A 56542-nucleotide genomic window follows, 5' to 3' on the forward strand; every position below is an offset into this window, starting at 1 on the left:
GTTGACGTTTTTATTGATTTTGTTCAGTTTTCAATGTTCAATTTTCGGCAATGCCGTTTCAATAATGTAACACGACATTAACCAGTTGTCAAAAATATTTTTCCGCTCTCTTGCGGACAAGAAGTAATATAACATGATTGTTTAATATAGCGCAAGTGTTTTTTGAAAAACTTTTAATACATTACTTTAATACAGCTGCTTCTTTTTATTACTTTTATAAATCTACATAGAAATAAAAACGATACATTTTAGAAATTATAAAGCTATCTAATTCAATACATGCTGCTTTTACTGTGTTGTTAATCAATTCTCGAACCTTTCCGGCTGAATAAGAGTTATTGTACATATAGTTACGTTCAGGGAACAAAGATAAAGATCGATGTGACCTCCATGAAAAACTCCGGAAAAGGTTTCATTGGCGAAAGTAAAGAAAACTAAATTGACGTAAGCTTTCACAAAATCTGCGGAAGGATACGGCACACCAATTATTCACAAAAGAAATTGAAGTTCAAAAAACCTCCTTCCGATTTAACGGAAAAGAGGTTTTATCTAGCTTTTATACTCTGGTATGACATTGATTGAACATGCATACAGATTGCCAATACAGTAAAGAATCCAAATATGGCTATTTAGCCGTTTTTCCTTTATGGAGCATAGCGGGATCGAACCGCTGACCTCTTGCATGCCATGCAAGCGCTCTCCCAGCTGAGCTAATGCCCCGTTGATGTCTAGATTATATTATAACGTTATTCTTGCAATTCGCAACTCTTTTTTAAAAGAAACTCCAGGGATTATTCCCCGTGGAGTCTCTTTTCAAGTTCTATTTTCTTTTCTTCAAAGCCTGGCTTTCCAAGGAGAGCAAACATATTTACTTTATACGCTTCTACACCTGGCTGGTCGAATGGATTTACACCAAGAAGGTACCCACTGATCGCGCACGCTTTTTCAAAGAAGTATACCAAGTACCCAAATGTGTAAGCATCCATCGCCGGGATAGATACCGTCAAGTTTGGTACACCGCCATCCGTGTGAGCAAGCAGCGTTCCTTCAAATGCTTTATTGTTAACGAAATCAACTGTTTGTCCAGCTAGGTAATTTAGCCCATCAAGGTCGTTATCTGCTTCCTCAACGTTTAATGATTTAAGTGGGTTTTCGACGCGGATTACGGTTTCAAATAAATCTCTGCGGCCTTCCTGCACGTATTGACCAAGTGAATGTAAGTCTGTTGAGAAGTTTGCAGAAGAAGGGAAAATTCCTTTGCCGTCTTTTCCTTCACTTTCACCAAATAGCTGTTTCCACCACTCAGAGAAATATTGAAGGCCTGGTTCATAGTTAATGAGCATTTCAATTGTTTTTCCTTTGTTATACAAAGCATTGCGAACAGCCGCATATTGATATGCCTGATTTTCCTCAAGTTCTGATGAACTGTATGCTTCGCGAGCATCGCGCGCGCCCTGCATCATCGCATCGATGTCTGCTCCAGCCACGGCAATCGGAAGTAAACCAACCGCTGTTAAAACGGAATAACGACCGCCGACATCATCCGGAATAACAAATGTTTCGTATCCCTCTTCATTCGCAACTGTTTTTAAAGCACCTCTTGCTTTATCTGTCGTTGCATAAATGCGGCTTTTTGCTTCATCTTTTCCATATTGCTTTTCAAGAAGGCCGCGGAACAAGCGGAATGCAAGAGCTGGTTCCGTTGTTGTTCCTGATTTTGAGATGACATTTATGGACCAATTTTTCCCCTCAAGCACTTCAATCAAATCGCTCATGTATGTAGAGCTGATATTGTTCCCAGCGAAAAACACTTGTGGTCCATTGCGCTTTTCAGAAGATAAGACATTATAAAAGCTATGGTTCAGCATGTCGATCGCAGCGCGTGCGCCAAGATATGATCCACCGATCCCAATGACGATTAGAATATCAGAATCGTTACGTATTTTTTCCGCTGCTTTTTTGATTCGGGCAAATTCTTCTTTGTCATAATCTTCAGGGAGGTCAATCCATCCGAGGTAATCGTTTCCCTGACCTGTTTTTTCATGAAGGGAATGGTGCGCCACTTTTACGGCATCACGCAAATACTCAATTTCGTGTTCGCCGAAAAACGAAAGAGCATTTGAATAATTAAATTGAATATGCGTCATCCTCAAAAAACCTCCGTCTATCTGTATTTTTCCACTTTACTGTATATGACTGAACTCGGTTTCGCAAGGAAAAACAATAGAAAAAGCCGGGCTTATTTTCGCCCGGTTATAGTGAAGCTCGCAAAATCGCTGTTACATCTTCGCGGTCCAACTTTGTAAAGTTCCCAAATGGACCGTTAAACAATGTTTTACCTGCCATTTCATCAATGCGGCTATCGTCAATATCATAATCCGCAAGACGGGAAGGTGCTTCAATGGATGTCCAGAAATGACGAAGAGCTTCAATCCCTTCAAGACCTGCTTCTTTATCCGTCTTCCCTCCCGGATCAATATCAAATACACGCACAGCCAGCTTTTTAAAACGCTCTGGCTTTACATCGATGTTGTATTTCATCCAATTCGGGAATAAAATCGCTAAACCTCCACCATGTGGTATATCGTAAACAGCTGAAACGGCGTGTTCAATATTATGCGTTGCCCAATCACCGCGATAGCCCATTTGAAGCATTCCGTTTAAAGCAATCGTGCCGGCAAACATCACTGTTTCCCTCAATTTATCATTTTGCAGATCATTCATTAATTTCGGAGCGGTTTCGACAACTGTTTTCAAAGTCCCCTCAATCATCCGATCCTGCACATCCGTTTGTTCAGAATTATGAAAATACTGCTCAAGCATGTGCGTCATCATGTCTACAATGCCATATGTCGTCTGATCACGGGGTACCGTCGTGGTCCAGTACGGATCACAAATCGAAAATTTCGGGAAAACATAGGGACTTCCCCATCCCAGCTTTTCATTTGTATCCCAGTTTGTAATAACGGAACCAGAATTCATTTCGGATCCTGTTGCAGCCAGAGTTAAAATCGTTCCAAGAGGAAGCCCATTTTTTACAGGCTCTTTTTTCGTGATAAAATCCCAAGGATCGCCCTCATACTTTGCTGCTGCTGCAACGGCTTTTGCACAGTCAATAACGCTGCCGCCTCCCACTGCAAGGATAAAGCTAACTTGATTTTCACGGCATAATTGAGCTCCACGCTTTACTGTTGTCAGACGTGGATTCGGTTCAACTCCAGCTAGTTCCGTTATATTAAATCCATCAAGCTGTTTTAATACTAAGTCGTACAAACCGCTTTTTTTAATGCTGCCGCCCCCATAAACAAGCAAGACGTTTTCACCGTATGGAGCGATGTTGTCTCTTAATTGATTTACTGTATCTTTGCCAAAAATCCATTTAACCGGATTCCAGTATACAAATTCATTCATTGTCTTCTTCACTCCTTTTCAGTTTCATTATGCGAAACAGTCCGTGTATTTATCAACTAATTACTCTTGAAGCACATAAAAAAAACCGGCTAAAAAACAGCCGGTTTATACCCATCCTCTAAATTTTGAAGCTTCCGCAGCACGGCGAACACCGACCATGTAGGCGGCAAGACGCATATTGACACCGCGTGTCTGTGATACTTCATAAATGTTATTAAATGCTTTAATTAAATTTTCATGAAGCTTTTCATTCACTTCTTCTTCCGTCCAATAATATCCTTGATTATTTTGCACCCATTCGAAATAAGAAACGGTTACGCCGCCGGCGCTAGCCAGTACATCCGGCACGAGCAAAATACCTCGCTCCGTTAAAATTTTCGTTGCTTCAAGCGTCGTTGGTCCGTTTGCTGCTTCTACCACGATTGATGCTTGAATGTTTCGGGCATTTTCTTCTGTAATTTGGTTGGAAATTGCTGCCGGCACTAATATGTCGCAGTCAATTTCAAGAAGCTGCTGGTTCGTAATTGTATTGTCAAACAACGTTGTAATCGTACCAAAGCTGTCACGGCGATCGAGCAAATAATCAATATCAAGACCATCCGGATCATGGAGACCGCCGTATGCATCAGAAATGCCGACTACTTTCGCACCAGCATCATGCATAAATTTAGCCAAGTAGCTGCCGGCGTTCCCAAACCCCTGTACAACAACACGGGCGCCTTTTATGTCAATCCCCCGCTTCTGTGCAGCTTCATGAATACAAATTGTTACACCTTGTGCAGTCGCTTTTTCACGGCCGTGAGAACCTCCAAGTGCAATTGGCTTGCCGGTAATAAAGCCCGGCGAGTCAAACTCACGGATCCTGCTGTATTCATCCATCATCCAGGCCATAATCTGTGAATTCGTGTAGACATCCGGGGCAGGAATATCTTTTGTAGGGCCAACAATTTGGCTGATGGCGCGGACATATCCGCGGCTGATATTTTCAATTTCCCGCATGGACAACTGGCGAGGATCACAAACGACGCCGCCTTTACCGCCTCCATATGGCAAATCAACGATACCAGCTTTTAATGTCATCCACATAGATAACGCTTTCACTTCTTCTTCATTCACTTCAGGATGGAAACGGACGCCGCCTTTTGTGGGACCTGGTGCATCGTTATGCTGTGCACGGTATCCCGTGAAAATTTTGACTGATCCGTCATCCATTTTGACGGGAATACGCACTGTTAACATGCGGAGCGGTTCTTTTAACAGCTCGTACATCTCTTCTGTGTATCCGAGTTTAGTAAGTGCTTCTTTAATGACGTTCTGGGTCGATGTGAATAAGTTTAAATTTTCCGCCATTTACATTCCCCTCTTTTATCATCATTTTTTCGCCAAGTAATCATTTCTTACTATTGCTTCCATTGTATGCTTACGAACGACCCGTCCGCAAGACATATAGCCTATATTCAGCCTTTTTTCCGCTCTTCCTTGACCGATTGCTCAATCCATTCCTGCAATTTGTCTTTCAATGGATGAAAACCGTCTCCATCGTCATCAATTTGTATGCCTCTGCGCTGATGACGGCCGCCTTCTTCTGTCGCCCGGATGGACAAGCTAATTTTACTTTCATCTTCATTGACCGAAAGCACTTTTACCGTTACGTCTTCACCGACTGTTAAATAATCATTAATGTCCCGCACAAAGCCGTGCGTGATTTCTGATATATGAACAAGCCCCTGACGGCCGTGATCAAGTGCAATAAAAGCGCCGTACGGCTGGATGCCGGTGATTTTCCCGGTGACAATCTGCCCCGGTTCAAATTTTTGTCCCATCAAATCTCTCCAGTTTTTTGTTGTTTTCTGTTTTATGCGTCGCGATATTATACCATACTTTCAAATGACTTGAAATTAATCACTGGTTTTTCTAACTAAAAGAGTCAAGTAAAATATTCAAGACAGATTAAAAATTAAAAGGAACAGATTGATATCAGCCTTTGCTAATTTCAAATTCAGATGGAAATACATAAGGTTAGTAATATAAAAAACAATACTTTCTATTCAATAGACATTTTTGAAAAAAATAAGGGAAGAGCATTTTTGCTCTTCCCTTATTAATTCATTTGTCTTTTGTCAATAAACTGTCCAATACGTTTGATCGCTTCCTGCAATTGTGCCATGGATGATGCGTAAGAGCAGCGTATGTAGCCTTCGCCCCCTTTACCAAAAACTGAACCCGGCACTACTGCTACTTTTTCTTCAAGAAGGAGTTGTTCTGCAAATTGTTCAGAAGTTAGACCTGTTGACTGAATGGATGGGAATACGTAAAATGCTCCGCCCGGCAAATGGCAGTCAAGTCCAAGTTCATTAAACGATTGAACGATATAATTTCGGCGCCGGCGATAGTCTTTCTTCATGCTTTCCACATCTGTCATGCCGTTTTGTAATGCTTCAATTGCTCCATACTGTGCCGGTGTTGACGCACACATCATTGCGTATTGATGAATTTTCAGCATCGCACTGGAGATTTTAACGGGTGCACATGTAAAACCAAGACGCCAGCCAGTCATGGCAAATCCTTTAGAAAATCCATTAATTAAAATCGTTCGTTCACGCATTCCCTCTAGTGATGCAATCGATGTATGATCCTGATCGTATGCCAGCTCCGCATAAATTTCATCAGCTATGACAAGCAAATCGTGTTTTTTCACAATATCTGCAATGAGCTGCAGGTCCTCTTTATTAAGCTGCGTACCGGTCGGATTGTTCGGATAACAGAGAAGGAGCGCTTTCGTTTTGGACGTAATGGCTGCTTCAAACTGTTCAGGCTGCAATTTAAAGCCCGTTTCACCTGTAGTCCCGATCGTCACCGCTTTTCCGCCAGCGAGCTCAACAAGTGGAGCGTAGGAAACAAAACACGGTTCTACTACAATAATTTCATCACCCGGATCCGTTATCGCACGCATCGCAATATCAATTGCCTGGCTTGCACCTACTGTAACTATAATTTCATTCTGAGGCGAATAACGAACTCTAAAACGACTCTCCATATAATGGGCTATTTCCCTGCGAAGTTCGATTAAGCCGGCATTCGCTGTATAGGATGTAAACCCTCGCTCCAATGAAGAAATAGCTGCTTCACGGACTGACCAAGTGGTGACAAAATCCGGTTCACCCACGCCAAGGGAGACTACCCCTTCCATCGTTGCCGCTAAATCAAAAAATTTCCGGATGCCCGATGGACGCATATTTTCTACCGATTTTGCGATATAGCTCTTTGTTACTGTCATCACGGTGACACCACGATTCTATTATCTTGTTGTTTCGACGTGTAAATCATGCCATCGTGCTTATATTTTTTTAATTGAAAATGAGTTGTTGTAGACACAACCGAATCCAGTGTGGATAGTTTTTCTGATACAAAGCGGGCTATTTCATTCATCGATTTCCCTTCGACGGTAACTGACAAATCATATACACCCGACATTAAATAAACAGAGCTGACTTCCTTAAAGCGGTAAATCCTTTCTGCAACTTCGTCAAAGCCGACGCCGCGCTTCGGTGTGACCTTCACATCGATCATCGCTGTCACCCCTGTAAAATTGTCCATTTTTGCCCAATCAACGAGTGTGGCATAGTGAACAATGACTTTTTCTTCTTCTAGACGGCGAATCGTATCCGCTACTTCCGTTACCGCAAGACCAGTCATTTTAGCGATATCTGCCGCTTCAAAACGTGCGTCTTTCTGCAGAATTTCAAGGATTTCCACTTCTTTTTCATTCAGCTTCATGATGATTGATCCTCCTCAGTAATGTAAAAAACTACATAATTCATTATAACAAAATCAATACTTGTTTGTTCATTTCACTAAAAATAACTCATATTTTTGTGAAATTTCACAAAGAGCAAGAGGAGTTGTTTTTTATTGTCATTAGTTGTTCAGCAAGTTTAGTTGGATTTCCGCCAGACATTGGCATGTCAAATGAGTGTTCATAAATAGACCGAATAGCAGCCGCCAGTTTGTTTATTTCGTCGATACTATGAACCGCATAGATCGAGTCCGCAATTTCTGTATCGTAAAAACCTTCTCCGGCGTTATATGGATCAAAGCCATTCAATACGTCCGCAAGCGCAAGATTTAATTGTGCAGTTTCATTCATTTGTATCACCTTTCATTTTGTTTTAACATGATAATAACTAATTGTCAGGGAGAGTGGATTTGATGTCAAGATTTGATGAAGTCGTTGAACGGCGCGGAACGAACGCTGTGAAATGGGATGGTCTGAAAACAGTATTTGGAAAAGAAGATGTGCTGCCAATGTGGGTGGCGGATATGGACTTTAAAGCGCCAGAACCCGTTATTGAAGCGGTGAAAAAAGAAGCGGCTCACGGGGTTTACGGCTACACTCTCGTGCCTGACTCTACTCGTGAAGCAATCGTCGACTGGATGAACGTGCGACATGAGTGGGTAATAAAAAAAGAATGGCTGCTGTTTAATCATGGCGTTGTGCCGTCAATTGGTGCAGCCATTGAAGCTCTGACAGAATCGGGAGATGCTGTCATTGTCCAGCCGCCGGTTTACAATCCGTTTTTTGATATGGTCGAGAAAAATGAACGGAGGCTAGTCCATAGTGAGCTGATTCTAAAAAATAATCGTTATGAAATGGACTATGAAGACATCGAATCAAAAATTGTTTCGGAAAACGCGAAATTGTTTTTATTCTGCTCGCCTCACAACCCCGGGGGCCGTGTGTGGTCAGAAAAAGAATTAAAAAAACTGGCGGCTATTTGTGAAAAGCATGGAGTAACCATTATATCGGATGAAATACATAGCGATTTGACACGGGGACCACATAAGCATATTCCTTTGGGTTCATTTTCTGAAAAAGTGGTAACACTTATTGCCCCGTCTAAAACATTCAATCTAGCCGGTTTACAGGCTTCAGCCTTAATCGTTTCAGATAAACAACTACGAACGAAAATGCAGAAAGTGTTTGCCCGTCAAGGTGCGTTTACATTAAATCAGATGGGTATTGCTGCAATGGAGGCAGCGTACCGTCACGGGCATGAGTGGCTTGATGAAGTGATTGAATACATTCAAGGAAATGCACAACTGGTGAAAGAGTACATAGAAGAGAAAATTCCTGAACTTGTCGTCATGGTACCAGAAGGAAGCTATCTCGTATGGATCGATTGCCGACAACTAGGACTTTCAGATAAAGAGCTGCTTGCATTATTTTTAGATGAAGGGAGCATTGCACTCGGCAACGGTGCAAAATATGGTCCCGGTGGTGAAGGATTCATGCGATTAAATGTCGCCTGCCCGCGTTCGCTCGTCGAGGATGGTCTCAGTCGAATGAAAAAAGCAGTGGATTCACTAACTATAAAATGATAAAAAAAATACCCCGCCGGCTTGTGGCAGGGTTTTTTATTGTTTCACGGGCAGCTGGATGTGGAAAGTCGTACCCTGTCCAACAACACTTTCAACCGTGATATTTCCTCCATGCTCATTTATCGTTGTAAACACTTGTGTCAATCCTAGTCCGGTGCCGTCACTTTTACTGGAAAAGAACGGTGTACCCAGCATTTTTAATTTATCTTTCGGTACACCAACTCCAGTATCACTTACTTTTATATGTATCCAGCCATCTTTATGGTAATGCAGGATTGTGATTTTCCCTTTCTCTTCAATTGCTTCCAAGGCATTTTTAATGAGGTTAAAAAAGGCTTTTAAGAATAAATTTTTCTTCCCAAATATGGTGATCTCTGAATCTCGTAAATCCAATTCCACCTCTACGTTATATAGCCTTTCTTGAAATAGAAGCATTAACGAAGACAGCTCTTTACAAAAATTAATAGAAACAACTTTTTCTTCCTGTAAATCAGGTTTCGAAACTTGCAATAAATTTTTTAACGTATCAAGCGCCTTCTCTAACTCAGCATCCATTACATCTAAATATGGGTGCGTATAAGATTCCTTCAATAATCGCAAAAATCCCTTCACTGATGTAAGCGGATTCTTTATTTCGTGTGCTATTCCGGCAGCAATTTGACCGATGGATGCTAATTTCTCCTGATGGTTTAAAAGCTTTTCTGTATCCTTACGCACTGTAACATCACGAAAAACCGTTTGAATGGCTTTCTTATCACCAAATATGACCGGATGACAGTATAGTTCCACTTCGACCTTTGTCCCATCAAACTTCGTAATAGTTTCCTCAATGACGTCTAACGGTTCCGTTCCCGCCATTGCTTGTCGATTTCTTTCCATAATGATCGGCTTATCCTCTTCTTGAAACACATCAAGTACACATGTACCAACGATTTCTTCCTTTAACCCTTTAAAAAAACGGGTTCCAGATTGATTTATGTATAATATTTTATAATTTCTATGGATGACAATTGGGTCAACAGAATATTCAATAATCTGCCGGTACATGTTTTCGTTTTCAAATACGGTTTGGTCGACGGTATCAGCAAGTATTTCTTCCATATTTTTCACCTCCTTTTAAAAAATTTTATATGATATGAAATAAATTCTCAAGACTCTAGGTAAAGAGAAATGTATAAAAAAGCCTGTTCTTCATTTGAAGAACAGGCTTTCATTAGACACCTTTTTTATTTCCCCATACAAATGTGTGGAGCTGGGGAAGAACACGCACCCGTTTGAAATCAGAATCCGGCATGACTAAATTAATCAGCCACTCATACCGGCTGGCCAAATAGACTAATAGTTTTGCGTGATCTTTCTCATCGAGTCTATCATTGCCTGTCTGAATGAAAAACGGCACCTCCGGGAACAGTTGATGAATGTGCTTTGCATAAGCAAGATCTTGTTCGTTAAACACCACGACTTTTAAACTGACATTCTGACCCGCAGTTCCTTCAAGTATTTCATGCAATTTATCTATATCGGTCTCCATTCCAGAGCTTGGCGGCTTCGGTGAAAGAGTTAGTTCACTAATATCCCGGAACCACGGCTGGAAGCGGGAACCCTGTGTTTCAAGAGCAGTGCTGATCCCTTTCTCTTTAAAAAGATCAATTAATCCGCCTAACTGAGGCAAGAGGGCAGGATTACCGCCGGAAATCGTCACATGGTCGAACGTCTCCCCCCCAACGGACAACAACTCCTCGTATATCTCTTCCGGTGTCATTTTGCGAATATCGTCTTTCGCACTCCCATCCCATGTGAAGGCTGAATCACACCAAGAACAGCGGTAATCGCAGCCAGCCGTGCGGACGAACATCGTTTTACGGCCAATGACCGCCCCTTCTCCCTGAACGGTCGGACCAAAAATTTCAAGTACTGGGATCATAAGAAATCACCTTTTTTGGGCCGGTACACAACATAGCTTGTCGGTGTTTCACGCAAGTATACTTGAAGGCATTTCGGCTTATTTGGTGTATCATCAAGTTCTTTTTGAACCACTTCCCAAATGATCCTCGCTACGACTTCTGTTGTCGGAAACCGCTCTGAAGTGTCTTCTGAAAAAAGGGCATCATTATTTAAAATGGTATGGTCAAAGCGGTTGTGGATTAAAGACTTAATAAGTTGAAAGTTCACAAGAAAGCCCGAATCGTTTAATTCATCACCAGCAACTGTGATGTTTGCAAAATACGTATGCCCGTGCAAATTGCGGCACGCGCCCGCTTCATCATGCGGTACGTAATGGGCCGCAGCAAATTGAAAATCTTTATTTAACTCGTAGCGAAAATCGTGCGCCGGCGCCGGATATATTTGTTGCATCATTGCACGTCTCCCCTTTTATCTTCCTTATATTGATCGAGTCCGTTCTGACGAAGCTTACATGCCGGACATTCTCCACATCCCGATCCTTTAATACCGTTATAACATGTCAATGTATTTTCACGAACGTAATCAAATGCCCCTAAATCGTCCGCAAGCGCCCACGTTTGTTTTTTATCGAGCCACATTAGGGGGGTATGAATGACAAAATCGAAATCCATTGACAAATTAAGTGTCACATTGAGCGATTTCACAAAAGAATCCCGGCAGTCCGGATACCCGCTGAAATCTGTTTCACAGACGCCTGTTACGATATGACGCGCATCGTATTGTTTACCTAGAATTGCCGCAAACGATAAAAACAGCAGATTGCGCCCTTCAACAAATGTAGTTGGCGGCTGTCCATCCCTTTCTTTAATGAGGATCTCGTCACGTGTCAACGCACTTGGCGCCAGCTGGTTTAACAATCCCATATCGAGAATATGATGCGGGATATTGAAATCAGCCGCAATTTTTTTCGCCACATCTATTTCTGCATCGTGCCGCTGTCCGTAGTTAAACGTCACCGCGATCACATCTTTAAATGTTTGTTTTGCCCAGAATAAGCATGTTGTGCTATCCTGGCCGCCGCTGAATACAACAACGGCTTTTTCGTTTTTTATCATCTCTTTTTTCCTTCTTTCTATTCGAAAGAAAAGGTGCGCGAAGACAACAGAAAAAAACCGCCACTCGCCGGTTTTTTCCTTAGTTTTTTATAGAGGGAGTTCGCGAACCTCTCCCGCGCGCAGCGGAATGTCTTCTTTCATTTATAGTTTAGTTTGTTCGTTTGCCTTGCGGATCTGTTCTTCAAGGAGTTTCGTTTTTTGCTCCTCTTTTTTCGATATCCGCTTAAACAGTAAAAAGACAGCAACTGCCATTAAAACAAAAAACGCCATGGAAAACGCAGCCGGAATATATTCCGTTTTATCTTCCGGGAAATATAAAAAGTTACCGAAACCGAGTATAAAGTTCGTCAGCACATACATGCCTCCTTCTATATTACTCGTTTATTATAGCAGTAGACGATTATAAATCAAATAACGTGTTTGTGACATTTCCATTAAATGAAGAAAATTGATACAATGAATTTTTAAGGAGGAGATAAGATGAAAATTGGAGATAGTGTAACAGCTCATTATAAATCTGGTAAATATACAGGCACCATTACCGGGCAGCGCCCCGGCAGTTATACAGTGAAAGTATCCTCTGTTCTGCGTCATCCAGCTCAAGGCGACCTTCATAACCCGAATGAAGTGGATGTCCCATTTTTCCATGAAAGGAAAGCACTTGCCCACTACGAACAAGCAAATATCCCAGAATCGGCTGTTCATCCTTTCGATGGTGAAGCAACGGATTACAACGATTCGCTTATAGCAGCCGTTGCAAAGCTTGAAAACCGGTTAAAAGCAAAAAATGATGAATTCTCTGAACGCAGCCTGAAGGCGCTTAACGCGGTAAAAAAAGAGTATTCCCTCATGTATAAAATATCATTTGAATAGCCTTTTTTTGTGAATAACAGCCCTTTATTTCCATCTTTTTTTCCTTTATGATAATACATATGAAACTTTAAACCTCGAAAAGGCGGTTAGTGAATGAGAACGGTTTTTGGGTACATGCTCATAATTTTGCTAATTCCAGTATCCGTACTGACGTTTTATTACGCCAATGCAGAAGCGGGAAAAGTGCAAAATTTTGATGATTACGTTGAACAGCGAGTTATTATTAAGGAAATTGATTTGCCACAGGCAAGCAGGGTAAAAGATGCAAACGGCGACACATATCTTGAGCTTCATCAACCAAATCGGGTTGTCGTCGAAGGGGAAAAGGTACCTGCCTTTTTAAAGGAAGTTTTTTTGCAATCCGAGGATAAACATTTTTATGAGCATGCCGGCATTGATGCGGCTGCCGTTATGCGGGCACTTTTAGTCAATGCCCAGTCCGACGAAATTGAACAAGGTGCGAGTACGATCACCCAGCAGGTTGCGAGGAATGTATACTTAACGCAAGACAGGACACTTGCGCGAAAAATTTCCGAAGTACTTTATTCGTATCAGCTTGAGAAAAAACTTGAAAAAGAAGAAATTTTAAATTTGTATTTAAATGTTATTTATTTCAATCACAATGTGTACGGTGTTGAATCAGCTGCACAATATTACTTCCAAAAGCCTGTGGACAAGCTGTCTAAAGCACAGATGGCTTTTATTGCTGCGATTCCAAATAACCCGTCTCTCTACGATCCGGAAAAGCGCTTTGACAATACAAAAAAGCGCCAGGAACGATTGATCGATATTATGGTTCGGGAGGAATTAATTACAGCCGACGAAGCAGAGCAGATAAAGAATGAAAAGATCATTTTGAACACACGCGATCGGATTGATAAATATCCTGATTATTCTACGTATGTGATGGACGAATTTAAAGATTTAATTGCTGAATCAGAAGGTTTTGACCAGCAGCTTATTAATGCGGAAGGTGACGCACGTATTCAAATTCAAGAAAAATTGAATGCGCGTGTCTCAGCAATCCTCACATCCGGTGTCATTATCCATACCGCTCTTGATCCTGTTATACAGCAAAAAGCAGTGAACGCTGTTAATAACGTGCTAGCCGGATCTTCTGTACAAGGATCCGCTGCTGTTGTCGGCAATCAGTCACATGATATTGTCGCTTTATCAGGCGGGAAAGATTTTGATAAAACCCAATTCAACCGTGCTTTCCAAGGCTACCGCCAGCCAGGTTCCACCATTAAGCCTCTATTAGACTATGCTCCTTACATGGAGACTTTCGGTGCCGGTGTGAATGATCTAGTGTCTGCTGGTGCTTATTGCACTCGTTCATACTGTCCGAAAAACTACTCAAAAACAGAGTATGGAATGGTGACACTAAAAGAAGCGCTGGCGAAATCACATAATACTGCAGCCATTCGTCTGTATATGAAGACAGGGATTGAGAAGTCATTTTCATACCTGGATAAATTCGAATTTGACCGCATCAATGAAGATGATCGATTTCCAGCAGCGTCGCTTGGCGGGATTGATGGCTTTACGACACTCGAAATGGCCGGTGCCTACAGTTCATTCGTGGACGGCACTTTTACAAAACCACATGCTATTAAACGGGTGACAGATCTTCAAGGGAATACGCTTTATGAATGGAAAGAGGAACCGGTCCGAATTTGGTCGAGTGCGACAACGTATAAAATGCGTGATATGCTTACAAACGTTGTGAAAAATGGCACAGGTAAAAAAGCAAATTTTGCAGCACCGTATATCGGGGGTAAAACAGGTACAACGAACAATGTACGGGATTTATGGTTTGTCGGACTTACAGAAGGCTATACGGCAGCTGTGTGGACCGGAAAAGACAAATATGAAAACGAATATCAAGGTATTCGCTACATGGAAAGCTACGCGCCTCATCAGCTGATTTGGCGGCGAATTATGCAATAACATATTCACTCCGCATTCGGTATGCGGGGTGTTTTGTTTTTTTAATCAAAAATTCTCATAGAAAAGAACCGGAGCCTAAAAACCCCGGTTCTTTTTCATCTTTTTTATGCATTTGTTTTTTCATCGTCGTAAATCGGCACCCAGCCTTCTTTTGTAACAAAAATGCGAACAGCCACTACTTTTCGGTCTTCCATTAATGTGAAGTAATGACGTGTGTTAACCGGTACAGAGATCAAGTCACCCGGCTCTAGCTCAACATTAAAGAATTGGCCGTCTTTCGCTTGAATAGCAAAGATACCGTGTCCGCTCACGATAAAGCGAACTTCATCATCAGTGTGGATATGGATTTTTTGAAAATTCGTTAACAGCTCATCCAGATTGGGCGTGCTGTCAGATAATGAAATCACATCATGAGCCTGATAGCCGCGTCGCTCTGAAATATCTTTAATTTCTGCTGAAAATACATCAAGAACCTGCTGCTTCTCATCATCTGTCAGTGAGTAATTTTCACGTAAATTTTCTGGAAGATTCGTAATATCCCAATTCTCATAAATCACTTCCTGACTTGTTAAAAATGCATCAATTGCATTTTTATCTGTAATGCGTTCGCCTGTTTCTTGAAATTGAATAACAGCCATTTTTTATCTTCCTTTCAACATGAGTAATTTTATATGCCATGAAAATAAAAATTCATATGCTTCTAAAAATTTCTTGGCTTCAAATGCATCTCGTCCCCAAACCGTTATACCGTGATTGCGAATTAAAACTGCACCGGCATCAGCGGACACATACTTTCCAAACTCCGCTGCAAGCTGGGGAATGTTCGCATAATTTGGGATAATCGGTACAGTTACAGATGCGTTTTCTTCCCAGATACCAAACGCTTTAATAATTTCCTGTCCAGTAAATGTTACTTCTCCTTCTTCCCCGTAAAGTTCGCTTATTACGTTATTATCTACTGTATGGACATGCAGGCTGCAGCCGGCATTCGTTTTACCATATACCTCTACATGAAGAAGTGTTTCAGCTGAAGGCTTTCCGGCAAATCCATCAATTGCTGAACCTCTCGCATCTACAAGTAAAAAGTCTTCTGCCGTTTCTTTCCGCTTATCCTTCCCACTGGCTGTCACTAGAAACGACTCATCATCTACTTTAATTGACAAATTCCCGCTCGTTCCAGGGAACCAGTCACGCAATGCAAGCTCCCGCTTTACATCCGCCAAATCGTTCCATTTTAATTGCAATGTATTCATCCAATAACCTCTTTCACATGGTCAATAACGTCATAAAATGTGGCAAATGGCTTGTGGTGTAAACCAAGTGAACGGCATTTTTCCAGCAATAGATCACGTGCTACAACAAAGTCTGCCAGTTTAGCAGCTTCAAGATCCGTAATGGAGTCACCGATAACAATAATGTCTTTTCCTTTTGCAATTTCCCTCACAATGGATGGCTTGCAGCATCCGCATTCATTCGAACAGTGCTCATCGCATAAATGAGGCCAGTCAATCTGAATATAGTCACCAGAAAAGTCAGACATATTGCAGTATACTTGATCGTCCGGTACTAAACCTTTTAATAGCGGTCTTACAAAAAAGTCAATCCCACCGCTGACGATGTATAGTGGAATACCTGCATCTTTTGCATACGCGACAAATTCCGTAAAGCCTTCACGTATTTTCGCATCATTCAAAATAAATTCGGTTATCTCTTCTTTTTGAGAGGTGGAAAGCAAGGAAAACATTTTGCCGACGCCTTCTTTAATCGATATGCGCTGAGAAAGGACTCCATCTTTCAATTCCTCCCAGCCGTCCGGCGCAAACTGTTTCATTATCGCGATAATATTATCATTTTTCGTAACTGTACCGTCAAAATCACAAATCAATACCGGGTTTTTCATCATTTTCCTGTTCCCCACATTTCGAGTGCGACTCGCAAGTCCTCATGCTGTTTGGCTGCTTCTTCAAGCGTTCGTCCCGTTATAACAGCGTCAATTGCCTGACGGAATGCCCGTCCCCCTCCAGCTGCGCCGTTCGGATGACCATGAACACCGCCGCCGGCATTAATGATTGAATCGATCCCAAAATCCTCATATAGGACAGGCACAAGGCCAGGATGAATGCCGGCAGACGGGACAGGAAATGTTGGCTTATACATATTTTCTTCAAGTGCCATTTCAGCTGTTTTCAAAGCTGCATTCCGCTCAAGGGCAACGGAACCATACGGCGATGGAAACAATGTAAAATCGGCACCTGCCATACGGACAAGCTTCCCTAGCATAAGTTCCGTTGAAAATCCATGGTGCGGAGCGGAAGTAAATGCTCCTGAGACGGCAGGATGCGCCATAATTGGCACCGGAATGTCGCGGTCTTCTGTAAGTTCTTGCAGCACATCAAGTCCATAAGCAAAAACATTAAATAAGTACGCTGTAGCCCCGAGCTCTATTCCGCGGCGTGCTTTTTCTTTCAACTCACTGGTCCGTCCGGTCAAGTTCACTGCATACAAAGCTTTTTTTCCACTTTCAGCAATTACCTGCTGACCAAGTTTTAAACGCTCTTCAAACGGTGTTAATCGATTTTCAAACAAAATCTCATCGTCTTTTACAATATCGATGCCGCCTTCGAGCTGTGCTCTCAACTGCTTTTCTAAATAGGACAAATCACGGCCAATAACACCTTTAAAAATGCTCATGAGAAGCGGACGTCCATATGCACCTGTTAGTTCACGTATGCCTTTTACCCCGAATCTTGGACCGGGAAACCGCTTCGCTAAATCGTTTGAAAAATCAAGATTCATTAAGCGAATGACACCATCCAGTGACAATTTACCAAAGACAGTAACTAAAATGGCCGGCAAATCTGCACTAAAGTTTGAAGAAGGATAGGCGATTGTAACATCAGCTTCCCGTCCTTCCGCCGTCTCACGACCGGTTTCTTGAATGGCAACCACCCTGCCTTTATGTTTCCGAAGCTGCTCTTGCTCAAGATGAGGCAAATCAGTCCACGACCCGATTGTGAGTCCGAGTGCAATTCCCTCCGCTTTCTTTTCAAAGTTGCCGTTCCGGTCAAAAAGCCGGTATTTTGCAATCACTTCACTCATGATTCGTTCTCCATTCTAAATACCCACTAGTTTAGTGGGATTATGTCACTTTTTTATGTTTTTGTCAATGAACAGGCCAAGTCTTCCAATCCGCTCAACGGCTTCCACCAGTCGATGCTCATCGGTTAACAAACCAACGCGTACGTACCCTTCACCATATGTGCCAAAACCGATTCCTGGCGCCGCCACCACATGTGCTTTCTCCAAAAGCATATCGGAAAATTCAACGGATGTGTATGGCGCTGGTACTGGAAGCCAGGCAAAAAAAGAACCAGCCGGTGCGGTCACATTCCATCCGATTTTCTTGCATGCGTCAATAAATACATTCCGCCGGCGTTCATACATCGCAGACAACTCCTGCACACAATCTTGCGGGCCTGTTAAAGCAACAGCGGCTGCTTGTTGTACCGCACTAAACAGGCTCACATACAGATGATCCTGCAGCAAATTAATCGCAGAAATAACACTTTTGTTCCCCGCAACAAATCCGACACGCCATCCGGCCATATTGTATGTTTTGGATAATGTGTAAACTTCAACACCTATCTCTTTTGCACCTTCCGCTTGTAAAAAGCTAGGCGGCTTATGTCCATCAAAACCGACACCGCCATATGCAAAATCGTGAACGATACAAATGTTGTGTTTTTTCGCAAGTTCAACTGTTTGTTCAAAAAATGCGCTGTTCGCCTGCGCTCCCGTTGGGTTATTCGGGTAGTTTAAGAGCATTAATTTTGCCCGATCGAGCCGTTCTTTTTCAATGGCATCATAATCAGGCAGGAAGTGATTTTCTACGGTAAGCGGCATATAGTCCATCAGCGCCCCCGCCATCGCGGCACCCGACCAGTAATCCGGATAGCCTGGGTCTGGGACCAACATGTAGTCACCAGCGTCCATTAAACACATTGGGAGTTCAACCAGCCCTGCTTTACCGCCAAAAAGAATGGCGATTTCCGTTTCCGGGTCCAGATCTACATCGTATTCACGCTTGTAAAACTGTGCCGCTGCCTCTTTTAAAAACAGCTGTCCCTGAAACGGCGGGTAACGATGAAAAGCTGGCTGGTCCGCTGCTTCTTTTAATGAATCCACGATATGTTGGGGTGTCGGCTGATCTGGATTACCCTGCCCAAGATTGATCACATCGTGTCCAGCATTTATATACTGTGCCGCTTTTTTAGTCAAAGCAGCAAAAAACTGCTTTGGCAATGTATTTAATAAGGTTGATTGATTGAAATAAATCATTTATGCACCTACTTAAAATTTTCTTGCATTTTCAGACATAAATATATATTGTATTAGTCAAATTGTAAATATATTCGGAGGGATGACCATGTCTTCATATGAATCTTTAACGACTGAATCAGCTGTTTCCCTTGTAAAAAAGCTTGGCTTATTCGCTCAATCGGAATCACTTTCCTGCCAGGAGATTGGTGACGGAAACTTAAACTACGTGTTTCATATAATAGGTAAAGAAAAAAGTGTCATTGTGAAACAGGCACTTCCATATGCCAAAGTCGTTGGCGAAAGCTGGCCGCTTACATTGGAACGGGCTGATATCGAAAACCGTGCACTCCGTCTTCAAGGGAAATATGCACCTGACTATACTCCTAAAGTCTACTATTCAGATAAGGATTTAGCAATTACGATTATGGAAGACTTATCTCATTTAGAAATTGCCCGTACAGGGTTGATTAACGGCGAGGATTATCCCTTGATCGCTGAGCATACCGGGGAATTTATCGCTCGGACACTCTACTCGACATCTGATTTTGCTATGGGGCCTCAGGAAAAGAAAAAATTGCAAAATACATTCTGCAATCCGGAACTATGCGATATTACGGAAGGGCTGGTGTTCACAGATCCTTTTTTTGACGCTGATACGAATGATTTTGAAGAAGGCTTGCGCTCAGATGTAGAAAAAATATGGCAGGATACAGCGTTAAAGCTTCATGCAGCACAGTTAAAGCGGTTATTCTTAACGTCAGGTGATGCACTTTTGCACGGCGATCTCCATACGGGCAGTATTTTTGCAAGTGCAAGAGAAACGAAAGTAATTGATCCGGAGTTTGCGTTTTATGGTCCGTTCGGCTTTGATATCGCACACTTTACTGCGAACCTGTTTATGAATGCCTTATCGCGTCCTGAATCACGCCGCGAGCCGGTTTATGCACATATTGCAACCGTATGGGACGTGTTTAATCGTGAATTTACACGGTTATGGAAAGAAGATAATAAAGAAGCATTTGCAAGAACAGAAGGCTACCTTAAATGGCTTCTTGCTGATATTTTTGAACAGGCAACCGGTTTTATGGGTCTCGAAATGATTCGCCGGACGATCGGTCTTGCACACGTAAAAGATTTAGATGGAATAGCAGATACAGAGACACGCCTCGAGGCGAAGCGAAGATCGTTGTCGATTGGGGCACGTTTTGTGAAAGAACGTCGTCAGTTTTCAACTGCGGATGAGCTTGTTGAGGCATTTAAGGAGGGATTGTAATGAATATCCCACAGTCAGTTAAATGGGAGAATGATACGATTTTGCTCTTAGATCAACGAAAATTGCCTCATGTGACAGAGTATATGACCCTTGAGTCAGTAGCTTCTGTATTTGAGGCCATTAAATCACTAGCGGTGCGTGGCGCGCCTGCGATTGGCATTGCCGCGGCATTCGGCGTCGCATTATCGGCGCTTCACCACAAAACGAATGACATTGATGAACTGAAGGAGCTTGTACTAATGGACAGCGGCTATTTATCACAGTCGCGTCCAACTGCCGTAAATCTTTTTTGGGCGCTGAATCGGATGAATGATGTTATTATCAAAACAAATTCTACTAAAGCATTGCGTGAAGCCGTTCTGGCTGAAGCGCTGGCCATTCAAGCGGAAGATGCAGAAGTATGCCGTTCAATTGGCGAACACGCACTCGAATTGTTTCAAGACGGCGACCGGATCATGACGATTTGCAACGCTGGTTCGATCGCAACAGCAAAATATGGCACGGCACTTGCCCCTTTCTTTTTAGCAAAAGAACGCGGCATTGATTTGTCTGTCTTTGCATGTGAAACCCGCCCTGTATTTCAAGGAGCCCGTTTGACAACATGGGAACTAATGCAGGCTGGTGTGGATGTCACGCTTATAACAGACAACATGGCAGCCCACACAATGAAGACGAAACACATATCAGCCGTCATTACCGGTGCGGACCGGATCGCTGCTAATGGGGATTCCGCTAACAAAATCGGTACGTTTGGACTTGCTGTTCTTGCAAAGTCATTCGGTATTCCTTTTTACATTGCAGCCCCACTGTCAACGTTTGACTTAGATACACCGAATGGTGACGCGATTCCAATTGAGGAACGTGATCCCGCTGAAATTACTCATGTGAACGGATTAAAGGTAGCACCTGATGGCGTCAGCGTATTCAATCCGGCGTTTGATGTAGCTCCTGCTGAACTGATCACTGGCATTGTCACAGAAAAAGGCGTAATTAAACCGGATGCTGCAGCAATTGCAAAGCTGTTTAATTAAATGGAATGAAGCCCCGAAGAGCCAGCGGGGCTTTTTTCTTGTAATCTGCTCACCAAGGTATTCTACTTTCTACTAAACAGGAAAACGGCCTCCGCTAGTTGGAGACCGTTGTTTTTTACAATGGTAATGATGCTAGGATACCGTTATATAGTTTCATTAAAATAAGCGCAAGCAGCAGTCCAAAGAAAATCCAGAATAGTGCTTCAAATACAATGATTCCAATCATTTGCGGCGTTGTGATGTGCGGACTTATTTTGTATACGAAATAGACAATGTAGGCCATTGCCGTCACTAGGAAAATAATGATTATGCCGGCAGCTGATGAAAAGCTGATTAGTGAAATGAGACCACCGATGAAAAAAATAACAGCGCCAAACCGTGCTTTTTTCAACAATTCGCCTTCTGTATCTTTTGAAAAGAAAAGAAGAGCCAGTTCATTCGCTGTATTTGCTAACAGCTTCAGCGTAGCGAAGATCATTGTGAATACAACCATAAGGCCGCCGATCACAACAAGGTTCATTTCCGTTTTTGTAAAGAAATCGAGCATTCCGGTATATAAATTTGCTTTTTTCAGCAAATCGACGACTAGTGTCTGTGCGTAAATCGCGAGCGAAAGACTGAAAAGCAAAATGGCTAAGAGCGGCATATATCCGGTTAAATAAGAATTTTTCATTAAAATGATTCTCCCCTGTCAGAGTCAGTCAATGTTCATTATGCAAGAGGAGACTTAAGATGACAAGAGATTTTCAATATTTTTTGGAAATAAGACACTATTTTTGGCAAATTCACGATTATCGAAAAAAAGTTTTTTACCCTAAATCATCCGTATTTCTTCATATTTATTATGAGTGTACTAGTTTTCAGACAGACCGAAAATTATAAAATGCACAATCATTTTTTTTGCGCTATAATTTTAAAAAGCATTTCTTTAGGGGGGATTTCATTGTCGCTGGTTCACTGGGCCATTCTCGCTCCTTTTATATTGGCCATATTCGTGCCTTTCTTCAGAAAGAAAGCAGCAACCATACATACGGGCTGGTTCGTTTTGATCCTGCCGGTTGTCCTGTTTGTCTCATTTCTTCAATATCTTCCTGTAACGATGAATAATAACTCTATTACACATTCGGCGGCCTGGATTCCATCTCTGGGTATCGATTTCTCTGTGTATATAGATGGCCTCAGCCTGCTGTTTATTCTTCTCATTACCGGAATCGGGTCACTTGTTGTACTTTACTCCATTTACTATTTGTCAAAAACGAAAGAAAGCTTACAGCATTTTTATGTTTATTTGCTCATGTTTATGGGAGCTATGCTCGGGGTCGTTTTATCAGACAACGTCATTACGCTGTATATGTTCTGGGAGTTGACCTCTATTTCGTCATTTCTGTTGATCGCATACTGGTTTGACCGCGATCGTTCCCGGTACGGCGCATTAAAATCCATGCTTATTACCGTTTTTGGCGGATTGATGATGCTAGGCGGTTTTCTTGTTCTTTCCATTATGGGCGGGACGTTTAGCATTCGTGAACTTGCTGTTCAGGCACCGGATTTATATCATCACCCTCTTTTTTTATTGGCGATGATTCTAATTTTGCTCGGTGCCTTTACAAAATCGGCACAATTCCCATTTTACATTTGGCTGCCTGATGCGATGGAAGCTCCTACTCCAGTGAGCGCGTACTTGCATTCCGCTACAATGGTGAAAGCAGGTATTTATCTTGTTGCCCGATTCAGTCCGATTTTCGCGTTTTCCAGCTACTGGTTCTGGATTGTCAGTGCTGTTGGTTTATTCACAATGATATGGGCGTCGTTTAATGCCGTAAAACAGACTGATTTAAAAGGAATCCTTGCCTATTCAACTGTCAGTCAACTTGGTTTAATTATGGGGCTTCTCGGCGCTGGATCCGCAGCTCTTTATTTTGATTCACTCGACGATAATTTGTACACAGCAGCTGTTATTGCTGCCATCTTCCATTTAATTAATCATGCTACATTTAAAGGAAGCCTCTTTATGGTCGTTGGCATTATCGATCATGAAACAGGAACACGTGACATTCGCCGTCTCGGCGGGTTAATGAGTTTAATGCCTGTTACATTTACTCTTTCTGTTATCGGTGCATTTTCAATGGCCGGCCTTCCACCTTTTAATGGATTTTTGAGTAAAGAAATGTTTTTTTTATCAATGGTTCAGTTGAGTGAATTAAACTTATTCAATCTTGAAACGTGGGGGATTTTCTTCCCGGTTCTCGCCTGGATCGGCAGCGTGTTCACGTTTATTTACAGTATGATCATTGTCTTTACCGTTTTCACCGGAAAATTCCAGCCGGAAAAGTTGGAGAAAAAACCACATGAAGCACCTGCCGGGATGCTGGTTTCACCTATTATACTAGCTGTGCTGGTGATCGTGTTCGGTTTATTTCCAAACTTGCTTTCGTACAGCTTGATCCAACCAGCAGCGGCGGCAATCGTACCGTCCATTATTCCATCTGGTGAACAACTTGATGTAAATATTTATTTTTGGCACGGCATCACCGCGGAATTGTTGATGACCATTGCCGTTGTATTAGTCGGGATCATCCTGTATACGTTTTTGCCGAAATGGGTCGGTTTGTACAATTATTTCCCGGGAAAAGTCACACTTAACAATCTATATGATGCCTCTTTATATACAGTGGAACGAGGCTCAAATTCAATTACAAAATCCTATATGTCCGGTTTTATTCGAAGCTATCTCGTTTATATTTTCGCGTTTTTCATTGCACTGCTCGGATTTACCTTGTGGGCGAAAGATGCGTTTCGGTATGATGCATCGAATACGTCACCAATTGGTTATTATGAAATTGGATTGCTAGTTGTACTTTGTGTTGCTACGGCAACAATTCTGATGGCTAAATCGCGATTGACGTCGATTATTTCACTTGGTGCTGTTGGCTACAGCGTCTCGCTTTTTTTCGTCATTTTCCGGGCACCTGACTTAGCGCTAACACAGCTGGTTATTGAAACGGTATCGACAGCATTGTTCCTGCTTTGCTTCTACCACTTGCCGAAATTGTCCCGTCATGAAGAAAAGATGAGCTTTCAGATTGGGAATGCGCTAATTGCGGCCGGGGTGGGAATTACCGTTACACTGATTGGAATTACTGCTCACAGTACAAAATTATTTTCGTCCATAAATGAGTACTACATTGAAAACACCTATAAAAAAGCTGGCGGAGAAAACATGGTCAATGTCATTCTCGTCGACTTCCGCGGGTTTGATACGTTGTTTGAAATAGCGGTACTATCTGTGGCAGCACTCGGGATTTATGCGTTAATTAAACTTCGCCTTGAGAAAGGAGACGACAGCGTAAATGAAAACAAATGATGTTATTTTTCAAACTGTTGCTAAAGTCGTCTTCTTCATGATTATTTTTTTCGCCGTCCGCATTTTCTTTGCCGGACATTATTATCCTGGCGGGGGATTTGTTGGAGGATTGCTAACGTCAGGTGCAATTGTGCTCTTATTGCTCGCGTTTGATTTGAAAACAGTAAAAAAAATATTGCCAGTTGATTATAAATGGCTGATCAGTCTTGGGTTGCTTTTTGCTACCGGAACTGCAGCCGGATCCGTACTGTTTAATGTACCCTTTTTTACACATGCATACGATTATTTTCAACTGCCGCTTTTCGGCAAAACATCACTTCACACCGCGATGCTCTTTGACCTCGGTGTGTATTTGGTAGTCATTGGTGTAACCATGACCATTATTCAAACGATTGGAGAGAGTGAATAATGGAAATTTTAATGTGTATAGTTGCTGGAATGCTTTTTGCAGCGGCGGTGTATTTAATGCTTTCAAAAAGCTTGCTCCGAATCATTATTGGAACCGGGCTTCTAAGCCATGGCACACATTTAATGCTGCTAACTATGGGCGGATTGAAGACAGGTACTGTACCCGTTCTAGGAGAACATGCGGCATCCTATACTGATCCGATTCCACAGGCGCTTATTTTAACAGCGATTGTTATCAGCTTTGGTGTCACAGCAATCTTTCTTGTCATTGCCTACCGCGCATATCAAGACCTAGGCACGGACAATATGGATCAATTGAGAGGAAGTGAAGCAGATGATTAATTTACCTATTTTGCCGATTCTCATCCCTCTCGTTGCTGCGATTATATTAATCTTTTTGGCTAAAAGTATTTATGCTCAACGTATAGTGTCTGTCATTGCCTCGATTGCCACGATCATTTCATCAATAATGATCATGGCTAAAGTGAAATCGGACGGTATTCAAACGGTGGATATGGGAAGCTGGCCGGCTCCATTCGGCATTACCCTTGTCTCAGATATGCTTAGCGTTTTATTAGTTTTAACAGCATCGGTTATTACATTATGCGTCATTCTTTATTCATTTCGCTCGATAGGAAACGGGCGGGAAAGATTTTACTATTACCCAATCGTGCAGTTTTTGCTGCTCGGTGTAAATGGATCGTTTACGACAGGTGACATTTTCAACTTGTTCGTCTTTTTCGAAATTATGCTTATGTCGTCTTACGTCCTGATTGTAATTGGCGGTACAAAAATCCAGTTGCGTGAGTCGATAAAATATATTCTCGTCAATGTCATTTCATCTGCGATTTTTGTAATGGCCGTTGGTTTTTTGTATTCAGTGACAGGTTCTCTAAACATGGCTCACATTTCGGCTCGAATATCCGAAATAGGCAGTGAGCCAATTATTACTGTTCTCGCTGTACTATTTTTAATCGTGTTCGGTTTGAAAGGAGCGATTTTTCCTCTTTATTTCTGGCTTCCAGGTTCGTATTCAGCACCACCTGCACCAATACTCGCTTTGTTCGGATCACTACTGACGAAAGTCGGGATTTATGCAATTTTACGGACGTATACGCTGTTCTTTTATCACGACCAGCCATTTACACATGACATCCTATCGCTGCTTGCCCTCCTTACAATTGTTGCCGGTGTAATTGGGGCTCTAGCATATCGCGATGTGAAGCAAATACTAATCTACAATATTATTATTGCGGTCGGTGTTTTATTGTTTGGTATTGCAACAATGACTGATGAATCGCTCGCAGGCACCGTATTTTATCTTATTCACGATATGATTATTAAAGCAGCGCTATTCCTGCTCGGTGGAATTATAATTTACATTGCCGGTACGTCAAATCTAAATAAAATGGGTGGCTTGATCCTTCAGTATCCTGCCCTCGGCTGGACATTTTTACTCGCTTCGTTTGCGTTAGCCGGAATTCCGCCATTGTCAGGATTTACAGGAAAGTTATTAATTGTCCGTTCCGGATTTGCTGAAGGTGAATATGTTGGCGCGATTGTCGTGCTGCTTTCAAGTTTGGCTGTCCTGTATTCAGTTGTTAATTTGTTTATGGGTGCATTCTGGAAAACAACTGAAACACCATTGCCGGATGTAAAAAAGCGGACTGGATCTTTATTCATTCCAGTTGTAGTGCTCGTCTTGCTTTCTGTTTTGTATGGCGTTGGAACAGAATTCGTATATCCTTATGTGATGCATGCTGTTGATGTTCTTATTCATCCGGAAATTTACATCGATGCCGTGTTAAAGGAGTAGATGGTATGGCCTTTCAAATATTATTAAATGTGTTTCTGGCGTTTCTCTGGATGTTTTTGCAAGTATCTTTTAACGCACAGACGTTTATTATTGGATACTTGCTTGGTTTAATTGTGATGTTTGGCATGCGCCGCTTTTTTACTCACCGCTTTTATATGCACCGGGTCTGGGCGGTCATCTACTTATTCTTTTTATTTTTAGTAGAACTGATCAAAGCAAATATTGATGTCTTAAAACTAGTTCTCCGCCCAAAACTCAATATGCGTCCGGGAATTTTCGCATTGGAAACCGAGTTGAAATCAGATTGGGAAGTGACGCTGCTGTCGAACTTAATTACATTAACACCTGGTACACTAGTCGTTGATGTATCTGATGATAATAAAATATTATACATTCATGCAATCGACATCGGAGAAGTATCTGAAGCAGTTGACAGTATTAAAAATTCATTTGAAAAAGCGATCATGGAGGTGAGCCGCGGATGATTGATCTCGTTTTAAAACTTACACTAGTCCTGCTGGCCATCGCCATGCTAGGACTCGTTTACCGGCTAGTAAAAGGGCCTACAACGCCTGATCGGGTCGTCGCACTTGATGCGATGGGGGTTAATCTCGTCTCTATTGCAGCAGTATTATCAATGATCCTTAAGACAAGCAACTTTTTAGATATCATTTTGCTTATCGGCATAATGGCCTTTCTTGGTACTGTTGCATTTGCAAAGTTTTTAGAGAAAGGGGAGATTATCGAATATGACCGTGATCAGTGATGTGTTGATCGTGCTTCTTTTGCTTGCAGGCGCATTTTTCAGTCTCGTAGCGGCATTCGGTGTCATCCGCCTTCCTGACGTTTATACACGAAATCACGCGGCTTCTAAGAGTGCTACACTAGGCGTAATGTGCATTATGCTCGGTACATTTGTCTATTTCCTTGTGGAGCATGATTTATTCAGCTCCCGCCTTCTGCTTGGTATCGCCTTCTTTTTCATTACCGCACCTGTGGCCGGCCACTTAATCAGCCGCGCTGCTTACAACTCCGGCGTGAAAATGTGGGATAAAAGTGTCCGCGATGATTTAAAAAACAAAAAGTAACAAGAAAAAGGTGTCAGGAAAGACCATTAACCTGACACCTTTTTTCATTCATATAACGTTTCTTCTTTTTCTCCGTTTTCTTTGTAAACTGTTAACACGCCCTCATGGTTATTCACATACTCTTTTGCGCGCGTTAAAACGTCCTTCTTCGTTTCTCCTGAAAGAATATTCCGTTCTCCATTTTTTTTCATCAATCCCCAACGTTCATTCTTAGCCTTTACTTCATAATGAGGCCTTCCTGACTCTTCTTTCCCAGCTGAACTTCGTGCCCGATCAATGGCAATGGCAATTGATCGCCCCTCTTCGTAACCATCTTCGAGCAGCGCGTTTGCAATTTCTATCGTTTTTTCACGGACAGGATCCGATAGATTTTTCATTGAATCAGGATAATCATTTTTACTCCATGGCATTAATAATCCCTCCCTTATCAAGAATGTTCCCCGCTGGCTGTTTGGTAAACGTTATTTTTTCTTTACAACAGCCACCGTACAGCGCGACAGGCAGATAAGCGCCCCATCTTCATCCGTGATTTTAATGGTCCAAACCATTGTAGTCCGGCCGCGATGCTCGATTTCTGCGGTTGCTGTCACGATCCCATCCCGTTTTGATTTAATATGATTCGCGTTTATTTCTAATCCGAAACACAGTTCTGTTTCGTTATCAATAAGTGCAGCTGCACCGATACTGGCAGCCGATTCGGCGAGTGCAACTGATGCGCCGCCATGCAAGTAGCCCAGCGGCTGATGTGTCCGTTCATCCACTGGCATTGTCATCACGACACGCCCTTCTTTTATTTCAATGATTTCCATCCCTAGTGCTTCGACTAGTGTTCCTTTTGTATTGATGTCCATAACCTATTTCCCCCTTTTAAAATAACGCGCTTAATCTCAACCATGCATAGTGAGGTGGGACGTATTGTGAGCGTGCGCAATGTTTTTAAGATAAAGCAAGAATCGCCAGTGTTCGTGTCATGACACCAGGGGACATTTCTGCACTACCTGCAATATCAAGATGCACCCAAGGGGTGTTTTCCGCAAACTCGCCGATAAAGCCGCCTCCCATAATGGCATGGCCCTCTCGTCCTGGTGAATTGTTCAAATCGGCGACGTCACTTTTCCGTATACGCTCTTTATCAAATTCTGTAAGCGGCAGCTGCCAGATAAACTCTCCTGCTTCATGAGATGCTTCAAGCACCTGTTCAAAAAACGGCTCATTATTTGTCAGCGCCCCGGTTTTATCCTTGCCAAGCGCAATAATGACACCGCCTGTCAATGTGGCCACATCGACAATTCGGCCGGCACGCTGCTGTTTTGCGTATGTAATGGCATCCGCTAGGACAAGCCGCCCTTCTGCATCGGTGTTTTTCACTTCTATTGTTTTTCCTGAAAGGGATGTGATAACGTCATCAGGCTTAAACGCATGACCGCTTATTACGTTATCCGTTGCCGCGATTACCGCCATAACGGGCTGATCAGGTTGAAGCTCGCCTATTATTTCCATAGCACCAAGCACAGCTGCCGCCCCTGCCATATCTGTTTTCATTCCGACAATTCCGTCTTTTGATTTTATAGAATAACCACCTGTATCGAATGTGACACCTTTCCCAACAAACGTTAGTACATCATCCCAGACGTCTTTTGGATTATATTTCAGGGTAATCATTTTCGGCGGTTCAACAGACCCTTGTGCGACGGCAAGAAATGCACCCATCCCGATTTTTTCCATATCAGCCCTCTCTAAAACCTCTATTTCAAACCCGTATCGATTGGCCAGATTCATGGCATGGTCAGCGAGATCAGATGCGGTCATCATATTTGAAGGGGTGGCCGTGAGCTTTCTTGCCGTATTCGTCCCGTCAGCCATTGCTTTTCCGACTTCACATGCTGCTTTCACTTCCATCTCATCCGCTTCTGTCCAAACATCAATCGATTTCAACATTTTCTCCGGTTCATTCCCTGGCGTACGGTAGCCTGTAAACTGAAAGCGCGCCAAAAAAAACGCTTCAAATATGGCTTCTGCGGCCTCTGATGCTGTCACGTTTTCCGTTATGAACGAATCAAGCGCCAGACTAACTGATTCTAAGCTGCATTCTTTGGTTTGGGCCGCTGCTTTTTTGACCGCTTCATGAATTGAATGAAAATCGACATCTTTTTCTTTTCCAAGTCCGATAAACACGATACGCTTCGCTGGAATATATCCAAGCGTCGGGATAACAGCCACTCGACTTTTTTTCGCTGAAAGATCTCCTTCTTTTACAAGATCCGTAAGGCGGTTTTGAAATGACTTATCCAGTCCGTTTAAAACGCCTTCAAATTTCAAAGGTTTATCAAAAATCCCTACAATTAAAGTGTCTGAATGTGATTCAGTAAACGATCCTTTTTTTATTGTAAACAATGTTATCACCTCAATGTCATTATACAACGGAGACATACGGGGGGGAATTTTGAGCAAAGTCTGTATTCATTTCCCAAGGTGCCGGTGTATCTTTGGTCACGAAGCTTCTAATTGGGCTTAAAATAAAAATAACCCACAGGTATCCCTGAAGGTTAATTTTAGAACATTTGGTATCCTTTTGCCCGCAGAAGCCGCATGACGAATCCGCTTACTACTGCGCCGAGAAAGCCACATAACAAAATCGTAATGTCTACCGGCTGGAGTCCAGCGAACCGATCTCCAAGAATACGAAATGATTCACCAGTCTTAAATATGTAATCAAACGAGCTAATTCCATCGACAATGGCAATCGTAACAAGCGGATAAATAAACGCCATAATCCATGTCATACGAAGCAGCATGTTTAAGATAAACCCGATGCCGAAAAAAAGAACAAAAAAGAGCAGTGACGACACGAGTACAGTTGCTATATGCATGAAGCAATTCCCCCTAAACTCATTACGTTTAGTTTACTGAACGACCGCTGAAAGGTCAATGAGCGAAAATGTGACAAAAAACACCGACTGCGAGGGGGAACCGCAGTCGGTGCTTTGCAAAAGTATTTTCAATCTTTTCAAAACAAAGACGAAAATAATTTTTCTTCCTTAATATAACCATTTCCTCTTATTTTTATAACTTTATATGACAATATGTTAAATAAAGAAACGGTATGATGTGTAGCCGAACTGCGGACCAGGATCAGGGACTTCTATGCATCCAAGACCCGCTGTTTCAAACAGCTTTACAATGCTTCGCAGCAGCACCGATGTATCCGGGCTTTCCGCCAGTTCATCAACTGACATCCAACGGGCATCAAACAGTTCGCTTTTGTTTGGTAACGGTTCTTTTTCCTCATTCAGATCCATATGAAAAATAATCATCGTATCGCTCACATCATCCCGAATGACGCCTGTTCGAATGCCGACCACACCACACACTCCCGCATCAATATTTGTTTCTTCTTTTACTTCGCGTACGGCTGCTTCATCCACCCGCTCCCCCTCATCGACAAAACCGGCCGGCAGCGACCATTGACCTTTTAAACCACCATACGCTTTTTTCACAACAAGCCAGCGCCCTTTGCTGTCGATAACGACCCCCGCCGCTGCTAACCAGACTTTACCCCTTTTCATGTAATCCTTCCTTTCTAAAAATAAAAAAGCCCCGAATAAAAATCCGGAGCCGACATATACATTAAAGTATGTTGAATTTACCTTTTTTCAACACTAGAGATGGACCGCCAATCAAGAAGAGTGCACGGTTATCAACCATTTTCTTCATAAAGGATGCTTTAGTACCCGTGAGCTTCTTGTCGAATACAACACCAATGGCATCGTCGTCGCCAAGTGAGCAAACGGTTCCTTTAAGGTGAGGTGTGAATGTTTCGAGATCACTTTCTCCTTTTACAAGCTTCACAATATTGCGGGCACAAGTTTCACCTTGCTGCATAGCAATTTGAGCTGTCGGCGGGTATGGACGATTAATTTCTTCGTTAATAATTAGTGAGCAGTCACCGATAACAAAAATATCTTCTTGGTTTGGCGCACGAAGATCAGGATTCACCTTTACGCGTGCACGCATGTTTTCAATTCCTGATTTTTCTATGATGCTGCTTCCACGGACACCAGCAGCCCACACGACCGTGCCTGCTTTAATTTCTTCCGTATCATCCTCACCTTTTGCGACGATGATTCCTTCCGCTGTTGCGCCTTTAATCGGTGTACCGATTTTAAATTCGACACCTTTTTTCTCAAGCTGCGCCACCGCATATTTCACAAGTTCAGGATCGAAACCTGGTAGAACCATTGGTGCTGCTTCTACACAGTAAATCCGAACTTTTGAATAGTCGATGTCGTACTCTTTGCAAAGCTCAGGAACCCGGTTTGCAAGTTCACCAAGAAACTCAATGCCAGTAAAGCCGGCGCCGCCGACAACAAAAGTCAAGCGCTCTTCTTTTTTCTCTTCTTCGTTTGCATATGTAGCGAATTGGAATTCAATATGATCACGAAGCTGACGCGCTGTGTTTACATTTGAAATTGTAAACGCGTGTTCTTTTAGCCCTTCGATGCCAAATGTCTCAGATTCGCCGCCAAGAGCAACAACGAGGTAATCATAATTGACTTCCCCTGTATCCAAAATCACTTTCTTTTCATCAGGTTTAATATCTTGAACTTCTGCGCGGATAAATTCCACTTTGCTGCGGTTGATTACAGCGTCCACATCATAGCGCACCCGATCATGATGCATTGTGCCTGCAGACGCTTCGTGAAGCCATGTTGTTTCGTAGTGGTAATCATTTTTGTTTACAAGCACAATATTTGCTTCGTCAACTGATAACGCTTTTTGTAGACGTGTTACGGTAACGAGACCGCCATAACCGGCGCCCAATACTACAATTTTCGGCTTTCTCACTGTCATCTTCATCCACCTCATTAAAGTTTGTGAAATTCTTCACTAATCATTATAAAAAAATACGTTTTACTTTTACACAAAATGTTCATAATGTTCATAACTAGTCTTATCATAGACGGTTTATCTTCTTTTTTCAAGTTATTTTATCGATTTTCAAATAGGACGAATGATGAAAAATTTTGTATTATAGGAAATAAGGAGGGGATTTTTTTGACAGATATTACGATTATCGGCGCCGGTCCAACCGGGTTATTTGCCGCATTTTACGCTGGAATGCGCGGTGCTTCCGTTAAAATTATTGAAAGTTTGCCGCAGCCGGGTGGACAATTGTCAGCACTATATCCCGAAAAATTTATTTACGACGTGGCAGCTTTCCCAGCAGTAAGGGCTCAAGAGCTAGTCGACCGGTTAGTGGAGCAAATGAACCGATTCCCGGTTGAACTTTGTCTTGAGGAATCGGTAGAAGTTCTTGAAAAACAGGCAGATGGCGTCATTCGTCTTGCGACAACTAAAGGAGAGCATTTTACAAAAGCGGTTATTATTACCGCTGGGAACGGGGCATTCCAGCCGCGCCGTCTTGAACTTGACGGTACGGAAAATTTGCCAAATGTCCATTACTTTGTGACGGATTTAAATAAATTTGCCGGGCGCCGTGTCGCCGTTCTTGGTGGAGGAGACTCAGCTGTCGACTGGGCATTGATGCTTGAACCGGTTGCAAAAGAAGTGACGATTATTCACCGACGGGATAAATTCCGGGCACATGAACATAGCGTGGAACAGCTGATGGAATCAAACGTGCGTGTTGCCACACCGTTTATACCTGTTTCTTTTGATGGAGTAACACTCAGTTTAGAAGAAGTAAAAGGTGAGCGAAATGAATTGCTCGAAATTGATGATTTAATTGTGAATTACGGTTTTATCTCGTCACTTGGTCCGATGAAAAACTGGGGGCTTCAGATTGAGAAAAATCAAATCACTGTTAATACAAGAATGGAAACGAACATAGAAGGTGTGTACGCAGCAGGTGATGTTGCTACATATGACGGAAAAGTAAAACTTATAGCGACTGGTTTCGGAGAAGCGCCAACTGCTGTAAATAACGCAAAATCATATATTGATCCTTCTGCAAAAGTACAGCCGCTGCATAGTTCTTCCCTGTTTTAAGTCATTTAAGGAGGGTAAGAGGGGTTTTTTCAAGAAATGCGCCTAGGCAAGATGTGGTTTCACAATATAAATTTATTGAAATTATTATAGTCATTTTGGATAGAGATGATGATACCCTATTTCTTCATCTCTTTTTTTTGCCCCCAAAAAGACGGATCCTTTTGTGTCTGTTCATATCCATCCCATTCACCTAGTTTAAGAATATAAAGAGAACTGTCTCATTTGGTTCTATCTCCTTTTACCCTCCTTGGTTTTAAAGCGTTCGCAGAGAAGTTCTACATTCCCTCATCGAAATACATCCTATATCCTCAGGAAACAATGATAAACCGTTATCTCTTATAAACTATCTTTTAAAACAAGTAAAATAGACTGCACATTTCTTCAAAATCCCCATGTTAAAATGTAAAAAAAGAGGAAAAATAATGAATATAAGCATAAAAATCTTTTTCTGATTTTTTTAGTCTTGTTTTGTATTATTATGCCAAATAGAAGTTTTGCCGAATCTACCGAATCCGTTCAAAGGGAGATGTCAAAACAAGAATTCCTCCAAAACGGCGTGAGCGCCAAAAAACGAACAGAATGAGTAAAGAAAGCAGATAGGAAAAAAACTGACGGTTGTTGAATTTCAACAGACTGTCAATCAGTATGTTACGTTGAAAGATGCAGGTATAGTCGATTTCGTTGATTTGTGTTATAAAAGCAGGGGCATGTACAAATGCAGCTGCGATAATGCGCTTGTGAATACTTTATCTGTAAGCTAGTACGTTTTGCAAGAAATAGGATGGAGGTGTTTTTATGAGAAAAAAGAGTGTCACAACTATAAACCTGGCTTGTCTCGTTATCGCAGCTCTTTTTTTAATCATCCATTTGACCACATCAAAAGATATATATCACTTTACCGTCTTATTCGGCTTTATAGGGGTCTTACTCAGTTTAGTCACTAGACAATGATTACTCGCTTTATTGAACTTTTTATTGGTCATCAGCTTGCTTTTACTTTGGTTCGTCAGTGACATTATGAATAGGTTTTTTTAAATAACAATTTCAATGGATGATTAATAGAACTTAAAAAAGAGGCTGGGACATGACAGCCTCTTTTGTCTACACTCTGAACCGTTCGTCTCTCCGAACGGTTTTCATTTATGGTTTTTATGAAGCAGGCTTTTTTGTTTTCTTTGCTTTTGAATTTGTCCACTTTTTCACGTTCTCTGCGCCAATGAACTCTACTTTTCGTTTTGTATCAAGCCGGACTTCTTTCACTTCCGCACCACGGAAATCGATGACCTGGCCACGTTGCGGCGTTGAAATAATAACAACATTATATTTTAATCCTTCTCCTTGCAGCGTGGCGGAATGTTTTACAACGATCCCGTCACGGAATCGCGCATCTTTATCGATGTCTAGATGAATCCCCGGTTTTGCGACAATTAGCTTCTTTTCCTTCTTCTTCCCTTCAATGTACTGAATATTTTCATCCGCAGCGAATGTGGTCCGGATAACAATTGGATCGTGGTCACTGGCGCGTCCATGTTCGTCCATAAACGATGAGTTTGTATGAACAATATCCACTTCCGTCATTTCCGCCATGTTATTCGTCACTAAAATGTGATCAAGCACCTGTGAGTTGCCTTGATAAGAATACGTAAACCTCTCTTCTGCTGGAACACGGTCAATCATATTCGTCAACTCTGATCCTTTTAAAACCGAGAGTGATTCGGTAAATTCAAAGTCATTGAAATCGCCGGCAAGAACAACATTTGCATCTGGATCTGACGCCTTTACTTTTTTTACAAAACCATTTACAACCGCAGCCATATTCTTGCGCTGAATTTCACTGCTTGCTACCAGTGGCTGATTTTTACCGAACAGCGGCTGGTCTCCGCCTTTTGAATTAAAGTGGTTTGCAACAACAATGACTCTTTCCTCATTAAATATAAACTGCGCAGCCACCGGTTTTCGGCTGTCTTCAAACGCTGTATTTTCCGGATCTATGCGGCCTGGGTTCAGTGTTAATCTGCCATTTACAAATTCTGCTGATTCTGTTGCCTTTCCCTTCATTCCTTCTGCCAGCTGTACACGACCGGGATTATATAGGAAGCCGACACGAATGTTACCGCCAGGCTGTCCGCCGTCCATTTTATCTTCAGGCGCAACATCTGTGTACACGTAGGCAGGACCACCAAGTGCTTCCATTGCTGTGATCAATTTCGCCGCACTTTGAGCCGCATCGGTCGTGCCTGAATCTACCGGACCATCGTTATCCTGCACTTCGGTAACAGCAATAATATCCGGTGACTTCATGCTATTGACTATCCCCGCTGCAAGACGGTTCGTTTTATCATTGGATGAGGCAGCTGAGTAATTTTCCAGGTTATAAGAAGCAATCGTCAATCCATCTTTTGTCGAGTGTAACATTGTTTCTTCAGGTTTTAATCCACCTTCTACAAGCGCCGGTACATCTTCGACCAGCATTTTATAATTACTATAGCCGTAGCTCACAACACCAGTCACATTACCGGCAAAATAGTCGCCTGTTTTTGCAACAAAATATTCATCATTCAAGTCTAGATGAAGACGCTCCGGATTATAATCTTCCGCAGATATACGGAGGCCGCCTGCTCTTGTGTTCGTTTCCGCATTTTCCGGCAAAACAACGACTTCACCATACTTTTGGGGCGCGATGACCTTCGGATTGTTCACTTGAACAAGCATCCCTTCCAGGCTTTCAAAGAAATCAATACCATCTTCCTCAGGATCAAAATGACGAAATTGGTCATTGTCTATTACCTCAGTCGGGATCAAACGATCTTTGTTTATAACGACTGCTGCTGGCAGCACATGACCGGATTCTTTTATCACAATGGTGTCTGCGTTAATTTCCGTTACCGGCAGATCAGTCTGTAATTTTTCTGAATAGCCCGCTAGTACCCATTCTTTTACGATTCCATTTACGCTAAGAAGGTCGCCTTTTTGCCTACCATGTGATTTTTTGTAGACGAGGATTCCTTCTGACGTGTCATCATTATCATCCGGTTCAATGCTTTGCATGTAAAAATTGTTCCTGTCTACAACGTGTGTCACGACGCCTTCTACATTTTTAACATGCACATTGTTGTAGGATGAAATGTGGCCTGCCCCTTGTATATCATGAATGTCAAGTGCTTCGACTGGTGCTTCCGGCTCTATGCTGTCAATCAGCATAACAGATTCAGGATTTTTCAAGCCTGGCTCCCCAAAATACGCTTCAAGCGATCCTGTAATACGCACTTTTTTTCCGATATTATCGGGATTTTCAACTAAATTAATACCCGGTCGAACAGATGGCGTTAACTGGATGGGCATAATGTTTGCCGGATCGGTTTCAAGAACGGAATCGGCTATTGCAATATTTGTCGTTTGAAAACGGTCATGTTCAGTCGTATAGCTGTCTTTTGAAAGGGTGTAGCCGACAATGTACCCCTCTACTGTAGCTGTCCCGCTGTTATTTGTGATCGCATCTCCTACAGTAATAGCCGCTGCATTTGCAGAATGGCTAAACGGAGTAAGTGCACCTATCATGAAAATACATGCTGCAAAAACTTGTCCCATTTTTTTCATCCAACGATCCCCTTTCGAATAATTAACGTTCTTATCCAAATCATACTCATTGTACGTTACTTTTAATTTTGAAAATGGATTTTTACAGAATATTAAAAAAATATTAACAAACAATAAAACAGGAAGATTGTCACATCCCCCTGTCTTTATTTTCTGCTGGATATACACTTATGAAATGGACGTTTAGAATGTCGGGAATTGTTTATATTAGTAAAAAAACAAAAAAGAGGTGGTTTCTTTGTATGATTTAGTCATGCTCCAATTTATTATTGCGTTCTTTATTGTTTTCTACATTGCCATCCCTGCCGCTGTTATCTTACTTACATTGAAAAACAAGAAAAGGTATGAAGAGTGAATGACTCTTTTTATGCAAAAAAACGTCTTCTTTACAAAAAGTAAAGAAGACGTTTAAAACTCAACCTAGCAATTTTCCGGTGTTCCCGAATCCGTCGCTGTCCGGAATGATGAACCGCAGCCGCATGACGCGATGGCATTCGGATTTTCAATCGTAAAGCCTCCGCCCATGAGGGATTGTTTATAATCTACAACTGTTCCATTTAGAATCGGCGCGTCGTTTTTTGCAACAACGATATGGATGCCGTGCTGGTCCAGTTCAATATCGTTTTCCTCCGCTTCAGGCGTGAAGCCCATTCCGTATGAAAGACCGCTGCATCCACCGCCGTGTACAGCTACGCGCAAATATGACCCTTCTTCTTCATTTTGTTTCATCATATCTTTTATTTGAAAAGCCGCGGCTTCCGTAATTGTGACAACTTGCTGTTCAGACAAATGAAATCTCTCCTTTCATTTTCTTTTAGTATACGTTTTATCCCATAAATCCTCAACCAAACCGCTCAGAATAATTCCTCAGAAAAAATTCAATTCCTTTTACCTGTTGCTGTTGTATACTATAATAAGCATAAAGACCTTAAAAAAATAAACAGGAGGCTTATATCATGTCAAACGTCCCTCCACTTTACAATAAAGAAATAAAATGCCCGCTATGTGAGCAATCCTTTACTGCGACAAAAGTCCGGAAAAGCATGGTGAAAGTTGCTGGACAAGATACAGACTTTAAACCACTCTATGCAAGTGGGCAAATAAACCCACTTCTTTATAATGTGCACGTCTGCCGTCATTGCGGTTATTCGTTCACTGACGATTTTTCAGTTCAATTTCCACCGGGAACGGCTAATATTTTGCGTGCTTCCGTTTCTGAACATTGGATTGAGCAGAATTACAGCGGAGAACGAACGCCAACTAAAGCGATTAAAAGTTATAAGCTCGCCCTTTATTCCGGAGTATTAAAAAAAGAAAAGCATTTAACACTCGCCGGGCTTGCACTTCGTACTGCCTGGATTTACCGTGACCTTGACCAAAAAAAAGAAGAAGATCGTTTTCTTTCCATTGCGTTCCGTGAATACGAAGAAGCCTTTTTATCTGAAGATGTAGCAGCTAAAATGTCGGAAGTGAAAGTGCTGTATTTATTAGGGGAATTAAGTCGAAAGCTCGGAAATAATGGCAAAGCTGCCTCCTTTTTTTCAAAAGTCATTGAACAGCGGGAGTCCACTGAAAAACAGATTCTTGAAATGGCTCGCGACCGCTGGCATGAGCTGCGTGAAAATAAAAAAGACCAAGAAGAAACTGCATAACAAAAAACCGGGCGCCCGCAGTGTGGCCCGGTTTTTGTTGTTTAAAACATCCATGTTTCTTCAAGGAATGCATATATATTCGAAACGAGTTCATCCGGAGTCGCTCCGCTGACAACCTCTCCGTTTACAAGGGCGAACGGAGAATCCGAACAGCGTGTGCAATAGCTGAGACACCCGTATTCGATCACATCGAGGTTTGAATCACTCTCTAATTGTTCAAACGCTTTTTGCGATCCGCTTGCTAAATTGCTGACGCAAAATTCGATAATTGGTTTCATAATCTAGGTTCACCTCACCGTTTCATTGTACTACCAAATTCCTTTTGAAAAAAGCCGGAAGTTTCCATCTGTCTGTTGTATATTAATCTCATTTTCGTTATACTCGGAAGTGAATAAGCGGTCATACATATATAGATTGACAAAGGAGATCTTACATATGAAAAATTTAGTTTTGCTCGGTGGCGGTTACGGAAATATGCGTGTTTTGCTCAGACTTCTGCCGAATCATCTGCCAGACGATGTAACGATTACGCTTGTTGACAAAGTTCCTTATCACTGTTTGAAAACGGAGTATTATGCCCTCGCTGCTGGAACCGCTTCCGATCATGAAGTACGGGTACCGTTTCCAGAGCATGAAAAACTAAAATTGATTTACGACGAAATTACAGCGATTGATGTAGATAAAAAAGAAGTTGTTTTAAAAACGAATGGATCGATTTCATATGATGATCTCGTAGTCGGACTGGGCTGTGAAGATAAATACCATAATGTACCGGGTGCAGCCGAATATACTCACAGTATTCAATCGATTCATAAATCGCGCGAAACATACCGTACATTAAACGACATGCCGGCTGGTTCAAAAGTAGGCATTGTCGGTGCCGGTCTTTCCGGCATTGAACTAGCAAGTGAATTGCGCGAAAGCCGTCCCGATCTTGATATTAAATTGTTCGACCGTGGACCTCGGGTTTTGAAAGACTTCCCGCAGCGTCTCAGCCGATACATAGAAAAATGGTTTACCGATCACGGTGTTGATGTTGTCAGTGATGCAAACATCACGCGCGTGGAACCGGATCGTATATACAACCATGAAGATGTGTACCCGATGGATGCGATCGTCTGGACAGCCGGCATTCAGCCTAGCCGCGTCGTTCGTGAAATGAACGTCGAAAAAGACAGAACTGGACGCATTGTTTTGACACCTCACCATAATGTTCCCGGAAATGAACATGTATATGTCGTCGGCGACTGTGCCAGCTTGCCGCATGCACCGAGCGCACAGCTTGCGGAGGAACAAGCGGAGCAAATCGTGGATGTTCTCCAAAAAAGATGGCGAAATGAGACGCTTCCTGACAAAATGCCGGAAATGAAGCTGAAAGGTGTTCTTGGCTCACTTGGCAAAAAACAAGGTTTTGGTTTTGTTGCAGACCGTGCCATTACTGGACGCGTTGCGAGATTTTTAAAATCAGGCGTCCTCTGGATGTACAAATATCATAATGGATAACCAAAAAAAGCCGGCGCTATACCGGCTTTCTTATTTTAAAAAAGAATCTCTCCTGATTGGAGAGATTCTTCTATTCTATCATCCATCTTCCATTATAGCCCGAGTGACACATATTTCACTTCTAAAAATTCATCCATTCCGAAATGTCCTCCTTCTCGTCCAAGGCCGCTTTCTTTGAAACCGCCGAAAGGAGCCTGTGCAACAGATGGAAGACCATCGTTCAATCCGACAATTCCGTATTCAAGTCCTTCGGAAATTTCAACAGCTTCCGAGATATTTGTTGAATATACGTATGCTGCCAGTCCAAATGGCGTATTGTTGGCACGCTCAATAACTTCTTCGGTGGTTTTATATGTCGCAATCGGCGCAAGAGGGCCAAATGTTTCATCGATCATGCAAACCATATCGTCGGTAACGTTCGTCAGTACAGCCGGGGTAATGAAGTTTCCGTCTGCCTCACCGCCCATTTCGACAATTGCCCCTTTTTGCTTTGCATCTTCCAGCTGACTCTTCACTTTTTCTACAGCTTCCAAGTCAATTAATGGACCGATATCGACACCCTCTTTTAATCCATTACCGACCTGTAGTTTTCTCACTTCCGATTTAAACGCTTCTGTAAATTCTTTTTCAATTGATTCATGCACATATACGCGGTTTGCGCACACACACGTCTGCCCTGCATTTCTGAACTTAGACCCGATCAATCCTTTCGCCGCTTTCTCAATATCTGCATTCGCTGTAATAATAAAAGGAGCATGTCCACCAAGTTCTAATGACACTTTTTTCATCGTATTCGCTGCTTGTTTCATAAGCACTTTGCCTATTTCAGTGGAACCGGTAAATGTAATTTTTCGAACGCGACTGTCTTCCATCCAAGTTCCTGCAACTGATTTCGAGTCTCCTGTTACGACGTTCAAAACACCTTCAGGAATTCCCGCCTCGTGGGCAAGCTCAACCAGCTTCAACGCTGTAAGCGGAGTTGCTTTAGCCGGCTTTACAACGGCTGTACAGCCAGCAGCCAGTGCAGGAGCAACTTTTCGTGTAATCATTGCTGCTGGAAAATTCCAGGGAGTAATCGCCGCGACAACTCCGACTGGCTGTCTTAAAACGAGAAGGCGTTTTTTCGGGTCGGATGCCGGTATTGTTTCGCCGTATATGCGTTTCCCCTCTTCTGCATACCATGAAATAAAACTGTTTGCATAATTCACTTCCCCGATTGCTTCTTTTAGCGGTTTTCCCTGCTCTTCTGTCATAATGCGGCCGATTTCTTCCTTGTTTTCATCGACCAGACGGAACCACTTCATCAACAGTTCCGCCCTTTCACCTGCAGTCTTTTTTGACCATTTCTTAAACGCTGTATACGCCGCATCCGCTGCCTGTTTCGCTTCATTTGTACCACCATCAGGCACTGTTGCAATGACATTCTGCGTAGCTGGATTCACAACTTCGATTTTCTTCTCATTGTTGATCCATTGCCCATTTATGTACATTTTCCATTCTTTCATCCTAACATCTCCTTTTTTACTGTTTTGCCCATTATGATGTCATTCAAACACTAGAAAAACAAAGTATATTTTCAATTCTTCATCCTGTGGTGAGAAAATATAGTAACACACAAGTGAGAACGGCTAATTGTAAACTCACTAAAGTAAACGGCGGGTTCACATAGCTGACGCAAATTTATTCCATACTAAAAGCTATCATTTCCTTTCTCATTTCCATTCTCTTTCAATGTTAAATTGATTTTTTAATTTAAAATCATTATAATATATTTATTGAAAGGAGACGATATATATGCAAGAGCAAGAAATGTATGGTGAAGTACAAGGAGTACTTGATAAATTACGTCCATTCCTTCTTCGTGACGGCGGCGACTGCGAACTCGTCGATATTGAAGACGGGATTGTGAAACTTCGTCTGCTCGGAGCTTGCGGCAGCTGCCCTAGTTCAACGATTACATTAAAAGCTGGTATCGAGCGCGCATTGTTGGAAGAAGTTCCTGGTGTTGTTGAAGTTGAGCAAGTATTTTAATAAAGAAGAAGGAGCTGATCCAAAATCGGGTCAGCTCTTTTTTAATATTGAAGCACATCTTTATTGACGAGTGTTTTCGGCGGACGGTCTTCGAACACAGCCTCAATGTTATCACAACAAGTTCCCATCATGGCCATCCGTGTCTCTGTCGACGCACTTCCGATGTGTGGCAGTGCTACAACGTTTTTCATCGTTAAAAAAGGGTGAGATGCATCAATCGGCTCTTTGTCAAATACGTCAAGACCGGCTGCTGCTATTTCATTTGCCTCGAGAGCTTCAATTAAAGACTGTTCATTTATAATCGGTCCCCTGCTTGCATTGATAAAAATCGCACTATCTTTCATTTTTTGAAAATGCTCCCGCTGAAAAAGTCCTCGCGTATCTTCATTAAGAGGAGCGAGACATACAACAAAATCAGCTTCTGTCAGCAGTTCATCAAACGTGCGATATTGCGCGCCCAGCATTTCTTCGGCCACTTCATGACGGTTCCGATTATGATACAAAATTTCCATATCAAATCCAGCTGCTCGTTTTGCTACCGCTGTCCCTATTTTCCCCATTCCAACAATGCCGATTTTTTTATGATGGACGTCTGTTCCGACGAGCATCATTGGCGCCCAGCTCGTCCACTGTCCATACTTTACAAACTCTGCCGCTTCCGTCACACGGCGTGCTGTTGCCAATAGAAGAGCAAACGTTAAATCTGCCGTCGTATCGGTTAATACATCGGGTGTATTGCAAATTGAAACACCGTGTCTGCTCGCTGCATCCAGATCGATGTTATCAAAACCAACTGCCATGTTTGCGACAACTTTTAACTGATCAGCTTGTGAAAACAAATCTTCATCAACCGCGTCCGATATAACAGTTAATAATGCATTGGCTTTCGCCGCTTTTTCAAGAAGAATATCGCGTGGAACCGCTTTATCCGACTCCGTCCACATCTCAACGTCGTACTTCGCAGCCAATCGGTCATAGATTTCGTCCGGTACTTTTCTTGTGACATACACAAATGGTCTCACACACGCACCTCTTTTCTGATTATTCCGTTATTATTGTACCATTTTCCAGATGAGTATGTCACAATTAATGAGGGTATGATAACTCTGTAGATGAATATAATGATTGAAAAAGGTGTGATGAACAATGACAATTGAAAAAAAGCCCGTTATGAGCATGTCTGAGAAAACAGCACGCCGCTGGATTGCGGAACGCGGTGTGAAAGTGGAAGACATCGCTGAACTCGTCGTTTACCTGCAAGGGCCGTATCATCCAAATCTGGAGTTAAAGGAAGCAATCGATCACGTGGAGGCTGTTTTGCGAAAACGTGAAGTGCAAAACGCCGTCCTCACCGGTATTCAACTGGATATGCTGGCGGAGAAAGAAATGCTGGAAGAACCTCTTCTCTCGATTATTAAGACCGATGAAGGATTATACGGATTGGACGAAACGATTGCCACCGCGATTATTAACGTGTACGGTACAATCGGCCTTACGAGTTATGGATATATTGATAAACAAAAGCCTGGCATTTTACAATTTTTAAATGACAAATCAACTGGTCAGGTACACACGTTTTTAGACGACATTGTTGGTGCTATTGCGGCAGCTGCTGCAAGCCGTCTGGCTCATCGTGCAGCTCATACGGAATAATAAAAACGAGCCGTCCTGTATATGGGACAGCTCGTTTTTATTATTTCATTTCACTCTCAAGTTTAGCGAGCGGTTTTAATGCGGGACCTTCAATTACATCTCCAGTATAGGAGTAACGGGATCCGTGGCATGGACAATCCCATGTTCGTTCGGCATCATTCCATTTCGTCTCACAGCCCATATGCGTGCATGTAGTATCGACAAGATGACAGTTCCCATCTTCATCTTTATAGGCACCTGCATTTTTGCCGTCTATCATGACCATGCCGCCCGTATCAGGCTGAAGATCATCGATCGTTTTTACTGTTCCATTTAGCTTGCCGCCTATTAATTCTTTCGCTACTTTTGCATTTTCCACTGCGAACGTCTTCACATCTGCTGGTTTTAATTTAATCCTTGCCGGGTCATATAGTTCCGCAAATCGATTTTCACGCCCCATGACAAGATCGGCTAATAAATGCGCACCTGCCGTTCCATTTGTCATCCCCCACTTTGCATAGCCAGTTGCAACCAAAATATTTTCGTGGGCGACGCCAATGTATGGTACACCATCAAGTGTAATTAAATCTTGAGCAGACCAACGATATAAAATTTCTTTTGTTCCAAAATGTCGTTCCGCAAAGCCGCCAAGTTCTTCATAATGCTTCACCGTTTCATCACTATTGCGTCCAGTAGGATGATTTTCACCGCCAACAATAAGGAGCTTTTCGCCGTTATCCATTGTCGCAAAACGCAATGACCGTGACGGATTATCCGCGCTAATGTACATGCCTTCTTCCAGATCTCGTTCACTTTTTATCCCGATCGCATAAGAACGTTCAACATGCAATTTTGAAAAGTAAAACCCATCAAAGTCGTTGAATGGAAAATGGGATGCCACAATGATATGTTCACTTGAAACAGCATATCCATCCGTTGTATTCACCTTATTTCCTTCGATCGATTCTGCTCTTGTATTTTGAAAAATTTGCACACTTCCTTCCATATCACGGACGAGTGCTTCCAAAAACTTCACCGGGTGAAACTGTGCCTGTTCTCGCATGACAATGGCTTCTTCCACTTTATATGGTAGCTTCTTCTGAACTTCAGTACCGGCAAGCCCCCCATTAATCCCAAGAATTTCATATGCATCAACTTCTTTTTGTATTTTTCCCGCTGCTTCTTTTGTTTCTGCATATACGTAAGCATCCTGTGTTGTAAAATCACAATCAATGGATAGCTGCTCCGCCGTTTTTTTTAAGAATGCAATCGCTTCTTCATTTGCTTCATAATATAATCGCGCTTTTTCTTCACCGAAATTTCCAATAAGTTCATCATAAACAAGTCCGTGCTGTGACGTCACTTTTGCTGTTGTGTACCCAGTCGTTCCATCCATCAATTTCCTTGATTCGAGAAGCGCCACTTTTTTTCCTTCTTTCGCCAAAAGCCAGGATGCAATAATCCCTGTAATTCCCCCGCCCACGACCGTTACATCCACTTCTAAATTCCGGTCAAGTGTAACAAAAGGCTGGGTCACTTGATGATCTTTCCAATACGACTTCGATTGTTTCGGGATACGCATGAAAACCCTCCTATAAGTTGTACATGCTATTTTTATACCCAAGCCTGACCAACTTTATCCAAAAAAAAGAAACAGCGCCTAATCGCTGTTTCTTAAATCTCCCACTCGGTCAAATTTTGACGCGTATAAGTCGGTTTTATTTCATGTCTTTCGAGATGATGAGGCTGTGTGACGCCTGTATGGACGAGCAATGTGTCGATGCCGATGCTAATGCCCGCTCTTATGTCGGTATCATAATAGTCACCGACCATAATGGTTTCTTCTTTCGACGTGCCGAGAACCTCCAGTGCCTGCTCCATAATGACCGGTTCTGGTTTTCCAATGAAAATAGGCTGTGTTTCTGTTGAAACTGCAACAACGGATGTAAGAGAACCGTTCCCTGGCAGAAAACCTCGTTCGGTTGGAATAGCAATGTCACCGTTTGTAGAAATAAAGCGGGCACCATTTCGGACAGATAAACAGGCAACAGCAAGTTTTTCATATGTAATGCCTCTATCAATACCGGTCACAACATAATCAGGGTTTTCATGTGTGACGACTTCGAGCCCTTTATCTGCAAGCGCCTCTAATATGCCCTCTTCTCCGATCACATACACAGATGCACCGGGTTTCTCTTCATGAATGAACTGAGCGGTTGCGCGTGATGTCGTAAAAACATTTTCAGGTGTTGTGTGAATGCCCATTTTCACAAGCTTCTCCGCTACCTGTTTTGGTGTTCTTGATGAATTGTTCGTAACGAATAAATACGGGATGCCCGCTTCGTTCAGCCGGTCGATAAATTCCGGGGCACCAGGGATAATATCTGTGCCGAGGTACATCGTTCCGTCGAGATCAATTAAATAGCCCTTGTATTTTGTCATCATGAATCTCCTTCTTCGGGTAAAAATGCGGTAACCGGTCCAAGTTCGGTTTCTAAATAAGCACGGACGCGTTTCGGGAAGTCTTTAATTTCTTTTTTATGCGCAGTTAAAAGCGCCGCAATTTCATCATGGGTAATGTCTGTGTAGTTTCGTACAAGTGTTTTACGGAGCCCGATCACATCTTTAAGCGGCGCCGCCTGTTCTGGGGCAATGACCTTTTCATCGTCCATAATATCGATAATATCCTCATAACTGCCAGGATCGCGCATAATAAAACCGTCAATCATTGCATTGCCGACATCGATAATCGATTCAACAACGGTCTGCGCTATTCGCTCAAGTGCAGCCTGTTCGATCGGGGTGATCCAAGCCGAATGTGTTTCAAACAAGTTAAATTGATCTTCCATAAAGCGGAGTGTTGCCTCCATTTTTTTTCGGTCAATAAAGTACACGTGACATCCATCCTTTCCGCTCTTATTGTATCATGTGGTACAATGGTTGAAAATGAACGAGTGGAGGATCACGGATGAGTGAACGTTTTTTTCTGTATGATGAAAAGGACACGACGACTACACGGTTCGTCAGTTTTGCCGGTGAACATGCGCGGTATGATCTTGCATTGATGCAAACAGACCGCTACTATGGGAAGCGTATCGTCATGAATTTACAAGGACGGAGGTATGCCATTATCGGCCGAGATGATTTGGACGAGCCTGGCTATATAGAATACGCATTTGACTTAAGCGAGGAAGAGGCACAAGAATTAAAAGAGTTTTTGTATGAAGTCATTTAAAAAAAACCGGCAATGGCCGGTTTTTTATGTTGCGCTTGATACAGGAAGCTTTTTTAAGATGAAGTAGCCGCAGCCAAAGTTACAATATTCAAGCAAATAGTCTCGGATAGTCGAGAACTTGTTATCATATGAAGCTTTCTTATTTTCATCATCAAAAAAACCTTTTAGCCGTAGTTGTCCGTAGCCCCAGTCGCCGACAATGTAGTCATATTTAGACAAAATATCACTGTAGCGGGCACGGAAGGCTTCTTCATTGAAGCCTTCTGTCCGCTCTTCTAAAATATCGTAGCAGTCATTTTGAATGGTAATCATTTTGCTGCCTGCGCCTCGCCTTGCTCATGTTTCGCTTTAGCCGCTGCATTTACCTGCTCATCCGCGTGATAAGAAGATCGAACCATCGGCCCAGCTTCACAGTGGCTGAATCCTTTAGACATCGCGATTTCGCGCAGCTCTGCAAATTCGTCAGGGTGGTAATATTTTTGCACTTTCAAATGCTTTTTAGTTGGCTGTAAATATTGGCCAATCGTCATAATGTCTACATTGTTTGCACGAAGATCATCCATAACTTCAATGATTTCTTCTTTCGTCTCACCAAGACCGATCATTAAGCTTGATTTCGTCGGGATGTCAGGCTGCATTTCTTTCGCTCTGCGCAAAAATTCAAGAGAACGGTCGTATTTCGCACGCGCACGGACTCTCGGCGTCAAACGGCGCACCGTTTCAATGTTATGGTTTAATATATCCGGTTTCGCATCCATCAGCATCTTCAAGTTCTCTTCGATGCCGCCCATATCAGATGGCAAAACTTCGATCGATGTAAATGGATTTTTCCGGCGGATCGCCCGAACGGTTTCGGCAAAAACATACGCTCCGCCGTCCTTCAAATCATCGCGAGCTACCGCTGTTACAACGACGTGTTTCAAGTTCATTTGCACGACGGAATCAGCTACTCGTTCCGGCTCTTTTAAATCAAGCTCAGTCGGAAGACCTGTTTTAACCGCACAGAAGCGACATGCACGCGTGCAGACGCTTCCAAGAATCATAAAAGTAGCTGTACGTCTAACTGCCCAGCACTCATGGATATTTGGACATTTTGCTTCTTCACAAACCGTATGCAGCTGTTTTTCCCGCATCATTTTTTTCAAGCCTGTATAGTTTTCGTTCGTGTTCAGCTTTATTTTTAACCATTCCGGTTTACGTAAATGTTCTTCTTTCGTGCTCATTTAGATCATCTCCAATCATTGGATCATATACCGCTACTTTATCATAATTAGTAAGTAAAGAAAAGCCGGACTGCCCCTAGGCAATCCGGCTTTTGCCCGCACGATGCGGGTCACGAAAGCGTTACGACAGGATGTCGCGTTTTGAGTCTTCGATCCTTTATTTATATACTTTTGCGTTCTTTTGCTTTTTTCACGGCATAGGCAATGCTTGTAGCCATACCGCCCCAAATAATCAGAACCCCAATGATCATCATCACAATTGCACTTGTACTCATTACAGTTCCTCCTTATTGTTGTTGCTCCATGGCTTAATATACATAAAGACAAACCCTGCAATTAATGCAAGCGCCGCGACAATCCAGCCATATGTAAAGACAAATGACGCTGGATAGCCGCCATACGGTGCACTGATATTTTGACGGACGTTGTCAAACATCATGAAGAAAAGAACAATCGGTGTTACAACACTCAAGCAAATTTTCCACCAAGCTCCAAGCTGAATATCAGATACGGAATCAGCATGTTTCTTTAACGAATCAAGTTCTTTAAATACCCATGCAACGAGAATAACTTCAACAAGTCCTGCAAATACAATACCAAATTGATTGATAAAATTGTCAGTAACATCAAGGAAGTTCAAACCGCCTTTTGTGGCAAAAACTAGCGAAAGGATAGCCGCCAATCCACCGCCAAACGCGACAGATTTTGTACGGGAGATGTTGAATTTTTCCTGAGCACCTGCAACAAACGTCTCAATAATAGAGATGAGTGACGTAAGACCTGCAAGTGTTAACGAAATGAAAAATAAGAAACCGAAAAATCCGTTAGCAACCGGAAACTCATTAATAATTTGAGGGAAAACAGCAAATGCAAGAATAACCCCGCTTGAAACAACCTCTTGTACCGGCACACCTTGCTGCATTGCCATAAAGCCAAGAGCAGCGAACACACCAAATCCAGCAAGCAATTCAAAAGATGAATTTGAAAATGCAGTAATGAATGCATTGTTCGTAATATCTGCTTTTTTTGGCAAGTAGCTTGAATAAGTGACCATGATTGCAAATCCGACTGATAAACTGAAGAAAATTTGACCGTATGCTGCAATCCACACTTTACCATCCGTAATTTTTGACCAATCCGGCTGGAAGAACGCATCAAGTCCTTCAAGCGCCCCTGGAAGTGTTACGGCACGGACAACGACGATAAAAAATAAAACAACAAGAAGTGGAAGCATTACTTTATTTGCCGCTTCAATCCCTTTTTTCACGCCAGAAAACATAATGCCCAGCGTGACAATCCAGACAACTAAGAGCGGCAATAGAACACCATTTGCAAATCCACCGAATTGTCCCGCTTCCACCACTTGCAAGTAATCCCCAAGCAAGAAGTCCTGCGGTTTATCGCCCCACGTTAACTTAAATGAGAAAAATGCATAGGATGATGCCCAGGCAACAATAACGGAATAATACGTAGCAATAACAAAAGCAATAGCGAGCTGCCACCAGCCAAGCCATTCCGCTTTTTTGTTCAGACGCGTCATTGTAAGCGGTGCTGAACCGCGATATTTATGTCCCATTGTGAATTCCATAATGAGAAGGGGGATACCAGCTGTAAGCAGTGCAAACAAGTATGGAAGAAAAAATGCACCTCCTCCATTTTCATAAGCCACTGCCGGAAAACGCCAAATATTGCCAAGTCCAACGGCTGATCCGACAGCTGCCATAATAAAACCAGCACGGGATCCCCACTGCGGACGATTTTGTTCCATAATATATGGACCTCCTTAAACGCACGAATGTGCCAAATTTTTATATATTCAGATAATTCCTGAAGTACATTTTCAGTATAAACTCCATTAAAATATTAGTAAATATCTTTTTTGATATTTTTATAAAATAATTTATACAATAACGCATACATATCCATATCCACCTTTTTCCCCTAATTTTATATAACAAAACCCGTCTATAAAAGACGGGTGATTTTTCAATTGAGTTTATACTGGCACTTCATATGTCCAAAACTCTCACTTTGTATTTTTCTCTTTATTTTGTCGGTATACCAATAGAATCCGGGTTATAATATTCTGGTACACCTCCGTGAACAAGCCCCATCGCTACCGGAAGCGTCTGGCGTACAACAGTCGTATCAGCTGCAAACGGAACAATAACCTGAACATTCACTTCGAGTTCAATATAGACTTCAACGTAGGCTGAATTTATCCCAAATGGCTCGACTTTCGTTTTCACATTCGATGTAACATCACCAATGGCGTGAAAACGAATTGGCACACGAGGACCCAGGTTGCCTAATATTGCGTTGTTCGTAATTTGTCCAAGCGGGATTGTGTAAGAAATGCCCTCTGCCTGTTTCGACCGTTCCGTATCAATATCAACACCTAACATATCTTCGAGCTCACGCAAATTCCCTTCTTCTGCCTGATTTAGGTTTTCTTCTGCTAGATCTGTTACTTCGGCGAGTACTTTATTAATTACCTCCGCATTAAAAACAGTTGACGTTCCTTCCCCTTGTTCGGTAATCATGATGTCTTGTATATCGAGATTTTCGGTTATTTCTTTACTAATTGCTTTTTGCAGTACCATCGAGGCAATTTTATTGGTCTGAGCGTCTGCAAAATTCAAAAGTACCGGCTGAATATTCCGGTTGATGAGCCATAAAATAAACAAAATAGCAGCTAAAAATATAAAAACTGCGGTGAGCAGGCGGTGCCGCGTCGAAAATTTACTTTTACTCCTCCATTTTTTCCGGCGGCGCATAAAAAAAACCCCCTTTTCCGCATTATATGCGGAAAATAGGGATCATAACTGCAATAATTTCCATTCCATCACATCACGTAAAAATTCTGGCATGAAATATTTTTTCGCGTGCGCCCGGTGCAATTCAACAAAATAGTGTCCGTATGTGAACATATCCAATGTTGCAAGCTTATACCTTTTTTTCATATCGAGCGGTTTTCCATCAATAAAAACCTTCAATCCTTCCATTTCAATCCTGTCATAAACGAAGCGGCCCATTACTTTCCCGCGAAAACCGAGTCCTTTTATTTGTAGATGCGGCCATTTCTCATCACGTGTTTGCCGCAGCACTTCTATCAGCTCCTGACCGGTCAGTTCAATAACACATGGATTGATTGGATGCGGCAGCAAACTGTGAAGGTCATGTTTCGTTACGTTTCCTGCTGGCAGATTTCCAAGCACAACACCGGAGTTTATAAATGAACAGTCTGCATCACACCACTCTGTCAATGCTTCAGCAAGCAGCTTCGGCAATGGGGACGAATGAAACCAGTCACTTTCAATAGAATTTTCCAGATGAACAACTGGAAGAGAAAGTACTTCTTTTCCTTTTGCTAAAAAAGCTTCCTGCTGAACAAGCTCATCAAGCGGCGCTTCAAGTGTTCTGTTCGTTTCATAGACTCGTGCGCGTTTTGCGCGAATCACGCCTGTTTCTTCATTTATATTTATTTCCACATGGCCCGTAAAATACCCGTATTTGCCTGCTGCTGCAAGCAGCGTGCCATTCAATTCTTTTCCTTCGTGGAAGACATGATGTGTATGTGCTCCGAGAATAACATCAGCATCGGTTTCCTCCGCTATTTTTTCATCATCATACATGCCAAGATGAGAAAGCACGATTATGATATCAGCACGTTTTTTCAATTCAGTAATTTGTTTTTTTAACTCCTCGATTGGATGTGTAATGCTCCAATCAAGCTGTTCATAAAACGGCGCGTAATAGGCGGTAGCAGAGGTAACAGCAATCGTTACATTACCTGCTTTTAAGAACGTATAAGGTAATGCCCAGTCCGGTCTTGATCCGTCTTTATTAAAAAGGTTTGCACAAATAACCGGAAATTCTGCGTGTTCATACAGCCTGTTTAGTGCTTCTTTCGGCAATGTAATGCCCTCATTGTTTCCGATCGCAGCCGCGTCAAACTTCGCGTCATTTAATAACTCCACATTAAAAGTGCCTAGTGTCCCTTCTGTTAACGGGTGTGCCCGGTCCACATGATCCCCAATGTCAAACGTAAATACATAGTCACCTGACTCTTTATGAATATTTCTTCTTTTCTTTAAAAAATGCGCAATGCGAGGCCAGTTTTCAAAATGGCTGTGCAGGTCATTCGTATGGTAAATGTGTATCGTTTTCTCCATTCGTTATTCCACCTTTTAACTGATCCCCTGCCAAATAAGGCGGACACCGACAAAAATAAGTATGAGGCGAAGCAGCATCACCACCGTTTTTGAGGCAATCCGTGCGTTCAGCCAAGCACCCAGTTTAGCGCCAAACCATGCTCCCGGTACAAGGGCAGCAGCATACATCCATTCGATATTTCCAAGAGCGATGTGTGTGATACTTGATACTCCGCCTGATAGAAAAATTAATAACATAGATGTCGCAACTGCGACGTGCGGAGGTACCGCGAACAGCATAATCATCGCTGGCACCATGAGCGAACCTCCACCAATTCCAAATAAGCCACCAAGAAATCCGACAATAAACGATATGATTGTCCCAGTCAGAGGTTCGATGGAATATGTATGTGTTCCTTCATTATCGGTAAATGTACGGGGCAACCCCCGACTGCCAAGAAGCGGTTTCGCTCGGTTTTTGAACATCAAAACAAACGACATAAACACCATGAATAACCCAAAATAAAGGCTGAACTGACTCATATCAAGCCCTTTATTTGCATATGCTCCGACAATACTGCCCGGCGCACTGCCGATAAAAAGAATAAGTCCTAGTTTATAATCGACTTTTTTTTGTTTCATATACGCAAGCGTTGACGACAAACCTGTAATGATTAAAATAATTGACGATGTGCCTACTGCCAGTTGTGGTGATACAGGTGCTAGAAGTGCTGTGCCTCCTAAAAACAACAGCGCCGGCACGATAATAATGCCGCCGCCAAGCCCAACCAGCGCGCCAATTGCAGCTGCAATAAGTCCAATCACTAGTAATATAAACCATTCCATAGACTAAGTGCCTCCTAAAAAAGATCAAGCTGGCGTGAAGCCAAATTATCATAATGTATACCGGCGATATCTAGAAACTGCTTTGCATTATCTGCCGCATCACCGCCTGAGTTATTGTTGAAAAGAATGTATACGTCTTTTGACTGTTCGGTAAGTTCTTTTGTAAAGTCCACCCACTGTCGCAGTTCATGTTCGTTGTATCGGTACAGGTATCGCACTTCACGCCAGTTTTTTTGGCCATTCTTCCGCCAGCCGGCTCGGTTGCGGCCGTGCATCCGTATTAATGTTTTTTCTTTGTGCGTCGCTTGTAAAACAATTGGAATGGATCCCTCACCAGCTTGTGGTTCATCGCATACAGTGTGAATCCATTGTTCCTGTTCCAAAAAAGCAATCGTTTTATCAATAAAAGCCGCTTTATACCACGATTGATTTCGAAATTCGACTGCAAGTGGTACATCTTCCATTTTTTCTTTACAATAACGAAGATATGTCACATTTTCACGTGTACAGTCAAACCAAGGCGGAAATTGAAAAAGAACCATCGCGAGTTTGCCCGATTCAATCATTGGCTTAAGCGACAAATTAAATGCTTGAAACATTTCTTCTTTCGAAGCAAATGGAATATCCCCTCGTTCATGTCCCGTCATGCCTTGATAAGCTTTTACGACAAATTGGAAGCCCTTCGGCGTTTCACTTGCCCACTTACTCATGTTCCGTTCCGGCTGAACCGCATAAAAGCTCGAATCGACTTCAACTGTCGGGAAATGAGCGGCATATTCTGTTAATTTATCACGGGGTGCGACACCTTGTGTATAAAGGGTGTCATGATCCCCCCATCCCGTTACACCCGTATAAATCATATCTATCACCTCATACTGAATATTCTATCACAACTTTTAAGAAATCGCTTACCGCTGCCTATATTCGGTTTCCATGAATTCAAACTATTCTTGTGTAACATTCCAGCAATTCCAGCACAAAAAAACCCCCTCGTGAAAGGGGGTCTTTATTCTTTAACCGATTGAACCTTCCATCTCGAACTTGATCAAGCGGTTCATTTCAACAGCGTATTCCATTGGCAGTTCTTTTGTGAATGGCTCGATAAAGCCCATAACGATCATTTCTGTTGCTTCTTCTTCAGAAATACCACGGCTCATCAAGTAGAAGAGCTGCTCTTCCGATACTTTCGACACTTTTGCTTCATGCTCAAGTGAAATATTGTCATTCAAAATTTCATTGTATGGAATTGTATCAGATGTTGATTTGTTATCCATAATCAATGTATCACACTCGATATTTGAGCGAGCGCCGTCTGCTTTACGTCCAAAGTGAACGATACCGCGGTACGTAACTTTTCCGCCTTGTTTCGAGATTGATTTTGATACGATTGTGGATGATGTATTCGGTGCAAGGTGAATCATTTTTGCACCAGCATCCTGATGCTGTCCTTTACCGGCAAGGGCAATTGACAATGTCATGCCGCGTGCACCTTCACCTTTTAAAATAACAGCTGGGTATTTCATCGTTAATTTTGAACCGATGTTTCCATCAACCCATTCCATTGTTGCATTCGCTTCACAAACCGCACGCTTCGTCACTAGGTTAAATACGTTATTTGCCCAGTTTTGGATCGTTGTATAACGGCAATATGCGCCTTCTGCAATATAGATTTCGACAACCGCTGAATGAAGCGAGTTTGTTGTGTAAACAGGTGCCGTACATCCTTCAACATAATGTACGCTCGCATCTTTGTCGACGATGATAAGCGTACGCTCGAACTGACCCATATTTTCGGAGTTAATACGGAAATACGCTTGAAGTGGTGTATCCACTTTCACGCCTGGTGGGACATAAATGAATGAGCCGCCTGACCACACAGCAGAGTTCAATGCTGCAAATTTATTGTCTGTCGCCGGAATAACCGTCGCCCAGTATTTTTTGAAGATGTCTTCATTTTCTTTTAAAGCTGAATCTGTATCTTTAAAGACGATTCCCAGTTCTTCCAAATCTTCCTTCATGTTGTGATATACAACTTCTGATTCGTACTGAGCGGATACACCCGCAAGATATTTTTGTTCAGCTTCCGGAATGCCTAGTTTATCAAATGTTTGTTTGATTTCTTCCGGCACTTCATCCCATGAACGCTCAGATTTCTCAGATGGTTTTACGTAATACGTAATTTCATCGAAGTTAAGAGACGACATATCGCCTCCCCATTGCGGCATCGGCATTTTATAAAAATGCTCAAGTGATTTCAAACGGAAATCAAGCATCCATTGGGGTTCTTCTTTCATTTTTGAAATTTCTTTTACGATTTCAGCTGTCAATCCACGTTCCGAACGAAAAATCGATACATCACGGTCATGGAAGCCATATTTATAATCGCCAATTTCAGGGGCTTTTTTTGCCATGTTGCATTCCTCCTGTCAGTTTTTTACTTCTCGTTTTGAAGTCCCTTTTCCATCGCTTTCCACGACAATGTTGCACATTTAATACGTGCCGGGAATTTTGCAACACCTTGCAGTGCTTCAATATCACCAAGGTCCATATCATCAGGATAATCTTTTCCGAGCATTATATCGGAAAACACATTTGACAAGCGAAGAGCTGTTTTAATGTCTTTCCCCTTAATCGCCTGTGTCATCATAGACGCGGAAGACATTGAAATTGAACAGCCTTCCCCGTCAAATTTTGCATCTGTGACAATCCCGTCTTCTACATTCATCG

General features: G+C 42.4%; 60 protein-coding genes, 1 tRNA gene and 1 riboswitch (1 of these 62 cut by a window edge). Of the genes, 18 read left to right on the forward strand and 43 right to left on the reverse strand.

What is annotated here, in order from left to right; genetic code table 11:
* Positions 1-647: 647 nt before the first annotated feature.
* The 8 genes from BTO28_RS04565 to BTO28_RS04600 all read right to left on the reverse strand — a co-directional run bounded on the left by BTO28_RS04565 (position 648) and on the right by BTO28_RS04600 (position 7558).
* Positions 648-720, reverse strand: a tRNA-Ala gene (locus BTO28_RS04565).
* A gap of 71 nt (positions 721-791) precedes the next feature.
* Positions 792-2147: a glucose-6-phosphate isomerase gene (locus tag BTO28_RS04570; protein ID WP_076764367.1), complete on the reverse strand. Its 1356-nt coding sequence runs from the start codon at positions 2145-2147 to the stop codon at positions 792-794.
* Between the two features lie 106 nt (positions 2148-2253).
* The gene (locus BTO28_RS04575; RefSeq protein ID WP_076764368.1) at positions 2254-3411 is read right to left on the reverse strand and encodes an iron-containing alcohol dehydrogenase; all 1158 of its coding nucleotides are present in this window, start codon (positions 3409-3411) and stop codon (positions 2254-2256) included.
* Between the two features lie 105 nt (positions 3412-3516).
* Positions 3517-4761 (reverse strand): Glu/Leu/Phe/Val family dehydrogenase, encoded by a 1245-nt coding sequence (locus BTO28_RS04580; protein ID WP_076764369.1) that lies wholly within the window; start codon positions 4759-4761, stop codon positions 3517-3519.
* A gap of 107 nt (positions 4762-4868) precedes the next feature.
* Positions 4869-5234, reverse strand: a complete 366-nt coding sequence (yugI, locus tag BTO28_RS04585) for a S1 domain-containing post-transcriptional regulator GSP13 (RefSeq protein WP_076764370.1) — start codon at positions 5232-5234, stop codon at positions 4869-4871.
* A 278-nt stretch (positions 5235-5512) separates the two neighbouring features.
* Positions 5513-6688 (reverse strand): aminotransferase, encoded by a 1176-nt coding sequence (locus tag BTO28_RS04590; RefSeq protein WP_076764371.1) that lies wholly within the window; start codon positions 6686-6688, stop codon positions 5513-5515.
* A complete protein-coding gene (locus BTO28_RS04595; protein WP_076764372.1) occupies positions 6688-7188 on the reverse strand; it encodes an Lrp/AsnC family transcriptional regulator in 501 nt (166 codons plus the stop codon). The genes BTO28_RS04590 and BTO28_RS04595 overlap by 1 nt, the downstream gene beginning before the upstream one ends.
* 106 nt (positions 7189-7294) lie before the next feature.
* A complete protein-coding gene (locus BTO28_RS04600) occupies positions 7295-7558 on the reverse strand; it encodes a DUF1871 family protein (RefSeq protein ID WP_076764373.1) in 264 nt (87 codons plus the stop codon).
* 62 nt (positions 7559-7620) lie between these two features.
* Between BTO28_RS04600 and BTO28_RS04605 the strand changes: the two genes are divergently transcribed.
* Complete coding sequence (locus BTO28_RS04605) at positions 7621-8790, forward strand: MalY/PatB family protein (protein ID WP_076764374.1); 1170 nt, start codon at positions 7621-7623, stop codon at positions 8788-8790.
* A gap of 36 nt (positions 8791-8826) precedes the next feature.
* On the opposite strand, the gene BTO28_RS04610 is transcribed toward BTO28_RS04605, so the two are convergent.
* From BTO28_RS04610 to BTO28_RS04630, 5 genes are all read right to left on the reverse strand, one after another.
* On the reverse strand, positions 8827-9891 hold the full coding sequence (locus BTO28_RS04610) for an ATP-binding protein (protein ID WP_076764375.1): 1065 nt from the start codon (positions 9889-9891) through the stop codon (positions 8827-8829).
* A 112-nt stretch (positions 9892-10003) separates the two neighbouring features.
* The gene (gene queE / locus BTO28_RS04615) at positions 10004-10714 is read right to left on the reverse strand and encodes a 7-carboxy-7-deazaguanine synthase QueE (protein WP_076764376.1); all 711 of its coding nucleotides are present in this window, start codon (positions 10712-10714) and stop codon (positions 10004-10006) included.
* Positions 10711-11148, reverse strand: a complete 438-nt coding sequence (gene queD / locus BTO28_RS04620) for a 6-carboxytetrahydropterin synthase QueD (RefSeq protein WP_076764377.1) — start codon at positions 11146-11148, stop codon at positions 10711-10713. The genes queE and queD overlap by 4 nt, the downstream gene beginning before the upstream one ends.
* The gene (gene queC, locus BTO28_RS04625) at positions 11145-11810 is read right to left on the reverse strand and encodes a 7-cyano-7-deazaguanine synthase QueC (RefSeq protein WP_076764378.1); all 666 of its coding nucleotides are present in this window, start codon (positions 11808-11810) and stop codon (positions 11145-11147) included. Before queC ends, queD begins: the two co-directional genes overlap by 4 nt.
* A 73-nt stretch (positions 11811-11883) precedes the next feature.
* Positions 11884-11927: riboswitch (PreQ1 riboswitch) on the reverse strand.
* 24 nt (positions 11928-11951) lie between these two features.
* Positions 11952-12170, reverse strand: coding sequence for a hypothetical protein (locus tag BTO28_RS04630; protein ID WP_076764379.1), 219 nt, complete (start codon positions 12168-12170; stop codon positions 11952-11954).
* 120 nt (positions 12171-12290) lie between these two features.
* On the opposite strand from BTO28_RS04630, the gene BTO28_RS04635 reads away from it, so the two are divergent.
* Positions 12291-12683, forward strand: coding sequence for a kinase-associated lipoprotein B (locus BTO28_RS04635; protein ID WP_076764380.1), 393 nt, complete (start codon positions 12291-12293; stop codon positions 12681-12683).
* A 93-nt stretch (positions 12684-12776) separates the two neighbouring features.
* Positions 12777-14633: a transglycosylase domain-containing protein gene (locus BTO28_RS04640; protein WP_076764381.1), complete on the forward strand. Its 1857-nt coding sequence runs from the start codon at positions 12777-12779 to the stop codon at positions 14631-14633.
* Positions 14634-14737: 104 nt separating this feature from the next.
* On the opposite strand, the gene BTO28_RS04645 is transcribed toward BTO28_RS04640, so the two are convergent.
* The 5 genes from BTO28_RS04645 to BTO28_RS04665 are packed head-to-tail and all read right to left on the reverse strand — an operon-like array spanning position 14738 to position 18971.
* Positions 14738-15271, reverse strand: a complete 534-nt coding sequence (locus tag BTO28_RS04645) for a 1,2-dihydroxy-3-keto-5-methylthiopentene dioxygenase (RefSeq protein ID WP_076764382.1) — start codon at positions 15269-15271, stop codon at positions 14738-14740.
* A gap of 3 nt (positions 15272-15274) precedes the next feature.
* Positions 15275-15886: a methylthioribulose 1-phosphate dehydratase gene (locus BTO28_RS04650; RefSeq protein ID WP_076764383.1), complete on the reverse strand. Its 612-nt coding sequence runs from the start codon at positions 15884-15886 to the stop codon at positions 15275-15277.
* Positions 15883-16533: a 2-hydroxy-3-keto-5-methylthiopentenyl-1-phosphate phosphatase gene (locus tag BTO28_RS04655; RefSeq protein ID WP_408606635.1), complete on the reverse strand. Its 651-nt coding sequence runs from the start codon at positions 16531-16533 to the stop codon at positions 15883-15885. The genes BTO28_RS04650 and BTO28_RS04655 overlap by 4 nt, the downstream gene beginning before the upstream one ends.
* Positions 16533-17732, reverse strand: coding sequence for a 2,3-diketo-5-methylthiopentyl-1-phosphate enolase (locus BTO28_RS04660; RefSeq protein ID WP_076764385.1), 1200 nt, complete (start codon positions 17730-17732; stop codon positions 16533-16535). Before BTO28_RS04660 ends, BTO28_RS04655 begins: the two co-directional genes overlap by 1 nt.
* 45 nt (positions 17733-17777) lie before the next feature.
* Entirely contained in the window at positions 17778-18971 is a 1194-nt protein-coding gene (locus BTO28_RS04665; protein WP_076764386.1) for a pyridoxal phosphate-dependent aminotransferase, read from the reverse strand.
* An 88-nt stretch (positions 18972-19059) separates the two neighbouring features.
* Between BTO28_RS04665 and mtnK the strand changes: the two genes are divergently transcribed.
* Both mtnK and mtnA read left to right on the forward strand, forming a co-directional pair.
* Positions 19060-20226 (forward strand): S-methyl-5-thioribose kinase, encoded by a 1167-nt coding sequence (mtnK, locus tag BTO28_RS04670; protein WP_095532646.1) that lies wholly within the window; start codon positions 19060-19062, stop codon positions 20224-20226.
* Positions 20226-21257 (forward strand): S-methyl-5-thioribose-1-phosphate isomerase, encoded by a 1032-nt coding sequence (gene mtnA / locus BTO28_RS04675; RefSeq protein WP_076764388.1) that lies wholly within the window; start codon positions 20226-20228, stop codon positions 21255-21257. Before mtnK ends, mtnA begins: the two co-directional genes overlap by 1 nt.
* A 115-nt stretch (positions 21258-21372) precedes the next feature.
* Here mtnA and BTO28_RS04680 read toward each other — a convergent pair whose 3' ends face one another.
* The gene (locus BTO28_RS04680) at positions 21373-21930 is read right to left on the reverse strand and encodes a DUF5366 family protein (RefSeq protein WP_076764389.1); all 558 of its coding nucleotides are present in this window, start codon (positions 21928-21930) and stop codon (positions 21373-21375) included.
* Between the two features lie 270 nt (positions 21931-22200).
* Here BTO28_RS04680 and BTO28_RS04685 point away from each other — a divergent pair, with 270 nt between their 5' ends.
* Genes BTO28_RS04685 through mnhG form a run of 7 tightly spaced genes read left to right on the forward strand, consistent with a single transcriptional unit; the run spans position 22201 to position 27933 of the window.
* Positions 22201-24621 carry a Na+/H+ antiporter subunit A gene (locus tag BTO28_RS04685; RefSeq protein WP_076764390.1) on the forward strand — a complete coding sequence of 807 codons (2421 nt, stop codon included), beginning with the start codon at positions 22201-22203 and terminating at the stop codon, positions 24619-24621.
* Positions 24608-25030: a Na(+)/H(+) antiporter subunit B gene (locus BTO28_RS04690; protein WP_076764391.1), complete on the forward strand. Its 423-nt coding sequence runs from the start codon at positions 24608-24610 to the stop codon at positions 25028-25030. Before BTO28_RS04685 ends, BTO28_RS04690 begins: the two co-directional genes overlap by 14 nt.
* The gene (locus tag BTO28_RS04695; protein WP_076764392.1) at positions 25030-25371 is read left to right on the forward strand and encodes a Na(+)/H(+) antiporter subunit C; all 342 of its coding nucleotides are present in this window, start codon (positions 25030-25032) and stop codon (positions 25369-25371) included. The genes BTO28_RS04690 and BTO28_RS04695 overlap by 1 nt, the downstream gene beginning before the upstream one ends.
* Entirely contained in the window at positions 25364-26845 is a 1482-nt protein-coding gene (locus BTO28_RS04700; RefSeq protein ID WP_076764393.1) for a Na+/H+ antiporter subunit D, read from the forward strand. Before BTO28_RS04695 ends, BTO28_RS04700 begins: the two co-directional genes overlap by 8 nt.
* A 5-nt stretch (positions 26846-26850) precedes the next feature.
* Entirely contained in the window at positions 26851-27330 is a 480-nt protein-coding gene (locus BTO28_RS04705) for a Na+/H+ antiporter subunit E (RefSeq protein WP_076764394.1), read from the forward strand.
* Positions 27327-27611 (forward strand): Na(+)/H(+) antiporter subunit F1, encoded by a 285-nt coding sequence (locus tag BTO28_RS04710; RefSeq protein ID WP_076764395.1) that lies wholly within the window; start codon positions 27327-27329, stop codon positions 27609-27611. Before BTO28_RS04705 ends, BTO28_RS04710 begins: the two co-directional genes overlap by 4 nt.
* Positions 27595-27933, forward strand: a complete 339-nt coding sequence (mnhG, locus tag BTO28_RS04715; RefSeq protein ID WP_076764396.1) for a monovalent cation/H(+) antiporter subunit G — start codon at positions 27595-27597, stop codon at positions 27931-27933. The genes BTO28_RS04710 and mnhG overlap by 17 nt, the downstream gene beginning before the upstream one ends.
* A 44-nt stretch (positions 27934-27977) precedes the next feature.
* Here mnhG and BTO28_RS04720 read toward each other — a convergent pair whose 3' ends face one another.
* From BTO28_RS04720 to BTO28_RS04745, 6 genes are all read right to left on the reverse strand, one after another.
* The gene (locus BTO28_RS04720; RefSeq protein ID WP_076764397.1) at positions 27978-28343 is read right to left on the reverse strand and encodes a DUF2188 domain-containing protein; all 366 of its coding nucleotides are present in this window, start codon (positions 28341-28343) and stop codon (positions 27978-27980) included.
* A 51-nt stretch (positions 28344-28394) separates the two neighbouring features.
* Positions 28395-28784: a hotdog fold thioesterase gene (locus BTO28_RS04725; RefSeq protein ID WP_076764398.1), complete on the reverse strand. Its 390-nt coding sequence runs from the start codon at positions 28782-28784 to the stop codon at positions 28395-28397.
* Positions 28785-28869: 85 nt separating this feature from the next.
* Positions 28870-30327, reverse strand: coding sequence for a leucyl aminopeptidase (locus tag BTO28_RS04730; RefSeq protein ID WP_076764399.1), 1458 nt, complete (start codon positions 30325-30327; stop codon positions 28870-28872).
* Positions 30328-30485: 158 nt separating this feature from the next.
* The gene (locus tag BTO28_RS04735; protein WP_076764400.1) at positions 30486-30803 is read right to left on the reverse strand and encodes a YuiB family protein; all 318 of its coding nucleotides are present in this window, start codon (positions 30801-30803) and stop codon (positions 30486-30488) included.
* Positions 30804-31019: 216 nt separating this feature from the next.
* Positions 31020-31499 carry an NUDIX domain-containing protein gene (locus tag BTO28_RS04740; protein WP_076764401.1) on the reverse strand — a complete coding sequence of 160 codons (480 nt, stop codon included), beginning with the start codon at positions 31497-31499 and terminating at the stop codon, positions 31020-31022.
* Positions 31500-31560: 61 nt separating this feature from the next.
* On the reverse strand, positions 31561-32778 hold the full coding sequence (locus tag BTO28_RS04745) for an NAD(P)/FAD-dependent oxidoreductase (RefSeq protein ID WP_076764510.1): 1218 nt from the start codon (positions 32776-32778) through the stop codon (positions 31561-31563).
* A 186-nt stretch (positions 32779-32964) separates the two neighbouring features.
* Between BTO28_RS04745 and BTO28_RS04750 the strand changes: the two genes are divergently transcribed.
* Positions 32965-33942 carry an NAD(P)/FAD-dependent oxidoreductase gene (locus BTO28_RS04750; protein WP_076764511.1) on the forward strand — a complete coding sequence of 326 codons (978 nt, stop codon included), beginning with the start codon at positions 32965-32967 and terminating at the stop codon, positions 33940-33942.
* A gap of 1149 nt (positions 33943-35091) precedes the next feature.
* On the opposite strand, the gene BTO28_RS04755 is transcribed toward BTO28_RS04750, so the two are convergent.
* Together BTO28_RS04755 and BTO28_RS04760 are read right to left on the reverse strand one after the other, a co-directional pair.
* Positions 35092-37539, reverse strand: a complete 2448-nt coding sequence (locus BTO28_RS04755) for a DUF6359 domain-containing protein (RefSeq protein ID WP_083711310.1) — start codon at positions 37537-37539, stop codon at positions 35092-35094.
* Between the two features lie 420 nt (positions 37540-37959).
* Positions 37960-38328, reverse strand: a complete 369-nt coding sequence (locus BTO28_RS04760; protein ID WP_076764403.1) for a HesB/IscA family protein — start codon at positions 38326-38328, stop codon at positions 37960-37962.
* Positions 38329-38495: 167 nt separating this feature from the next.
* Between BTO28_RS04760 and BTO28_RS04765 the strand changes: the two genes are divergently transcribed.
* On the forward strand, positions 38496-39191 hold the full coding sequence (locus BTO28_RS04765) for a DUF2225 domain-containing protein (protein ID WP_076764404.1): 696 nt from the start codon (positions 38496-38498) through the stop codon (positions 39189-39191).
* A gap of 41 nt (positions 39192-39232) precedes the next feature.
* Here the strand turns inward: BTO28_RS04765 and BTO28_RS04770 are convergent, their stop codons facing one another.
* Complete coding sequence (locus BTO28_RS04770) at positions 39233-39472, reverse strand: YuzB family protein (protein WP_076764405.1); 240 nt, start codon at positions 39470-39472, stop codon at positions 39233-39235.
* A gap of 154 nt (positions 39473-39626) precedes the next feature.
* Between BTO28_RS04770 and BTO28_RS04775 the strand changes: the two genes are divergently transcribed.
* Entirely contained in the window at positions 39627-40694 is a 1068-nt protein-coding gene (locus BTO28_RS04775) for an NAD(P)/FAD-dependent oxidoreductase (protein ID WP_076764406.1), read from the forward strand.
* A gap of 92 nt (positions 40695-40786) precedes the next feature.
* Here the strand turns inward: BTO28_RS04775 and BTO28_RS04780 are convergent, their stop codons facing one another.
* Positions 40787-42184, reverse strand: coding sequence for an NAD-dependent succinate-semialdehyde dehydrogenase (locus BTO28_RS04780; RefSeq protein ID WP_083711312.1), 1398 nt, complete (start codon positions 42182-42184; stop codon positions 40787-40789).
* A 304-nt stretch (positions 42185-42488) separates the two neighbouring features.
* Here BTO28_RS04780 and BTO28_RS04785 point away from each other — a divergent pair, with 304 nt between their 5' ends.
* Positions 42489-42725: a NifU family protein gene (locus BTO28_RS04785; RefSeq protein ID WP_076764408.1), complete on the forward strand. Its 237-nt coding sequence runs from the start codon at positions 42489-42491 to the stop codon at positions 42723-42725.
* Positions 42726-42766: 41 nt separating this feature from the next.
* Here BTO28_RS04785 and BTO28_RS04790 read toward each other — a convergent pair whose 3' ends face one another.
* The gene (locus BTO28_RS04790; protein WP_076764409.1) at positions 42767-43747 is read right to left on the reverse strand and encodes a 2-hydroxyacid dehydrogenase; all 981 of its coding nucleotides are present in this window, start codon (positions 43745-43747) and stop codon (positions 42767-42769) included.
* A 124-nt stretch (positions 43748-43871) separates the two neighbouring features.
* On the opposite strand from BTO28_RS04790, the gene BTO28_RS04795 reads away from it, so the two are divergent.
* The gene (locus BTO28_RS04795; RefSeq protein ID WP_076764410.1) at positions 43872-44378 is read left to right on the forward strand and encodes a phosphatidylglycerophosphatase A family protein; all 507 of its coding nucleotides are present in this window, start codon (positions 43872-43874) and stop codon (positions 44376-44378) included.
* Positions 44379-44418: 40 nt separating this feature from the next.
* Here the strand turns inward: BTO28_RS04795 and BTO28_RS04800 are convergent, their stop codons facing one another.
* The 3 genes from BTO28_RS04800 to BTO28_RS04810 form a co-directional block, all read right to left on the reverse strand.
* Entirely contained in the window at positions 44419-45939 is a 1521-nt protein-coding gene (locus BTO28_RS04800; protein ID WP_076764411.1) for an FAD-dependent oxidoreductase, read from the reverse strand.
* Between the two features lie 92 nt (positions 45940-46031).
* The gene (locus BTO28_RS04805; protein ID WP_076764412.1) at positions 46032-46799 is read right to left on the reverse strand and encodes a TIGR01457 family HAD-type hydrolase; all 768 of its coding nucleotides are present in this window, start codon (positions 46797-46799) and stop codon (positions 46032-46034) included.
* On the reverse strand, positions 46799-47251 hold the full coding sequence (locus BTO28_RS04810; protein ID WP_076764413.1) for a DUF86 domain-containing protein: 453 nt from the start codon (positions 47249-47251) through the stop codon (positions 46799-46801). Before BTO28_RS04810 ends, BTO28_RS04805 begins: the two co-directional genes overlap by 1 nt.
* A 74-nt stretch (positions 47252-47325) precedes the next feature.
* Between BTO28_RS04810 and BTO28_RS04815 the strand changes: the two genes are divergently transcribed.
* Positions 47326-47592 (forward strand): DUF3055 domain-containing protein, encoded by a 267-nt coding sequence (locus BTO28_RS04815; RefSeq protein ID WP_076764414.1) that lies wholly within the window; start codon positions 47326-47328, stop codon positions 47590-47592.
* Positions 47593-47616: 24 nt separating this feature from the next.
* Here BTO28_RS04815 and BTO28_RS04820 read toward each other — a convergent pair whose 3' ends face one another.
* From BTO28_RS04820 to sufU, 10 genes are all read right to left on the reverse strand, one after another.
* A complete protein-coding gene (locus BTO28_RS04820) occupies positions 47617-47904 on the reverse strand; it encodes a YutD family protein (RefSeq protein WP_076764415.1) in 288 nt (95 codons plus the stop codon).
* Positions 47901-48815: a lipoyl synthase gene (gene lipA / locus BTO28_RS04825; protein ID WP_076764416.1), complete on the reverse strand. Its 915-nt coding sequence runs from the start codon at positions 48813-48815 to the stop codon at positions 47901-47903. Before lipA ends, BTO28_RS04820 begins: the two co-directional genes overlap by 4 nt.
* 161 nt (positions 48816-48976) lie before the next feature.
* Positions 48977-49090 (reverse strand): methionine/alanine import family NSS transporter small subunit, encoded by a 114-nt coding sequence (locus tag BTO28_RS04830; RefSeq protein ID WP_076764417.1) that lies wholly within the window; start codon positions 49088-49090, stop codon positions 48977-48979.
* On the reverse strand, positions 49090-50583 hold the full coding sequence (locus BTO28_RS04835; protein ID WP_076764418.1) for a sodium-dependent transporter: 1494 nt from the start codon (positions 50581-50583) through the stop codon (positions 49090-49092). Before BTO28_RS04835 ends, BTO28_RS04830 begins: the two co-directional genes overlap by 1 nt.
* Positions 50584-50860: 277 nt before the next feature.
* Positions 50861-51592, reverse strand: coding sequence for a sporulation protein YunB (gene yunB / locus BTO28_RS04840; RefSeq protein WP_076764419.1), 732 nt, complete (start codon positions 51590-51592; stop codon positions 50861-50863).
* A 42-nt stretch (positions 51593-51634) separates the two neighbouring features.
* A complete protein-coding gene (locus tag BTO28_RS04845) occupies positions 51635-52990 on the reverse strand; it encodes a bifunctional metallophosphatase/5'-nucleotidase (RefSeq protein ID WP_076764420.1) in 1356 nt (451 codons plus the stop codon).
* Between the two features lie 15 nt (positions 52991-53005).
* On the reverse strand, positions 53006-53815 hold the full coding sequence (locus BTO28_RS04850; RefSeq protein ID WP_076764421.1) for a sulfite exporter TauE/SafE family protein: 810 nt from the start codon (positions 53813-53815) through the stop codon (positions 53006-53008).
* A gap of 14 nt (positions 53816-53829) precedes the next feature.
* Entirely contained in the window at positions 53830-54675 is an 846-nt protein-coding gene (locus BTO28_RS04855; RefSeq protein WP_076764422.1) for a DUF72 domain-containing protein, read from the reverse strand.
* 153 nt (positions 54676-54828) lie between these two features.
* On the reverse strand, positions 54829-56226 hold the full coding sequence (sufB, locus tag BTO28_RS04860; protein ID WP_076764423.1) for a Fe-S cluster assembly protein SufB: 1398 nt from the start codon (positions 56224-56226) through the stop codon (positions 54829-54831).
* Positions 56227-56249: 23 nt separating this feature from the next.
* On the reverse strand, positions 56250-56542 hold the 3' portion of the coding sequence (gene sufU, locus BTO28_RS04865; protein ID WP_076764424.1) for a Fe-S cluster assembly sulfur transfer protein SufU. It continues 142 nt past the right edge of the window; 293 of the gene's 435 nt are visible here — the last part of the coding sequence; its start codon lies beyond the right edge, outside the window; its stop codon occupies positions 56250-56252.

Source organism: Domibacillus epiphyticus, from assembly GCF_001975785.1.
Lineage (GTDB): Bacteria > Bacillota > Bacilli > Bacillales > Domibacillaceae > Domibacillus > Domibacillus epiphyticus.

What these genes read in the sequence shown, in the direction of transcription:
- BTO28_RS04665 (WP_076764386.1), bottom strand. Translation starts at nt 18,971, where the DNA reads ATGATTTATTTCAATCAATCAACCTTATTAAATACATTGCCAAAGCAG.
- queC (WP_076764378.1), bottom strand. Translation starts at nt 11,810, where the DNA reads ATGATAAAAAACGAAAAAGCCGTTGTTGTATTCAGCGGCGGCCAGGAT.
- mtnK (WP_095532646.1), top strand. Translation starts at nt 19,060, where the DNA reads ATGTCTTCATATGAATCTTTAACGACTGAATCAGCTGTTTCCCTTGTA.
- mtnA (WP_076764388.1), top strand. Translation starts at nt 20,226, where the DNA reads ATGAATATCCCACAGTCAGTTAAATGGGAGAATGATACGATTTTGCTC.
- BTO28_RS04655 (WP_408606635.1), bottom strand. Translation starts at nt 16,533, where the DNA reads ATGAAAAACCCGGTATTGATTTGTGATTTTGACGGTACAGTTACGAAA.
- BTO28_RS04815 (WP_076764414.1), top strand. Translation starts at nt 47,326, where the DNA reads ATGAGTGAACGTTTTTTTCTGTATGATGAAAAGGACACGACGACTACA.
- BTO28_RS04850 (WP_076764421.1), bottom strand. Translation starts at nt 53,815, where the DNA reads ATGGAATGGTTTATATTACTAGTGATTGGACTTATTGCAGCTGCAATT.
- BTO28_RS04590 (WP_076764371.1), bottom strand. Translation starts at nt 6,688, where the DNA reads ATGACAGTAACAAAGAGCTATATCGCAAAATCGGTAGAAAATATGCGT.
- queD (WP_076764377.1), bottom strand. Translation starts at nt 11,148, where the DNA reads ATGATGCAACAAATATATCCGGCGCCGGCGCACGATTTTCGCTACGAG.
- BTO28_RS04650 (WP_076764383.1), bottom strand. Translation starts at nt 15,886, where the DNA reads ATGAATACATTGCAATTAAAATGGAACGATTTGGCGGATGTAAAGCGG.
- sufB (WP_076764423.1), bottom strand. Translation starts at nt 56,226, where the DNA reads ATGGCAAAAAAAGCCCCTGAAATTGGCGATTATAAATATGGCTTCCAT.
- BTO28_RS04800 (WP_076764411.1), bottom strand. Translation starts at nt 45,939, where the DNA reads ATGCGTATCCCGAAACAATCGAAGTCGTATTGGAAAGATCATCAAGTG.
- BTO28_RS04580 (WP_076764369.1), bottom strand. Translation starts at nt 4,761, where the DNA reads ATGGCGGAAAATTTAAACTTATTCACATCGACCCAGAACGTCATTAAA.
- mnhG (WP_076764396.1), top strand. Translation starts at nt 27,595, where the DNA reads ATGACCGTGATCAGTGATGTGTTGATCGTGCTTCTTTTGCTTGCAGGC.
- yunB (WP_076764419.1), bottom strand. Translation starts at nt 51,592, where the DNA reads ATGCGCCGCCGGAAAAAATGGAGGAGTAAAAGTAAATTTTCGACGCGG.
- BTO28_RS04755 (WP_083711310.1), bottom strand. Translation starts at nt 37,539, where the DNA reads ATGAAAAAAATGGGACAAGTTTTTGCAGCATGTATTTTCATGATAGGT.
- lipA (WP_076764416.1), bottom strand. Translation starts at nt 48,815, where the DNA reads ATGAGCACGAAAGAAGAACATTTACGTAAACCGGAATGGTTAAAAATA.
- BTO28_RS04820 (WP_076764415.1), bottom strand. Translation starts at nt 47,904, where the DNA reads ATGATTACCATTCAAAATGACTGCTACGATATTTTAGAAGAGCGGACA.
- BTO28_RS04630 (WP_076764379.1), bottom strand. Translation starts at nt 12,170, where the DNA reads ATGTATGTGCTGACGAACTTTATACTCGGTTTCGGTAACTTTTTATAT.
- BTO28_RS04830 (WP_076764417.1), bottom strand. Translation starts at nt 49,090, where the DNA reads ATGAGTACAAGTGCAATTGTGATGATGATCATTGGGGTTCTGATTATT.
- BTO28_RS04575 (WP_076764368.1), bottom strand. Translation starts at nt 3,411, where the DNA reads ATGAATGAATTTGTATACTGGAATCCGGTTAAATGGATTTTTGGCAAA.
- BTO28_RS04845 (WP_076764420.1), bottom strand. Translation starts at nt 52,990, where the DNA reads ATGGAGAAAACGATACACATTTACCATACGAATGACCTGCACAGCCAT.
- BTO28_RS04765 (WP_076764404.1), top strand. Translation starts at nt 38,496, where the DNA reads ATGTCAAACGTCCCTCCACTTTACAATAAAGAAATAAAATGCCCGCTA.
- BTO28_RS04735 (WP_076764400.1), bottom strand. Translation starts at nt 30,803, where the DNA reads ATGCATATAGCAACTGTACTCGTGTCGTCACTGCTCTTTTTTGTTCTT.
- BTO28_RS04785 (WP_076764408.1), top strand. Translation starts at nt 42,489, where the DNA reads ATGCAAGAGCAAGAAATGTATGGTGAAGTACAAGGAGTACTTGATAAA.
- yugI (WP_076764370.1), bottom strand. Translation starts at nt 5,234, where the DNA reads ATGGGACAAAAATTTGAACCGGGGCAGATTGTCACCGGGAAAATCACC.
- BTO28_RS04855 (WP_076764422.1), bottom strand. Translation starts at nt 54,675, where the DNA reads ATGATTTATACGGGTGTAACGGGATGGGGGGATCATGACACCCTTTAT.
- BTO28_RS04720 (WP_076764397.1), bottom strand. Translation starts at nt 28,343, where the DNA reads ATGCCATGGAGTAAAAATGATTATCCTGATTCAATGAAAAATCTATCG.
- BTO28_RS04660 (WP_076764385.1), bottom strand. Translation starts at nt 17,732, where the DNA reads ATGAGTGAAGTGATTGCAAAATACCGGCTTTTTGACCGGAACGGCAAC.
- BTO28_RS04570 (WP_076764367.1), bottom strand. Translation starts at nt 2,147, where the DNA reads ATGACGCATATTCAATTTAATTATTCAAATGCTCTTTCGTTTTTCGGC.
- BTO28_RS04595 (WP_076764372.1), bottom strand. Translation starts at nt 7,188, where the DNA reads ATGAAGCTGAATGAAAAAGAAGTGGAAATCCTTGAAATTCTGCAGAAA.
- queE (WP_076764376.1), bottom strand. Translation starts at nt 10,714, where the DNA reads ATGATCCCAGTACTTGAAATTTTTGGTCCGACCGTTCAGGGAGAAGGG.
- BTO28_RS04725 (WP_076764398.1), bottom strand. Translation starts at nt 28,784, where the DNA reads ATGGACATCAATACAAAAGGAACACTAGTCGAAGCACTAGGGATGGAA.
- BTO28_RS04775 (WP_076764406.1), top strand. Translation starts at nt 39,627, where the DNA reads ATGAAAAATTTAGTTTTGCTCGGTGGCGGTTACGGAAATATGCGTGTT.
- BTO28_RS04680 (WP_076764389.1), bottom strand. Translation starts at nt 21,930, where the DNA reads ATGAAAAATTCTTATTTAACCGGATATATGCCGCTCTTAGCCATTTTG.
- BTO28_RS04605 (WP_076764374.1), top strand. Translation starts at nt 7,621, where the DNA reads ATGTCAAGATTTGATGAAGTCGTTGAACGGCGCGGAACGAACGCTGTG.
- BTO28_RS04610 (WP_076764375.1), bottom strand. Translation starts at nt 9,891, where the DNA reads ATGGAAGAAATACTTGCTGATACCGTCGACCAAACCGTATTTGAAAAC.
- BTO28_RS04640 (WP_076764381.1), top strand. Translation starts at nt 12,777, where the DNA reads ATGAGAACGGTTTTTGGGTACATGCTCATAATTTTGCTAATTCCAGTA.
- BTO28_RS04835 (WP_076764418.1), bottom strand. Translation starts at nt 50,583, where the DNA reads ATGGAACAAAATCGTCCGCAGTGGGGATCCCGTGCTGGTTTTATTATG.
- BTO28_RS04695 (WP_076764392.1), top strand. Translation starts at nt 25,030, where the DNA reads ATGGAAATTTTAATGTGTATAGTTGCTGGAATGCTTTTTGCAGCGGCG.
- BTO28_RS04805 (WP_076764412.1), bottom strand. Translation starts at nt 46,799, where the DNA reads ATGACAAAATACAAGGGCTATTTAATTGATCTCGACGGAACGATGTAC.
- BTO28_RS04645 (WP_076764382.1), bottom strand. Translation starts at nt 15,271, where the DNA reads ATGGCTGTTATTCAATTTCAAGAAACAGGCGAACGCATTACAGATAAA.
- BTO28_RS04795 (WP_076764410.1), top strand. Translation starts at nt 43,872, where the DNA reads ATGACAATTGAAAAAAAGCCCGTTATGAGCATGTCTGAGAAAACAGCA.
- BTO28_RS04780 (WP_083711312.1), bottom strand. Translation starts at nt 42,184, where the DNA reads ATGTACATAAATGGGCAATGGATCAACAATGAGAAGAAAATCGAAGTT.
- BTO28_RS04740 (WP_076764401.1), bottom strand. Translation starts at nt 31,499, where the DNA reads ATGAAAAGGGGTAAAGTCTGGTTAGCAGCGGCGGGGGTCGTTATCGAC.
- BTO28_RS04635 (WP_076764380.1), top strand. Translation starts at nt 12,291, where the DNA reads ATGAAAATTGGAGATAGTGTAACAGCTCATTATAAATCTGGTAAATAT.
- BTO28_RS04600 (WP_076764373.1), bottom strand. Translation starts at nt 7,558, where the DNA reads ATGAATGAAACTGCACAATTAAATCTTGCGCTTGCGGACGTATTGAAT.
- BTO28_RS04690 (WP_076764391.1), top strand. Translation starts at nt 24,608, where the DNA reads ATGAAAACAAATGATGTTATTTTTCAAACTGTTGCTAAAGTCGTCTTC.
- BTO28_RS04700 (WP_076764393.1), top strand. Translation starts at nt 25,364, where the DNA reads ATGATTAATTTACCTATTTTGCCGATTCTCATCCCTCTCGTTGCTGCG.
- BTO28_RS04710 (WP_076764395.1), top strand. Translation starts at nt 27,327, where the DNA reads ATGATTGATCTCGTTTTAAAACTTACACTAGTCCTGCTGGCCATCGCC.
- BTO28_RS04705 (WP_076764394.1), top strand. Translation starts at nt 26,851, where the DNA reads ATGGCCTTTCAAATATTATTAAATGTGTTTCTGGCGTTTCTCTGGATG.